General features: G+C 40.7%; 42 protein-coding genes (1 of these 42 running past the window's edge). 20 read left to right on the plus strand and 22 right to left on the minus strand.

Annotated features, from left to right (window positions below; all coding sequences use genetic code 11):
• From thrS to B3P17_RS00885, 11 genes are all read right to left on the minus strand, one after another.
• The coding region (gene thrS / locus B3P17_RS00830) for a threonine--tRNA ligase (protein WP_291102600.1) at positions 1 to 1,528 on the minus strand (1,528 nt) is incomplete at its 3' end.
• Positions 1,529 to 4,499: 2,971 nt separating this feature from the next.
• Positions 4,500 to 6,560 (minus strand): tetratricopeptide repeat protein, encoded by a 2,061-nt coding sequence (locus tag B3P17_RS00840; protein ID WP_252638342.1) that lies wholly within the window; start codon positions 6,558 to 6,560, stop codon positions 4,500 to 4,502.
• Positions 6,561 to 6,669: 109 nt separating this feature from the next.
• Entirely contained in the window at positions 6,670 to 9,066 is a 2,397-nt protein-coding gene (locus B3P17_RS00845; protein ID WP_252638343.1) for an exopolysaccharide transport family protein, read from the minus strand.
• A gap of 49 nt (positions 9,067 to 9,115) precedes the next feature.
• Complete coding sequence (locus B3P17_RS00850) at positions 9,116 to 9,859, minus strand: polysaccharide biosynthesis/export family protein (RefSeq protein ID WP_252638344.1); 744 nt, start codon at positions 9,857 to 9,859, stop codon at positions 9,116 to 9,118.
• Between the two features lies 1 nt (position 9,860).
• A complete protein-coding gene (locus tag B3P17_RS00855; RefSeq protein WP_252638345.1) occupies positions 9,861 to 10,673 on the minus strand; it encodes a polysaccharide biosynthesis/export family protein in 813 nt (270 codons plus the stop codon).
• 11 nt (positions 10,674 to 10,684) lie between these two features.
• Positions 10,685 to 11,248 carry a peptide deformylase gene (gene def / locus B3P17_RS00860; RefSeq protein ID WP_252638346.1) on the minus strand — a complete coding sequence of 188 codons (564 nt, stop codon included), beginning with the start codon at positions 11,246 to 11,248 and terminating at the stop codon, positions 10,685 to 10,687.
• A gap of 7 nt (positions 11,249 to 11,255) precedes the next feature.
• Complete coding sequence (ruvX, locus tag B3P17_RS00865; protein WP_006843792.1) at positions 11,256 to 11,681, minus strand: Holliday junction resolvase RuvX; 426 nt, start codon at positions 11,679 to 11,681, stop codon at positions 11,256 to 11,258.
• Between the two features lie 331 nt (positions 11,682 to 12,012).
• A complete protein-coding gene (locus B3P17_RS00870) occupies positions 12,013 to 13,590 on the minus strand; it encodes a RagB/SusD family nutrient uptake outer membrane protein (protein ID WP_252638347.1) in 1,578 nt (525 codons plus the stop codon).
• Positions 13,591 to 13,638: 48 nt separating this feature from the next.
• A complete protein-coding gene (locus B3P17_RS00875; protein ID WP_291102611.1) occupies positions 13,639 to 16,986 on the minus strand; it encodes a TonB-dependent receptor in 3,348 nt (1,115 codons plus the stop codon).
• 145 nt (positions 16,987 to 17,131) lie between these two features.
• Positions 17,132 to 18,091, minus strand: coding sequence for a FecR family protein (locus B3P17_RS00880; protein ID WP_252638349.1), 960 nt, complete (start codon positions 18,089 to 18,091; stop codon positions 17,132 to 17,134).
• A 130-nt stretch (positions 18,092 to 18,221) separates the two neighbouring features.
• Positions 18,222 to 18,791, minus strand: a complete 570-nt coding sequence (locus tag B3P17_RS00885; RefSeq protein ID WP_252638350.1) for an RNA polymerase sigma-70 factor — start codon at positions 18,789 to 18,791, stop codon at positions 18,222 to 18,224.
• Between the two features lie 538 nt (positions 18,792 to 19,329).
• Here B3P17_RS00885 and B3P17_RS00890 point away from each other — a divergent pair.
• From B3P17_RS00890 to B3P17_RS00900, 3 genes are all read left to right on the plus strand, one after another.
• A complete protein-coding gene (locus B3P17_RS00890; protein WP_252638351.1) occupies positions 19,330 to 21,171 on the plus strand; it encodes an ABC transporter ATP-binding protein in 1,842 nt (613 codons plus the stop codon).
• Between the two features lie 99 nt (positions 21,172 to 21,270).
• Positions 21,271 to 22,032 (plus strand): tRNA (guanosine(46)-N7)-methyltransferase TrmB, encoded by a 762-nt coding sequence (gene trmB, locus B3P17_RS00895; RefSeq protein ID WP_252638352.1) that lies wholly within the window; start codon positions 21,271 to 21,273, stop codon positions 22,030 to 22,032.
• Positions 22,025 to 23,137, plus strand: coding sequence for an Mrp/NBP35 family ATP-binding protein (locus tag B3P17_RS00900; RefSeq protein ID WP_252638353.1), 1,113 nt, complete (start codon positions 22,025 to 22,027; stop codon positions 23,135 to 23,137). Before trmB ends, B3P17_RS00900 begins: the two co-directional genes overlap by 8 nt.
• Positions 23,138 to 23,257: 120 nt before the next feature.
• On the opposite strand, the gene B3P17_RS00905 is transcribed toward B3P17_RS00900, so the two are convergent.
• Together B3P17_RS00905 and B3P17_RS00910 are read right to left on the minus strand one after the other, a co-directional pair.
• Positions 23,258 to 23,647 (minus strand): YybH family protein, encoded by a 390-nt coding sequence (locus B3P17_RS00905; protein WP_252638354.1) that lies wholly within the window; start codon positions 23,645 to 23,647, stop codon positions 23,258 to 23,260.
• Between the two features lie 164 nt (positions 23,648 to 23,811).
• Entirely contained in the window at positions 23,812 to 24,684 is an 873-nt protein-coding gene (locus tag B3P17_RS00910) for an AraC family transcriptional regulator (RefSeq protein ID WP_252638355.1), read from the minus strand.
• A gap of 170 nt (positions 24,685 to 24,854) precedes the next feature.
• Between B3P17_RS00910 and B3P17_RS00915 the strand changes: the two genes are divergently transcribed.
• Both B3P17_RS00915 and B3P17_RS00920 read left to right on the plus strand, forming a co-directional pair.
• Positions 24,855 to 25,616 (plus strand): amidohydrolase, encoded by a 762-nt coding sequence (locus tag B3P17_RS00915; RefSeq protein ID WP_291102623.1) that lies wholly within the window; start codon positions 24,855 to 24,857, stop codon positions 25,614 to 25,616.
• A 425-nt stretch (positions 25,617 to 26,041) separates the two neighbouring features.
• Positions 26,042 to 28,465, plus strand: coding sequence for a sodium-translocating pyrophosphatase (locus B3P17_RS00920; protein WP_252638357.1), 2,424 nt, complete (start codon positions 26,042 to 26,044; stop codon positions 28,463 to 28,465).
• Positions 28,466 to 28,547: 82 nt separating this feature from the next.
• Here B3P17_RS00920 and B3P17_RS00925 read toward each other — a convergent pair whose 3' ends face one another.
• Positions 28,548 to 28,991 carry a carboxymuconolactone decarboxylase family protein gene (locus B3P17_RS00925; protein ID WP_252638358.1) on the minus strand — a complete coding sequence of 148 codons (444 nt, stop codon included), beginning with the start codon at positions 28,989 to 28,991 and terminating at the stop codon, positions 28,548 to 28,550.
• Between the two features lie 228 nt (positions 28,992 to 29,219).
• Between B3P17_RS00925 and B3P17_RS00930 the strand changes: the two genes are divergently transcribed.
• Positions 29,220 to 30,299 carry a hypothetical protein gene (locus B3P17_RS00930; protein WP_252638359.1) on the plus strand — a complete coding sequence of 360 codons (1,080 nt, stop codon included), beginning with the start codon at positions 29,220 to 29,222 and terminating at the stop codon, positions 30,297 to 30,299.
• A gap of 101 nt (positions 30,300 to 30,400) precedes the next feature.
• Here B3P17_RS00930 and B3P17_RS00935 read toward each other — a convergent pair whose 3' ends face one another.
• A complete protein-coding gene (locus B3P17_RS00935) occupies positions 30,401 to 32,041 on the minus strand; it encodes a fumarate hydratase (protein ID WP_291102628.1) in 1,641 nt (546 codons plus the stop codon).
• A gap of 220 nt (positions 32,042 to 32,261) precedes the next feature.
• Here B3P17_RS00935 and B3P17_RS00940 point away from each other — a divergent pair, with 220 nt between their 5' ends.
• Entirely contained in the window at positions 32,262 to 33,275 is a 1,014-nt protein-coding gene (locus tag B3P17_RS00940) for a hypothetical protein (RefSeq protein ID WP_252638361.1), read from the plus strand.
• Here the strand turns inward: B3P17_RS00940 and purN are convergent.
• Positions 33,272 to 33,844 (minus strand): phosphoribosylglycinamide formyltransferase, encoded by a 573-nt coding sequence (purN, locus tag B3P17_RS00945; protein WP_252638362.1) that lies wholly within the window; start codon positions 33,842 to 33,844, stop codon positions 33,272 to 33,274. The two genes, B3P17_RS00940 and purN, sit on opposite strands and share 4 nt — an antisense overlap.
• 154 nt (positions 33,845 to 33,998) lie before the next feature.
• On the opposite strand from purN, the gene B3P17_RS00950 reads away from it, so the two are divergent.
• The 4 genes from B3P17_RS00950 (at position 33,999) to B3P17_RS00965 (ending at position 38,465) form a co-directional block, all read left to right on the plus strand.
• Positions 33,999 to 34,235, plus strand: a complete 237-nt coding sequence (locus B3P17_RS00950; protein ID WP_006798850.1) for an acyl carrier protein — start codon at positions 33,999 to 34,001, stop codon at positions 34,233 to 34,235.
• A 21-nt stretch (positions 34,236 to 34,256) separates the two neighbouring features.
• Entirely contained in the window at positions 34,257 to 35,519 is a 1,263-nt protein-coding gene (gene fabF, locus B3P17_RS00955; RefSeq protein WP_135104616.1) for a beta-ketoacyl-ACP synthase II, read from the plus strand.
• Between the two features lie 5 nt (positions 35,520 to 35,524).
• The gene (rnc, locus tag B3P17_RS00960) at positions 35,525 to 36,397 is read left to right on the plus strand and encodes a ribonuclease III (RefSeq protein ID WP_252638363.1); all 873 of its coding nucleotides are present in this window, start codon (positions 35,525 to 35,527) and stop codon (positions 36,395 to 36,397) included.
• A gap of 169 nt (positions 36,398 to 36,566) precedes the next feature.
• Positions 36,567 to 38,465, plus strand: coding sequence for a carbohydrate-binding domain-containing protein (locus tag B3P17_RS00965; RefSeq protein ID WP_291102639.1), 1,899 nt, complete (start codon positions 36,567 to 36,569; stop codon positions 38,463 to 38,465).
• Between the two features lie 114 nt (positions 38,466 to 38,579).
• Here the strand turns inward: B3P17_RS00965 and folD are convergent, their stop codons facing one another.
• A complete protein-coding gene (gene folD, locus B3P17_RS00970) occupies positions 38,580 to 39,461 on the minus strand; it encodes a bifunctional methylenetetrahydrofolate dehydrogenase/methenyltetrahydrofolate cyclohydrolase FolD (RefSeq protein WP_252638365.1) in 882 nt (293 codons plus the stop codon).
• 388 nt (positions 39,462 to 39,849) lie between these two features.
• On the opposite strand from folD, the gene B3P17_RS00975 reads away from it, so the two are divergent.
• The 4 genes from B3P17_RS00975 to B3P17_RS00990 all read left to right on the plus strand — a co-directional run bounded on the left by B3P17_RS00975 (position 39,850) and on the right by B3P17_RS00990 (position 42,692).
• Positions 39,850 to 40,578, plus strand: a complete 729-nt coding sequence (locus B3P17_RS00975) for an RsiV family protein (RefSeq protein ID WP_252638366.1) — start codon at positions 39,850 to 39,852, stop codon at positions 40,576 to 40,578.
• Positions 40,578 to 41,198, plus strand: a complete 621-nt coding sequence (gene rsmG, locus B3P17_RS00980) for a 16S rRNA (guanine(527)-N(7))-methyltransferase RsmG (protein WP_252638367.1) — start codon at positions 40,578 to 40,580, stop codon at positions 41,196 to 41,198. Before B3P17_RS00975 ends, rsmG begins: the two co-directional genes overlap by 1 nt.
• Before the next feature lie 355 nt (positions 41,199 to 41,553).
• Positions 41,554 to 41,964 carry an RrF2 family transcriptional regulator gene (locus B3P17_RS00985; protein WP_252638368.1) on the plus strand — a complete coding sequence of 137 codons (411 nt, stop codon included), beginning with the start codon at positions 41,554 to 41,556 and terminating at the stop codon, positions 41,962 to 41,964.
• A 74-nt stretch (positions 41,965 to 42,038) separates the two neighbouring features.
• On the plus strand, positions 42,039 to 42,692 hold the full coding sequence (locus B3P17_RS00990; protein ID WP_291102646.1) for an NAD(P)-dependent oxidoreductase: 654 nt from the start codon (positions 42,039 to 42,041) through the stop codon (positions 42,690 to 42,692).
• Positions 42,693 to 42,758: 66 nt separating this feature from the next.
• On the opposite strand, the gene B3P17_RS00995 is transcribed toward B3P17_RS00990, so the two are convergent.
• Positions 42,759 to 43,808, minus strand: coding sequence for a bifunctional transcriptional activator/DNA repair enzyme AdaA (locus B3P17_RS00995; protein ID WP_252638370.1), 1,050 nt, complete (start codon positions 43,806 to 43,808; stop codon positions 42,759 to 42,761).
• A gap of 184 nt (positions 43,809 to 43,992) precedes the next feature.
• Positions 43,993 to 44,295 (minus strand): hypothetical protein, encoded by a 303-nt coding sequence (locus B3P17_RS01000; RefSeq protein WP_252638371.1) that lies wholly within the window; start codon positions 44,293 to 44,295, stop codon positions 43,993 to 43,995.
• A 503-nt stretch (positions 44,296 to 44,798) separates the two neighbouring features.
• Between B3P17_RS01000 and B3P17_RS01005 the strand changes: the two genes are divergently transcribed.
• From B3P17_RS01005 to B3P17_RS01020, 4 genes are all read left to right on the plus strand, one after another.
• Entirely contained in the window at positions 44,799 to 45,440 is a 642-nt protein-coding gene (locus B3P17_RS01005) for an MBL fold metallo-hydrolase (protein WP_135104605.1), read from the plus strand.
• 17 nt (positions 45,441 to 45,457) lie between these two features.
• The gene (gene gcvP / locus B3P17_RS01010; protein WP_291102650.1) at positions 45,458 to 48,310 is read left to right on the plus strand and encodes an aminomethyl-transferring glycine dehydrogenase; all 2,853 of its coding nucleotides are present in this window, start codon (positions 45,458 to 45,460) and stop codon (positions 48,308 to 48,310) included.
• A gap of 167 nt (positions 48,311 to 48,477) precedes the next feature.
• Positions 48,478 to 48,807, plus strand: coding sequence for a heavy-metal-associated domain-containing protein (locus B3P17_RS01015; RefSeq protein ID WP_252638373.1), 330 nt, complete (start codon positions 48,478 to 48,480; stop codon positions 48,805 to 48,807).
• Positions 48,804 to 49,238, plus strand: a complete 435-nt coding sequence (locus B3P17_RS01020; RefSeq protein ID WP_252638374.1) for a copper resistance protein NlpE — start codon at positions 48,804 to 48,806, stop codon at positions 49,236 to 49,238. The genes B3P17_RS01015 and B3P17_RS01020 overlap by 4 nt, the downstream gene beginning before the upstream one ends.
• A gap of 85 nt (positions 49,239 to 49,323) precedes the next feature.
• On the opposite strand, the gene B3P17_RS01025 is transcribed toward B3P17_RS01020, so the two are convergent.
• From B3P17_RS01025 to B3P17_RS01035, 3 genes are all read right to left on the minus strand, one after another.
• Positions 49,324 to 51,078, minus strand: coding sequence for a hypothetical protein (locus tag B3P17_RS01025; RefSeq protein WP_291102655.1), 1,755 nt, complete (start codon positions 51,076 to 51,078; stop codon positions 49,324 to 49,326).
• 158 nt (positions 51,079 to 51,236) lie between these two features.
• Positions 51,237 to 53,144: a SusD/RagB family nutrient-binding outer membrane lipoprotein gene (locus B3P17_RS01030; protein ID WP_252638376.1), complete on the minus strand. Its 1,908-nt coding sequence runs from the start codon at positions 53,142 to 53,144 to the stop codon at positions 51,237 to 51,239.
• Entirely contained in the window at positions 53,134 to 56,553 is a 3,420-nt protein-coding gene (locus B3P17_RS01035) for a SusC/RagA family TonB-linked outer membrane protein (RefSeq protein ID WP_291102659.1), read from the minus strand. The genes B3P17_RS01030 and B3P17_RS01035 overlap by 11 nt, the downstream gene beginning before the upstream one ends.
• Positions 56,554 to 57,303: 750 nt before the next feature.
• Here B3P17_RS01035 and asnA point away from each other — a divergent pair.
• Positions 57,304 to 57,671: the beginning of an aspartate--ammonia ligase gene (asnA, locus tag B3P17_RS01040; RefSeq protein ID WP_252638378.1), read on the plus strand. It continues 670 nt past the right edge of the window; the window shows 368 of its 1,038 coding nt (coding positions 1–368); the start codon lies at positions 57,304 to 57,306; the stop codon falls past the right edge of the window.

The raw sequence follows: 57,671 nt of genomic DNA on the forward strand, positions 1-57,671 counted from the left end.
GATTGTCGGCTCCTGTGTATTCGAGTTCGAAACGCTCCGGAAGGTTGTAGTCTACCTGTATTGTTCCCAACTGCCAACGGCGACCCAATGCGTCCTTCACCATAAAGTCGAGCTTAGGACCATAGAATGCCGCTTCGCCAAGCTCTACACGTGCCGGCAAGCCTTTTTCTTCGCAGGCTTCTATAATGGCACGCTCTGCTTTTTCCCAGTTTGCATCGCTACCGATATATTTTTCACGATTGTTAGGGTCTCTGAGTGAGATTTGTGCTTCGAAGTTTTCGAAATTAAGCGCCTTGAAGATAATGAATACAATATCCATTACTTTGAGGAACTCCTCTTTGAGCTGCTCTGGTGTACAGAAAATATGTGCATCGTCCTGAGTAAACCCACGCACCCTTGTCAGTCCGTGAAGCTCGCCACTTTGCTCATAACGGTATACAGTACCAAACTCGGCCATACGCAAAGGCAGGTCACGGTATGAGCGTGGAACGATTTTATATATTTCGCAGTGATGCGGGCAGTTCATCGGTTTCAACAAGAACTCCTCCCCTTCTTCCGGTGTATGTATCGGCTGGAAAGAATCTTGCCCGTATTTTGCATAGTGACCCGAAGTTACGTAAAGCAATTTGCTACCGATATGCGGTGTCATCACCTGTTGGTACTCGAATTTCTTCTGAATTTTCTTCAGGAAGTCTTCGAGTTTGAGGCGCAATTGTGTACCACGAGGCAACCACAATGGAAGCCCTTTACCCACATTTTCGGAGAAGGCAAACAGTTCAAGCTCTTTTCCTATTTTGCGGTGGTCACGCTTCTTAGCTTCTTCGAGCATCAAAAGATACTCGTCAAGCATTTTCTTTTTAGGGAAAGTGATACCGTAAAGACGTGTGAGCTGCTTGCGCTTTTCGTCGCCACGCCAGTATGCACCTGCCGCGCTAAGTATCTTCACCGCCTTGATATACGATGTATTAGGCAAGTGAGGTCCACGGCAAAGGTCGGTAAATACCCCTTGTGTATATGTTGTAATGGTTCCGTCCGCGAGGTCGTTGATAAGTTCTACCTTATACCCCTCGTTACGGTCGCCAAACATTTTTAGCGCATCGGTTTTTGTGATGCTCTGACGTTTGATCTCTTCCTTATTGGCTATCAACTCCATCATTTTAGCTTCGATCTTATGAAAATCGGCATCTTTGACAGGAGTATCACCAAAGTCTATATCATAATAGAATCCATTCTCGATGGCAGGGCCTATCCCAAATTTTGCATGAGGGTAAAGTATCTGCACCGCTTCGGCCATAAGGTGTGCCGACGAATGCCAGTATGCATGCTTTCCGTCTTCATCTTCCCATTTCAGCAATTCGATCGTCGCATCCGTATCTATTGGTCTTGTTAAATCCCAAACCTCTCCGTTTACCTTTGCGGCAAGCACGTCTTGCGCCAAACGGGAACTGATACTCTCAGCAACCTGCATAGATGTTGTTCCTTTTTCGAATTCTCTTACGGAACCATCCGGAAATGTAATTTTAATCATATTCGTCTTTCTCTTTTTTTAGTTATGCAGCTCCTACAAATAAGCTGCTTTCCAGAACTTGCAAAAATAAACATTTTTTACAGATTAATATAATTAGCCATCACAGATTTTATCCAATTCGGCTATTTATGCCCCGCATCCGTATTGCCGAAGCCTATTTTACTGAAGGCTTCTTCCTAAGCTCTTCTTATTTATTTAGTTATATGATTATTAAAGGGTTGTTTTTTTATATAATATTATTATATTTGCAAGGTATTTGTGACAAACATTTATTAAACGAGGCAATACAAGTCGGTAATACGGAAGACTTATTTATGAATTCTGACTAGAAAAGTATGTTTAGTTAAGCATATATTTCTTTCTGATGATGTACAAAATATGTTCATTTCATCGGTAGTATAAGGACAGTTTACATATAGTTTTTCTTTATTTTAAATCAATTCCCTCTCTTTTATTTGTCATAAACAAATCAGGCATTAAACTTTACAAAAGTATATGACAAAAAATATTATATTTTTATGAAAATCAAAATACTTCTCGTCTGCGACAGCGACAAAACATTGTCACAAACAAAGAGATGGACAATTTGATGTTTTGATAAGAATAAAAAAAGATACAAAAACATAAAGTCGTACGCGACAAACAAAACTATGTGATTATTTATAAAAACTTAAAATTAAAAAACTACATGAGACAAACAAACATGAGGCAAATACCAAAACCGATGTTCTTGGGGACATTATTATTGTTAGTGTCTTTTCTCTGCGCAAGCCTGGCTATAAATGCACAAGTAACCATTGGTTCGGGCGAGCCTACTGTAGCCGGAGCATTATTACAGGTGAAAGACAAGGAAAATATCGTTGATGGTACAGCCAATGCTTCCAAAGGGTTAGCCTTACCCCGTGTAAACCTCTCGCAAAAGAACCAGCTCTTCCCTATGTTTTTGAAAGACTCGAGTAATCCGGCTTCCGGCCCTAACGATGATTATGCAGCAAACAAGGCAAGTATAGACCAGATGCACACCGGACTGATTGTATACAACTTGGTAGAAGATGACGATAAAGAACTATGTCTGGGACTAAACCAATGGGATGGCGCAAAATGGAATTGCTTCGAATCTAAGTTAGGGAATGCCGTTGTAGAAATAGGCAATTGCGACTCGTTGACTTTCGAAGGTATATACCAAAACGAAGTATCGCTGAATGCAAGCAACTACATGACTATACCATTGCACGTAACCAAGGCAGGGGCATATAATATAACTGCAATGCCCGACCCTTCTAACGGCTATTACTTCACCACTTCGGGCGTTTTTCTGGCTACAGGTTATTATTTTCTTTCTATCCCGGGAGCAGGAACACCAACCAACCATACGGTAGGAACGCCGGGAGACCTGATAAAAATAACAGCAAACGGGAAACAACTGACCACTTGTGACCCTTTGCGAATCAATGTGAAAGACTCTTCTAAAAAACCGCTTTACACGATGGATTGTAGTTCTGTAAAAGTGAAAGGCGTATACAAGGTAGACCAAGCGTTAGATCCGAATACAAATTACATCGAATTGAAACTGAATGTTGACGCTGCCGCAATAGGAGCAACATATCTGATAGAAACAAACACTGTTGACGGTATATCGTTCAAAGATCAAGGACTTCTGACTTCAACATCGATGACCATACAGCTCAAAGGTACAGGAATACCTACCAGTGTAAACAACAAGTATATGACTCTGACTTCAAACAGCCAGAAATCGGTAACTACCTGTAACGCAACTGTAGTTGTGGTGATACCCAAAAAGAAGATGTTGGTGTTAGGATATGTAGATCTTTACGGATGGGTTCCGGGAACGCCGGGTAGAGGATCATACGAGGTATTGACTTCGCCAAACAATTTTGGACAAAACGAAAATAGTATTGTAAAGACTGAAGGCTTTGATATTATTTATCCGGCCATCAATGGTTTCCCAAATTTAACACAAACATCTTATATCATGGATCAGCTGACAAATAAAAAGGTGGATATCTGCTATATTGGCCAAGACATATATGCCGGTGGAGCATCAGGGGAGCAGATATTGTTGCGCCAAGCACTCATAGACTTTGTAAACAAAAAAGGCGTATTGGTTTTATTCTGGGAGGCCAACCCCTCAAGCAACGGAGGTGCACAGGTACTATTCCGCCAGCTCTTTTCAAATCCAAACATTACGCAAAGCGCAATATCAACAACAGGAGGAGCGGGAGCTGTTTATAAAACAACAGCGGTGAACGACGATGTGCTAAATGGCCCTTTTGGTGACGTAAGAAATAAATATTGGGGTGAAGATGCTTCGTGGGCTATGTCGATAGCCAATCTTCCGTCAGGAGAAATAGATGTGTACTCGTGGGGCGACGACTATACATCAACAGCTGACGCTGCGTATCTTGCGAATGTAACAGGATTTAAGCACAAATCGCTCAACTTGGTTTACTTTGGCGATGGAGGGTTTTGCTCGTCTGTATATTCGGCTACATCAGGAAATACTCAAACAGGAAATACCCTCTGCCCTTTCAATTGGGATCCAACGAATATGTTCCCTACACCTAAGCCAAATTATGGTAAAACAACACCGGTTTATAGTGTGTATAACTCCACTATATGGGCCAATACACTTGCTTGGGCACTTAAACAAGCGCAATTTAACGGTATAAACACACCTTGNNTGATTTTGTGTTATTGAAGAAGTGGGGGACAAACACTTCTACTGCATATCAAAAAGAAGCCTGTTGAGATACGGGCTTCTTTTGTTTTTTAAGGAAAGTAAGGTTGAGTGTATCCCCTATTTTCGAGAGATCATTTCAACCGATTATTTTTAGTCATAACCTTTCACCGAAAAATCCCCGTCGCAGATATAATAAAAATTAGCTCCGAACTCGGAGCTAATAAATCTTTTATTATTTGATTTCTATTCAGTCGCTTAATAAAGAGAAGACTACTCGGTCATACGCTTGATAATACTATAGGCTTCTATCACACCAAGCTCTCCGGCTTTGCGCATATCATCCAAAGCACGGTCTTTGTCCTTGATCTGGAAGCGTGCCAACCCACGATTATAGTATGCTTCTGCAAACTGAGGGTCGCGTCTGATGGCTTCGTTATAGTCTAAGATGGCCGCACGAAAATCATTTTGCTTGTAGCGTATTTCCGCCCTGTTGTAGTAAGCATATACAAACTCAGGGTTAAGCTCTATAACCTTGCTGTAGTTCTTCACAATGAGGTCGTACTCCATCTTTCCCGGATCGAGCATCGATGCTCCTGCACCTGTCAAGGTAGCGTCTTTCTTCGCATTAGCTCCTGTCAAAGAAGAAAGGGCATCGGGCTGTTCCGATTTTTTGTCATATTCCGGAACGTTCTCTTTCAGCTCCAACTGCTTGGTATATACCACCGCCAAGTCGAAATAAGCCAACGTAAATCGAGGATCGAGAGCAATCGCCTTATTGAAATTCTCAATAGAGTTGCCAAAATCTTGAACCAGCATGTAATCCAGCGCACGAGCATAGTATAACTCTGCATTCGCAGGGCTTTCCTCTATACGTTTCGACAGCTCGTTTATCGACCAAAAGTGATCCGCTATCTGAGGCTCATTCAGTGCGGCTTCGCTGTTGGTTATCCTCAACTTTTTAGGCAATGTAGCCTTGCGGTTGAGACCGTCTACCAACTGGCTATAATATACAAAACGTCTGATGTCGTTCGGTTTTTCGTAATAAGTAATCACAAAACGAGGTTCGAGCTCAAGGCGCACTTGCTTGTTCTGAATACGTCCACGAGAGTTACTTTCGTACTTACTCTTTTCTTCGTCTTTCTTATCGGCAACAACTAGCAAGTTAAATTTATCGATATCCTTGTCCGACGTTTCCCTTGTCTTAGCCTCCTCTTCGGTAATTCCTTTGGCTGCCATTTCTTTATTCTTACGGGCCTCTTCGCTTCGTGCGTAATTGAAGTCACGCTCTGCACCCTTCAGGTCGTTTTGCCTGCGTTTGATTTCGCCCCTGCTATAAAATCCGTGATAAAACTCGGGATACTGGGCAAGCACCACATTGAGGTCGGCGATGGCTCCATTGTAGTCGCCGATGTTACTCTTTATCAGAGACCTGTTGAAGTAAGCAATATAGTTGTTAGGCTCAAACTTGAGTACTACATCGAAGTCGGCAATGGCTCGGTTGTCGTCACCCACCTGTGCACGTAGCAAGCCTCGGTTGAAACGTGCGATTATATTGTTCGCATCAAGCTCTATAACCTTGTCGTAGTCGGCCATAGCGCCACGAAGGTCGTTTTTGGAATAACGAATAAGCCCCCGGTTGATATAGTTGCCCGATTGGAGAGGTTCTATCTTTATGGCTTCGTCTAAGTCCGCTAAAGCCTTATCATAGTCTTTCTTGTAGTAATGGAGCAATCCACGCATAGAGTACGACTGAGCCATATACTTATCCTGCTTGATGGCTTCATTGTAGTTTTCGAATGCCTGAATAGTATCTCCTTTTTCCTGATACATGGCTCCACGTGTCAGATACCCCTGAGTATATGTGGGGTATATGCGAAGCAGTTCGTTCAGATATTTCTCGGCTTGGCCATAATCTTTCTTCTGAATGTTGACAATACCCATATTTACGAGCGTAAACTTATCGTTCGGATAGTTATCCAAAGACACTTTATAATCTTCCAACGCCCCGTCGTAATTATTCTGATTTTGGCGGGCATCGGCTCTCAACTGATATGCCTTCGATATAAAGGGATTTCGCTCCAATGCCAACGTACAATCGTCTTCCGTTCCTTTAAAGTCGTCGAGGTAATACTTTGCGATTGCCCTGTAAAAATAAGGCTCGGCAAGATATGGCTTTGCTTTTATCACCTGATTGAAATACTGAATAGCAAGTACATAATCTTCATAGTAAAGCGAATTTCTCCCGATGAGGATTACTCTATCCGTATTTATTTGGGCAAAACTAGACAGACTGCTAAATAACAGGAATATTGAGAATAGATACTTTTTCACGATTATAGTGTATTAATCAACGATTGGCAAATATATGAATAATACATTAACAAAAAAGAAGAGAGACCGTTGGAGCCTCTCTTTTTTATATTTTTTAGTTTTTCGAAATTTAACTTTCAAAATAGTCGTCGTGATAATACGAATTCTTCTTCAGATAGTATGTTTTATCACCATAGTAACGTGATGTTCCGTAATAGCCTTCCCTACCCTTCACATCGTTGAACACCAAGGCTATGTTTTCCACACCATCGAACCCAAGTTGTGTAATCACGCTCTTGAAGAACGCCTTGTTGGTTTTGGCACGGCGCACCACAAACAGCGTTGTATCGGCCATAGATGAAAGAATGTAGGCATCGGAAACAAGACCTACCGGACTACAGTCTACGATCACATAGTCGTACTCTTCTTTCAGATGTTCCAACAGCTGCTTGGTTTTGGCAGTCTTGATCAGCTCACTCGGATTAGGAGGCAGCGTTCCGGCAGGGATAATATCGAATCCGTAGTCGGGGTGCGAAATAATGATTTCTTCCAGAGTAACCTGCCCTATCAGATAGTTGGATATTCCCTTTTGTGCGTCGATCTGTAGCGTTTTTCCTACCGAAGGTCGTCTAAGGTCGAGGTCGACGATGATTACCTTCTTACCCATCAACTGGTACACAGAAGCCACATTGGTAGCGATAAATGTTTTACCATCGGCAGGCTCGGTTGAGGTAACCAATATAGTGATTTTATTCTCCCGCTGAGCCATATATTCTATGCGCACACGCATATTTCGGAACGACTCGGCAAAGCTCGATTTGGGGAAATTCTTCACCAGCACGACACCGCCCGCGAGCTTTTTCGAGATATTCTCGATAGTCCCGATAACAGGCAATCCCGATATTTTTTCACATTCCTCTTTAGACGTAATCGCAAAGTTGAGTACCTCTTCTTTGACTACGACAAAGATCAACGGAATAACCAAAGCAATCATCAGGAAGTACATATAATTTTTGCTCTTCTCGCCCGTATTCATCGCTCCGCCAACCATACGTGGATATTCCCATATAAAGTTGTCGGGTGTATTGGATGCTCTTTGTATCTTGGCTTCGTACTGCCTTTGGGTAAGAAACTGGTGATACATCTCGTTCACGTTATATTCTCGCTGATATTTTATCAGGTCGCGCTCCTGAGGAGGCAGGTTGTCAAGTTTGAGATCGAGGTTCTGATATTTCTTCACCAAGAGGTCTTTCTGATCCTGAAGCTTCACCTGAATAAGTTGCAGCTCTCTCAATATCTGCACACGGCTCTCGTTGAGCTTGTTGATAGCCGTCATATAAATCGGACTCTTAGGTCCTAAGTTCTTCGATTTCCTAAGCTCCTGATTATATTCCTCAACGTATCTCGACAATTTTATTTCGTCTGTCAATCCTATGCTTACAGGGTCTATCAGTTCCGAACTACCCATAATGCCTTCTTTGATCTTCTGTGTGGTAAACAGTACTGTTTTTTCTCGCATCGCCACCTGATCTCGATCCACATCGGCAACATCAAGCTCCCGCCTCACGGTAGCCGAAGACACCTCATATACTCCCGTCTCTTTCTGGAATCGTTCGAGCTTGAGGCGTGATATATTCAGCGAGTCGTTGATAACGGTTATCTGGGCATCGAGGAACTTGATCGTGAGATCGGCTTGTTGGTTTTTCAAAGCCAGATTATAATCCTGAAACTCATCCAAAAGAGCTTTCAGATAATCCATATCTTTAGCCGGATCTGTTCCGTACATGCTGACGGTAAGAGCAGTAGAGTTTTCGGTTTTGAGGGCAGTAGACACCCGTCCGCTATACATCCCTGTGAGTTGGCTATTGGTAAAGAAGCGGAAGCTAAAGGGCAGAAAGTCGCGCTTGAAATTCTTCGTTTTGCGAATCGTCCCTTTAAAGAATTTATTCTCTACAGGACTATCAAACACGACATTGAAGGCTTCTTCGGGTTCTCCGTCCAAACCATCCTTATAGCTCACACGTATCTGGCTATCGCTAACGTATGACACATCAAACACTTTGCTGTACGCCTCGGGCGTAATATCTGTTTCGAGGCTGTCGATAGCAATCTCGATGGGCGAATCGGTGTAAAGGCTGATATATTTAAACCTTGTCTGGATAAAATAGTCGATATGCATCTTCTTCGGCAGGTTCTTTACCGTTCTTTCGGTAAGCCCGTACGATTCTAATACAATCTGCTGATTTTCGGTATTACGCAAGATACTTCCCAGCGGCACTGCTCCCGATATCATACTCGACCCACGGTCTTCGAGTATTATCATAGCCTGAATTCCGTAGAAAGGCACCCACGATTTATTTTTTATAAATGCGTATGCCATAAACAGCGCTATCGAAATAACAAAGAGATACCAGTATTTCAATATGCGGTAAAACCAAAGTACGAAGTCGAAAGACAAGGTCGTCTTGGCCTTTATCTCTTCGAAATACGGATCCGTATCAGCTCCAGGTTTATTATTTATGTCCATCGTAACAAAGTATTTGTGCTAGAAAGGGTTGCTTTTGTATTTATATCGATCACCAGCGATACATCACCGTATACACGAGGAATGTAAGAGGGATCATCATCGTTGCCGCAAACGAGCCTAACGATTCTATATTAAAGAACGAATTCTTGTTTGTAGGGAAATATATCAGGTCGTTGGGGCGTATATAGTAAAACTCGGACTGAATCACATCCTGGGTTCTGAGGTCGAAAGTTTTTACTACCGAATTCCCCAAAGCGTCTCTACGGATGATACTTACCTTCGACAAATCCATCGTACCCGTAGTCTGCTGCGATATGGCCAATGCCTGATAAATGGTCATATTATCTTTATAAACAGAATAGAAGCCCTGTTTGTTAGACGCAAGTATATAAAAATAGTTGCTTGACAATGTCACTTTTACTTGTGCATCGAGGATAGACTCCTGTATCAGCTTCTGGATAATATCTTCTGCCTCCTGAACCGTACGGCCTGCAACCTTGACTTTGCCGAAGAAAGGGAGAATAACTGTACTGTCGCTGTAGATGGTATATGCTTTCAGGGCATTCTGATTGGGACCCACCACCGAGTTGAAAGCACGGAATACTTCTTCGTCGCTGGTAGAGATAGAGCATGATATTTTATCATCCACAGCCAGCCTGTATTCGGTATAGGGCTGTAGAGGATATTGCAAGTTGATATTTTGCAGATAATTTATTTCTTCACTCGAGATGCAGGAAGAGAATATACCAACCATCATCAAACCGGATAACATGTAATATATTATAGCCTTCATATCAAAATACTCTAAGTGTAAATACAATAACCCCGGCCACTGATGTCAGCAAACCGAACAAACCGGCAAAAGAAGTGGTTGTACCAAGAAACTTACGTTTCATCTGAGGGATATACAACACGTCGTTGGGCTGTATATAGTAATATTCGGAATCTATAATATCCTTGCTTCGGAGGTCGAATGTCTTTACGGTAGACCCTGTTTCCGTCTGGCGGATAATGCTCACTTTCGATCTGTCGGCGTATGCTCCTATCGTGCTGGCGATAGAGAGAGCCTGATAGATAGTCATGGTCGTACTGGGCATGTGTATGCGATTTGCCCCCGCTTCGCCAAGTATGCTGAAGTATCTGTTGTAGAGAGACACTTCGGCAGTAGTTCCGTCGGCATAGGCATTCAGCTTGTTTGATATAACATTCCTTATTTCGAGCATCGTTTGCCCTTGCACATACACCTTACCGATGTAGGGAAATGTTATCGTTCCGTCGGCATATACGGTTACAGGAGGTACTCCGGCTGCATCGTCGAGACCTCTTGTCTGCGAGTAAGCGTCGACTCCTGTACGCTCGCTGATACCTTGCCCCGAGAAACGAGGGGTATAAGCCGAAAACATGGCTTTGGTTTGTTCATCCCACGCATATACAACAATGCTGAGTTGGTCGCCCGGTATCACACGATATTGATCGGGCTTGACTGACGTTTCGGGATATTTAAGTTTTATGTCTTGTAAAAAGTCTGTGTCCTTGTTTGTTACACAAGAGCTAAGACTGTAAAAAATAGAAACAAGTATTATACATACCTTGATCACACTTTTCATAATAACAGGTCTTAGTTTTTTGATTGCACCGGTTTTACTCTATATCGGCAATTTGTCCTCCCCTTTAGTAGGTTATTTAATTTAGATTTTATCAATTGTTTTCTGATTCCCGAGATAAGATCTACAAACAGTACGCCTTCTATATGGTCGTATTCGTGCTGAATGCAACGTGCGAAGAAATCTTCATACACCTCATCGTGAGCCACAAAATTTTCGTCGAGATACTGAATGCGGATTCTCTCTTTACGCTCCACCATTTCGTTGATTCCCGGTATGCTGAGGCATCCTTCTTCCAACTTCACAGGCTCGCCCGACTCTTCTACTATCCGAGGATTGATAAACACTTTCTTAAATCCTGCGTATTTGGGTTCATCTTCGGCCAACGGCTCGAGGTCTATCACAAAAAGGCGAATAGCCAACCCTATCTGAGGTGCTGCCAGTCCGATGCCATCGGCATTGTACATGGTTTCGAACATATTGTCGATAAGCGTCTCCAGATTTGGGTAATCTTTTGTAATATCTTCTCCGACTTTCCTAAGCACCGGATGTCCGTATAAGTATATTGGTAATATCATTGTTTAATTATTTGCTTTGTAATCGTAAACTTTCCATGTACCCTTGCAGTATAATAGTCGCACTGATCTCGTCTACAAGGCTTTTGTTCTGTCTGTCTGTTTTCTTTAATCCTGCGTCCAGCATTGTTTTGTGTGCCAAGGCAGAAGTGAACCGCTCATCATAATATTCTATCTGCATATCGGGATAGAGAGATTGCAACTTCTTAACAAATGGACGGATATGCTTCATGTTTTCCGAATATTCGTTATTCATTTGTTTTGGCAAACCCACAATGATGCGCTCTACATCTTCTTTCTGCAAATATGTTTTCAGATAATCCAAAAGAGTATGGGTGGGCACAGTAGTCAGTCCGTTAGCTATTATCTTAAGTGTATCCGATACTGCGATACCTGTCCGCTTTGTTCCATAATCCAGAGCTAAATATCTTCCCATATTATTTCGGCAAAGGTAGAAAAAATATTTATTTCCCTCTAATATAAAGAAGTAAATATAATAAGCGTGTCATTTCTTTTGACTGCTTCGTCTTTCTCGGAGCATAATTTTGACACCTGACTCATCAATCATCTCTACATTTGTAACATCACGAAACAACAATTGTTTTGGGTCGGCATGCAAATCGTAACAATACAGGTCTTTCATAAAATATATACAGGTAGCAAGAACGAATCTTACTACCTGTACTTATCCGAAATCCAATATCAAATCTATCAGATGCCGAAACGGGCATTTACGTATAAAAGGGCAATCATCTTTCTTTTACCTTTTACCATCCTTTGTTCGGGTTCTTATCCCACCATAGTTTTGTACTATAGTTATCTTGTCCGCCTAGCAGTTTCACAGCCTCGTTGTAGTTCTGTGTATTATTGTTCTGCTCATCAGGCGGGAACGGAATACGAGAAGCGAATCTTGTTTTCAGATTTGCATCGGTATTCGAATTTACCAATACAGGGAAGAAACGTGGATATCCGGTACGGCGTTGTTCGCTCCATGCTTCTTGTCCCAGCGGATACATTGCAATCCACTTCTGAGTGATAACTCTCTCCAATTTGGTTTCGAACGGATCTGCATCGTTCCATTTTATTGTGATCGTGCTTATGGCTTTTGCTGCCAACGCAGGATCAGGATCGTTGTAGTCGCCCGGTTTGCTTACTGCATCTTGCAGATAGGCATCGGCTCCGCTTGCCAACCACTGAGAGAATGACAGCTTAACGCCTTCTTCGTAAAGCTCTTTGGCTGTACCACCCATATCCCAGCCTCTTAGAGCTCCTTCGGCTCTTAAGAATGCTACTTCCGAAGCAGGAAGCCACAATGTTGGTGCTGTTTGGGTATAAGTAGCAGACGAATATTTATCGGCCCAGTCTTTTCCCGGAACAGCAATACCTGTTCTCAAACCAAGATATTCAGGACCATTTGACACCTGACTTTTTGTAAAATATCTGGACAAACGGGGATCGCTATAGCCCGACAGATAGGCGATAATATCGGCACAAGCTCGCGAGTCGCCCCATGATGTCGTTACTGTCCAGATTGGATTTTGAGGGAATGCATTCTGTGCAATATCATTGTTGCTTACGATTACTCCCAATGTATGTTTTACGGCTTCTTCTGCTTTTTGTTTAGCAAGTTCGGGATTTGCATATACGATACGCATCGCCATACGAAGCTTGAGCGAGTTGGCATATTTTATCCATTTGGTAAAATCTCCGCTATATACTTTGTCAAATTTAGCCATCGCCGTATAGTTGGGGTTGGCAGCAACAAATGTTGTAAGCTCGGCAATAGCAGCATCCAGATCGGCAAGCATATTTTTGTATACGTCTTCCTGACTGTCGTAAGCCGAACCAAGGCTTCCTCCACCCACTTTGGAGTAAGGGATAGGTCCGTAGAGGTCTGTGATACGTTGCATAGACGTAACACGCAATATCTGAGCCCATGCATAAAGAGGACCTTCGCCTTTGGTTTGCTCCTTCACTTGTGTCCATCCACCATATACTTTTTCGAAAGCATCCTTAAACGGAGAGTTGATCCATCCGGCAGGTGCATTGAAAGTAGAGAAGTTTGAAGACCATGTATTTGCAATAGACAGATAGCGTCCGTATGGGTCACCGATAAGGTTTTCGCCCATCTGGTAAGCATTCTCCTGTGCAGGATACGCATAGTTGAGCATCTGAGGGAAAAATGCACCCAGCTTGTAGTAACCTTCAAGAATTTCCTTGTCGGTAGGTTGAGCAGGATTTCTGTTCATGTCTTCGAAATTGTCGGTACATGATACCAAAACAAGTGAGCACAACAGTGCTGAAGCAAGTCCTGTTTTTATCTTTTGAAATATATTGTTATTCATAATTTTAACTTTTAATATTGTATAAACAATAATCGTAATGAATTAATATTAGAACTCTACCTTAACGCTGAATCCCAAATTGCGAAGACTTGGCTGCATAAAGTAGTCGATACCCTGGAAGTAAGTTCCGGTAGAAGCTGTTGCTTCTGGATCGAAAGGAGCTTTGTTGTAGATCATCCACAGGTTACGCCCTACGAACGATACATTTACTTTCATTACATCGTTGAACCATTTACTAGGCAGGGTATAACCTACCGATACTTCTTGCAAACGAACGTTAGTGGCTTTGTAGATATAATCTGACAATAAGCCTTCGGTTTGTCCTGTTACAGAATAGTATTTGTAAGGGTCGATCTTCGTATTACCGATCATTACGCCTCCATTGTCTCTGGCAACGGCAGTGGCTTTAGTTACGCCGAATCCGTCCAAAATAGCCTGTGTAGGAGAAACAACGATACCGCCCAAACGTGCCGATACGAGGAATCCAAAGTTGATATCTTTCCATCTGAAGTCGTTTCTGAAGCCTAAGTTCCATTTAGGAAGCACCGAGCCCACTTTATCCATTGTGTTTTCGAGTTCAGGGCTACCGTTTTCGTTCAGAACGACAGCTCCTTTATCATCATATTTCAATTTTTTCTTAACATAGAAGTCGCCCATTGTACCGCCTGCCATCAAACGGAATTCTGAAGCTCCTATACCGCCCTGGGAAATAGACTCAAGTGTAACCATCTCTCCGGTAACAGGATCGGCATATTTACCGAGCTGTTTGATCGTATTTTTGTTGTAGCTGGCAGTAAAAGTCGAGTTCCAGTTGAAGTTACCCCATTTGTTGTCGGCTCCCAATGTGATTTCCACACCTTGGTTTTCTACATTACCTGTTTGTATATACATCGATGTATAGCCTGTAGTAGGAGATACAGGTACTTCAAGCGTCTGATTTTTGGTGTTAGACTTGTACCATGTCATGTCGAAGCTCAGTCTGTTGCCCCAGAATTTAGTGCTCAAACCTGCTTCCCACGATCCTGTTCTTTCAGGCTTAAGGTCTTTTATCGGCATATATGTGTTGGTTTTCCAGAAACCTCCCTGCTCGTCATATTCGTATGTCGGGATAGACAAGTTGCGAGGAATAGCCGAGCCTACCGAAGAGTAAGACCCACGTACTTTCATATACGAAATAAAGCTTGGCAATTTCACCATTTCGGATACCACACCCGAAACCCCTACCGATGGGTAGAAGAACGAGCTGTTGCTTGTGTTTGCAAGAGCAGAAGCCCAGTCGTTACGACCTGTCAATGTAAGGTACAACATGCTCTTCCAGCCTAGTTCCACATTGGCGAATACCGACTGTGTTTGTTCGTGCCAGCCGTCTTGTATCAATCTGGTTTTAGGTGCATTCTTGTCGATATTTGTTATCGCAAAGAAGTTAGGAATCATCAACGATGCACCATCTACGCCGCTTTCGTCGGAACGCATATCAGAGATACTTGTACCGATATTGGCAGACAAAGAGTAGTTGCCGAAGTACTTATTGATGTTCAACAACAAGTCGGCATACGCTTGTTTGTAGTCTTCTTTTGTAGACTTGAAACGTCCTGTTTCGGATGCAAACAATTGGTGAGTAGAAGCATAATTCTTCTGCGTGAAGTTATTCTGCGAATTGTCGAGACGAGCACGTCCCATTACATTCATCCAGTCGAAGATATTGTATTGCAGGTTTACGTTCATCATATAGCGGTCGCGCTTGTTTACCATTCTGTTGCGATTGATCACCCAATATGGGTTTTGCATACCTAAGCCTTGGTCTCCAAACTTCCACTGCTGAACGTTGTATCCCAATGCATCGCTATATACTTCATAGTTTTTGGCGTAGCTAAAATCTTCGCCTCTCGGATACGTATATATTGCAGTAAGCGGATTGTAGTATTGTCCCTGAGCCATCATATTCTGGTCTTTTTGCTTGATATAGCTAAAGCCGAAATCGAGGATCATTTTATCGTTCAAGAATTTAGTTGTATTCCTCAACGTTGCATTGTATTTCATATAATCGTTTTCAGGTATTATACCATTGGCTTTAGTAGAACCCAACGACATAAATGTCTGATTCTTGTCTGTACCTACCGACAGTGTAGCCGATGTTTGGGAAGTAGCACCTGTATCGAAAAAGTCTGAAGGATTGTAAGCGTATTTGTTTTGCACATCGCCCCAGCTCTTATACTCACCTGTTTTGTTTCCATATTTGTTTTGGAAATCAGGCATCACAAACGGACGAGAGAATGTAGTCTGGTTGGATATTGTCACTTTTGGTTTACCTGTAGCTCCCTTTTTGGTTGTGATCACAATCGCACCATTTGCAGCGTTAGACCCGTAAAGGGCAGCAGCGGCAGGACCGGTAAGCACCGACATGCTTTCGATATCGTCGGGGTTGAGGTCAGAGATTCCCTCTCCACGAGGCTGATCGGCATACTCATTGTTCTGATTCAATCCGCCCTTGTTGGCGTTGAAGATAGGCACACCGTCTATCACGTACAATGCGTTGTTATCCTTTGTTATAGATTTAGAACCACGCATTACCACACGTGTAGCTCCACCGATACCGGCAGCAGATGCATTGATGTTTACACCGGCCACTTTACCCGACAGGGAGTTCATCAGGTTTACATCTTTTACTCCTGTAAGTTCATCGCCTTTTATTTCCTGCACATTGTAGCTCAATGCCTTTTGTGCTCTCTTGATACCCAAAGCAGTTACCACCACTTCGTCAAGGTTCACGTCGCTTTCTTTCAATACGACATCGAACGAAGTTTGACTTCCTACATTCAGCGTTTGCGAAACATAACCAATATAAGTTACTTCCAACGCTTTTCCTGCAGGAACTTTTATCGAGAAATTACCGTCAATGTCGGTCATTGTACCTGTAGTAGTCCCTTTTATGGCGACACTAACCCCGATGAGCGGTTCGCCATTCTTATCCTTTATAGTACCTGTTACCACCCTGTCTTGCTGAGTTGCACTCGTCTCTTTGGTATTTGCATTCGCCGAAAGGATGATATGTGCACCTTCCATGCTATAGCTGATATTTGTATTTTTCAACACATGATCAAGCACCTCCGCGGTGGGCTTATCTTTTACGTTCACAGTGGTTGTCTGATCTACACCAACCTTGTTATTGTAAATAAACAAATAGCTGGTTTGGCTTTCGATTTCGTTTAAGACTTTGGCTAACTTAACATTTTTCAGGTTCATTGTCACTCTTGCACTCTGAGAGTAAGAGTTTTCAGCAAATAAGAATTGTATGCTGCATAATAGACATAAAATAAAAACCCTCATGATTTTTGTCAATTGTTTTAATTCCGGATATTTTAAATAAAAAACATCCTTCAAATCATTATTTTTCATAGATTTGTTTTGTTAATGAGATTGATACTCTTTTTTATTAAAACTGTATTGGTTTCACGTGCCAAAAAATGTTGCAGCATTTTTTGGCACTTTTTGTTACGATCAGATATTTTTCATTGGCTTACATTTTAGAGTGATTGTATTTTTACTTGATATTAATGATATGGGTTTCAGGATCCCTTTGGTATTCAAATTTTATATCTCTTTGCAAAACCCGTAACGCATAGTCGATGCCGTCTACAAAACGGAACTTACCGGTGTACGAATATTTGCCTACATGCGTATTGTCTATATTGATTCTTAGTCCGTATATTTTTTCAAAGTCGCGCATAATACTGCCAAAAGAGGCATTATTGAAGCTGATCAAGCCCTCTTTCCATCGGTAGACATCATAGTCTTCGATACCCGAAACCTCGAGCTTGCCATTTCTCAAAACTGCTCTGGTGTTGGGGCTGAGGGTCAACGACTGGCTAGGGTCGGACGTAAGATCTACCTTTACCTTACCATCCATCAGTGTGGCCACAAAATCGTCTTCACCCGAATATGCCATCACATCAAACTTGGTTCCCAGTACGCTCACGTTTCCTTTCGATGTTTCTACTATAAAGGGTTTATCCTCGTTGTGCACCACCTCAAAATAGGCTTGCCCGTCGAGCTTTACGATACGTTGTTTTTTATTGAAAGATACCGGATATTCTATTTTGGTACGGGCATTGAGCCATACTTGTGTACCATCGGGCAAGGAAAGGTTTACATATTGCCCGGCAGGAACACTGATAGACTGCATTCCATAGTCTTCATTACTGTTTTTTATTTGCATGTACAGCAATCCGCTCATAAGCAAGATAGCAATAACAGCCGCCACTTTCATAAATGTACCAAACAGTATCCGTTTACGGTCTGTCGACGGTTCTTCTACCAATATGCTACTATCGGCAGTGATGCTGCTTTGGTCGTGATGCAGGATCAAGGCATCAAAAAGTTTTCTCTCCTGATAAAACTGCTCCTGATGCTGAGGCGATGCTTCAAACCATTCTTTTATCGTTTGATCTTCACTATCAGTAGTTAAACCTTCAAAAAACCTAAATAACAATTCTGAATCCATTTACTTTTTGCGACTATTTATATTTTTTCTATAAGAATGTCGTGTATAAGAATAACAAACGAAGGCAGTACATCCCTAGTCAAAATATTGTTAACAAATATTAAAAATGAAATTCGATTATAAGCAAGAGCTACTTATTCAGAATAAAGAAAAGCGCAATCCACGCCGAAAGGTAATCTTTCAGGTTTAGCCGAAGCAAGCTCAGGGCTTTTGAGATGTGAAATTCAACTCCTTTGGGTGTAATGCCAAACATTTCGGCTATTTCTTTATGCGATTTTTCTTTGTAACGGCTCTCAACAAATATATCGATTGTTCGCTGTGGTAGTTTGGCCAGTGTATCTCTCACAATCTGCTGTATCTCTTCGGAGAATATCTCTTCGGGGTCGCATGCTTCCAACGAACTGATACGCACATCAAGCTCCCATTGAGCATAGCTGCCCATATCGGTAAGTATCCGGCTTCTGCGTTCTGTTTGTTTGAGGTAGTTGAGGCATTTGTTTTTTATTATCGTCAATATATATGCCTCTATATTAGAATCTGCACTCAGGCTATCCTTATTGTCCCAATAAATCATGAAGGCCTCTGTGGTGAGGTCTTCCGCAACATCCATACTACGTACATACGAATTAGCAAAACGAACAAAGCGGTTATAGTATTTCGTGAAAAAACTATTAAACTTTGGATTTACAGGGTTAACCATTCATACATCATTTAGACAATACAAAAGTAGGAACTATTTAGAACCTGTTTAAATTTTCCACGAATATTTTTCTATGAATATTTCTCCGATTTTCTTCGTTCATTTTTAGTCTCTTTTTGTCCGCTTTATCCTTTTGTTCAACTTTAATAGCCTGCTATTATCGTTTCTCAAAAGAATAAATCATCCTGAAAACAGTTCTAAAAATTGGAACGAGCAAAATTCAAACAGACTCTTAAAATATCAACTGTAAGATTTCATTTTTTTGTAAATCTTTCACAACGGAAATATTAACACAAAATCTCACAATAAAAAGAGTCGGCACAACTGCTGCGTACCGTATATCATTACCATACTCTATATTTGCCTTGCTTCACCCAATTAAGTGTCAAATATCACAAAACATTTCCATTAAAACAACATATATGCCAATTATCTAAAATACCTGAAAGCTATTCTATAAATAAAGAATTATGGCTAACTTGCAGCCGTTTTTCGCCGGGACGTAAACCCCGACATTTTTTCACCCAAAAACTTTCTGATGAAAGACTTTATAACACTGATAAGGAGGTTTGTACCTCCGTACAAAAGGCAAGTAGCACTAAATCTTGTGTTCAACATACTGAGTGCTATCCTCAATGTATTTTCTTTTGCGCTGATAGTACCTATACTCCGTATATTGTTTAAGGTAGACGAAAAGGTATACGAATACATGCCTGTGGATACTTCAAGCATCAGCACGATGCTCAACTATAAGGTTCTCGAAAACAACTTCTACGCATACCTTTCGGATATGATGGCCACACACTCGGGCGGAGCAGTATTGCTTGGCTTGGGGCTAACACTTGTGGTGATGACCTTATTCAAAACCGGTGCTACCTACCTCAGTGCTCACTATATTGTAGATGTACGCACAGGCGTGGTACGGGATATCCGCAAACAGATAAACGACAAAATACTATCGCTGCCTCTCGGTTTCTTCTCGGGAGAACGCAAAGGCGATATTATTGCACGTATGACAGGGGATGTAAACGAGGTGGAAAATTCGGTGATGAGTTCGCTCGATATGGTTACCAAAAACCCGATTATGATACTCGTATATCTGGGTACAATGCTTTTTATCAGTTGGGAACTTACCATCTTCGTATTGATACTACTACCTATAGCCGGATACATAATGGGCAAGGTAGGCAAAAGCCTCAAACGCAGATCGGTGACAGCACAAAACCAATGGGGAAGCCTTGTTTCGCAGATAGAAGAAACGCTGGGCGGACTGCGTATCATCAAAGCATTCAATGCCGAGTCGAAGATGAAAACCCGTTTCGACTCGTCTAACAATATTTTCAGAAACATGTCGAACAAGATCGCTCGCCGCCAACAGATGGCACACCCCATGAGCGAATTCTTGGGAACGATTGCAGTGGTTTGTGTACTTTGGTTTGGAGGAACGCTTATATTAGACGGATCGGGATCAATGGACGCATCGAAGTTTATTTATTACCTGACTATATTTTATCTGATCATCAATCCGGCCAAAGACCTATCCAAATCGGTTTACGCCATACAAAAAGGGATGGCTTCGGTTGAACGTATCGACAAGATACTAAAAGCAGAGAATAACATTAAAAATCCTGCTAATCCGAAACCAATATCACTAAAAGAATCGATCACCTACAGAAATGTAGAATTCAAATACGAAACCAGTCATTGGATCATCAAGAATGTAAGCCTCACCATTCCTAAAGGGAAAACAGTTGCCCTTGTGGGACAATCGGGCTCGGGCAAATCTACGATGGCCGACCTCCTACCCCGTTTTTATGACGTAAACAAGGGAGGTATCTATATCGACGATATAAACATCAAGGATGCCGATGTGCACGACCTCCGCTCGCTGATGGGTAATGTAAATCAGGAAGCAATCCTTTTCAACGATACATTCTACAACAACATTGCGTTTGGTGTAGATGACGCCACAATGGAAAGAGTGGTAGAGGCAGCCAAGATAGCCAATGCCCACGATTTTATCATTGCCACCGAAGAAAGATACAACACGAATATAGGCGACCGGGGCAGCAAACTGTCGGGGGGGCAACGCCAACGCATCAGCATTGCCCGCGCCATCCTCAAGAACCCTCAGATACTGATTCTCGACGAAGCCACATCGGCACTCGACACCGAATCGGAACGCCTGGTACAGGATGCGCTCGACAACCTGATGAAGAACCGCACCACGCTGGTTATCGCTCACCGCCTTTCTACAATAAAGAATGCGGACGAAATATGTGTGATGCACGAAGGCGAAATTGTAGAACGTGGACATCACGACGAGCTGTTCGAAAAGAATGGCTACTATCGTAAACTGTGCGACATGCAGCAGTTTTGAGCCCCTCCAACCTCCCCGAAGGGAGGCTTTGTACAAAGAGGGTTATATAAGAATTTTTTATTCCGGTTCCCCCTCCGGAGGTATAGGGGGCTGACAACAATGGGAAAAAATAAGCTTGCCAAATTTGCCAACATGGAGGAATACCCGCACGTATTCCAATATCCGTTTGCCGTTTTGCAGGAAAAAGGATTTGAGATGAAAGGGAAGTGGAACTCGCTTTTCTTCAAGAACGACAACCCGATAGTCCTCGAACTGGGCTGCGGCAAAGGCGAATACACCGTAGGGCTTGCCAAGCTATATCCGAACAAAAATTTCATAGGAGTAGATATAAAAGGCGCACGCATGTGGACAGGGGCAAAGCAGTCTCTTGAAGCCGGCATGCAAAATGTCGCATTCTTGCGCACGCACATAGAACTGATAACGCACTTCTTTGCAGCGGGCGAAGTGTCTGAAATATGGATCACCTTCCCCGACCCGCAAATGAGCAAGGTAAACAAGCGGATGACCTCTACCCGCTTTATGAAGCTGTACCGTGAGATTTTGTCCGACAAGGGTATTGTACACCTCAAAACAGACAGCAACTTCATGTACACCTACACCAGCGAGATGGTGAAAGCAAACGCTTTGCCTGTACTGTTCGAAACGGACGATCTGTATCACTCTCAGCTTGTGGACGATATACTTAAAATACAAACCTACTATGAACAACAATGGCTGGCAAGGGGTTTAAATATCAAGTATATAAAATTTGAATGTCAACATCGCGACCACTGGATAGAACCCGACATAGAGATCGAAAAAGACGACTATCGCAGCTTTGGGCGAAGTAATATATTAAATCAATCAACTAAAAATGGCTAATATATATCCTAAATTAATTATCGACGCACTGCGCAATGTGCGTTATCCCGGCACAGGGAAGGATATCGTAGAAATGGGATTTGTGTCCGACGATATCCACATCGACGGAATGAAAGTAAGCTTTTCTCTACTTTTCGAAAAAGCGAACGACCCGTTTATCAAATCGATAGTGAAAGCTGCCGAAACAGCTATCCTGACTTACGTTGACCCCAATGTCGACATAAAAGGAAATATTGAAGTAAAAACCCAACAGGTAGAAGCACCCAAACCGGTGAAAGCACTGCCTCAGGTAAAAAATATCATTGCCATATCGTCCGGAAAAGGCGGTGTAGGCAAAAGCACCGTATCGGTAAATCTGGCGGTTGCCCTTGCCAAGAAAGGCTACAAGGTGGGCTTGCTCGATGCCGATATCTTCGGACCTTCGTTACCCAAAATGTTTGACGAAGAAGAAGCTCGCCCGTTTCTTGAACCGATTGACGGAAAAGAATACATCGTTCCGATAGAAAAGTATGGCGTGAAAATGCTTTCGATAGGTTTCTTTGTAAACAGAGACGACGCTGTAGTATGGCGTGGAGCAATGGCAGGCAATGCATTGAAGCAACTGATAAACGACGGTAACTGGGGCGAACTCGATTATTTCCTTATCGACTTTCCACCCGGAACAAGCGACATTCACCTCACACTGGTGCAAACGCTTGCAATAACCGGAGCGGTAGTAGTCAGCACCCCTCAGCAGGTAGCACTTGCCGATGCCCGCAAGGGAATCAATATGTTTACCAACGAAAAGGTAGATGTGCCTATCCTCGGCATGGTAGAGAACATGGCATGGTTTACTCCTGCCGAACTGCCTGAAAACAAGTATTTCATCTTCGGCAAAGAAGGTGCAAAAAATCTGGCAGAAGAAATGAATGTACCATTACTAGGACAAATACCTATTGTACAAAGCATTTGCGAAGGTGGCGACAAGGGTGTGCCTGTAGCATTGAACGAAAACACGATCACGGGAATGGCGTTTGCACATCTTGCCGATAACTTTATCAGTTCGGTAGAAAAACGCAATGCAGAAAAAGCCCCTACTCAAAAAGTAGAGATACATAATAGATAAGGTACAAGCTGAAGATATTTATCAGATCAATGATTAAAAGCATCTCCACTATTTTAGTAGAGATGCTTCGTTTATAATAATAAGGTATAGGAAATACACTGTCAATGACTAGAAGTATTTTTATCCCAACGGTTTTATCAGCGACCAGTGGTTATGGATTATTTTCCACTCAGCCTTGTCGTTCAATTGATACACTTCGGTACAATTCCATCGGTAAAGCTCTTCGCCGGAATAAGAAATCAGATTATATGTCAACACAGCCGTTTGTGGATATACCTGTACCACAGGGTCTATCATTTCGTAACGCTCTACCTGAAAATTATTTCTCATACTCTCATACAACTCTTTTATTCTCTCAAAGCCGTCAAGCCTTTTTTCCTGATACGGATCAAAATAGGTAAAGTCAGGAGAGTAAATAGCCAGATAACCGTCAGGGTTTCCTGTGTTCCAAAGCTCCAAAGCTGCAACTTCCATTTCGATGATCTTTTTCTTGATGATTTCTTTATCCATGTCTTTTGTTATTAGATTATGTATTCTTTATCATTTCACTTCTCTGTCATTCTGAGTGTAAGAAAGACTCCCGACTCATTTTAATAAAATAGATATTTATTAGACAAAAATAGAGATCGTTTGCCTATTTATCAGGATATAAACTACGGAGAAAATAGCACTTTTCAACGTTTTTCACTATTGCGATATTGCAGCGGTGTGGAGTGGGTATATTTTCTAAAAAAGCGAATAAAATAAGAAGAAGTCTCAAAATTAAGATGCTCGGCTATTTCAGATACAGACAAATTGGAATACGCCAGCATCTTTTTTGCTTCCGCAAGTATCTTGTTCTGAATATAGAGCTTTGCATTTACACCCATCGCCTTTTTCACGATGGCGTTCAGATAATTAGGTGTTATACACAGCTTGTCGGCATAATACGCTGTGTCGTGAAACTCCCTGAAGTCTTTATCTACCGCTTCGACAAAAGAATCGACATGTCTGCTCGGCATTACCCGCATTTCGCTTTCACCTTCATTTTGCTTTTTGTATTCACGGTCGAGGAGCATCAGTATTTCATAAAGCAATGCCCTTAATATATGTTTGTCTTTCGACTGATAGTCTTGCATTTCGGCTGTTATATTGCCAACAAGATATACTATCCGTTCCTTTATAGCAGCAATACTTATCTTATGAATCTTTCTTTGTGTTCCGAAATACGAAAGGCTTTGCAGAAAGAGTGGGTCGTTGAAAAAAGAAAGTAGAAATTCACCTTCAAAAATTAGCGCATAGCCATCCGGCGTATTTTCGCTTTTTATCCATGCACGCACATCTCCGGGCTTTGAGAAAACAACATCGCCACTATCCAACGTGTATTTGCTATTGTTGAGACCAAACGCCACATTATCACTCTCTATAAAAGTAATGTCATAATAAGATAATGTGTGTACAGGATCTTTTTGTATATACTTCTGTATATCTGCAAGCCTGACAACATCGATAAGGAGTTCTTCTCCGTATTTTGTTTTATGAAAATTATATACAGGTATTGATTTCATTCCTTTTAACAATATACAAATCTACAAAAAATCGTTACAGATGATACGAAGCGAAAGCAAAATTCATTTCTGCCTGAAATTAAAATAGACTTTTACAAAATGTAACTTTTTTCTTTTATAGAAAATCTTTAACTTCGAAGCTAATATCATCAAATAAATATCTGATATACATGAACATTAAATTGCTGCAAACTGACATCGTATGGCAGAAGCCTGAAGCCAACAGAGAGCATGTCGAGAATTTGATAGATTCGTTATCAGATTCTACAGACCTTGTCGTTTTACCCGAAATGTTCACCACCGGTTTTTGCACATCACCCAAAGGTGCAGCCGAAAAAGCTGATACAGATACACTGCTGTGGATGCAATCCATTGCTTTACGCCGCAATATGGCTTTGGCAGGAAGTGTAGCCACCGAAGAGAATGGAAAATACTATAACCGCTTATATTTCGTCAAACCCGCCGGAAGCTATGTGACATACAACAAACGACATCTGTTTACCTTTGCGGGAGAACATAAAGAATACACCGCCGGAGAAGAAAGAGTCGTTGTAGAATACCACGGTTTCCGCATTCTGTTGCAGATATGTTATGATGTACGCTTTCCTGTTTATTCGCGCAACAGGGGTGACTATGACATGATAATATATGTAGCCAACTGGCCTACCGTACGTTTGGATGCATGGAATACCCTAGTGCGGGCTCGTGCCATAGAAAACGTTTGTTATGTAGCAGCCGTAAACCGCACAGGCAGCGACCCTTATGTACAATACAGCGGGGGAACAGCCCTTTACGACTTTATGGGCAAAACCATCGCTGAAGCCGGAACAGAAGAAGATATTGTAAGCGGAACAATCGACATGCAAGATTTAATCAGGTTCAGAAATAAATTTCCGGCACTGCAAGACGCAGATCAATTTAAACTAATATAAGATTTTGTCAAGCGGAGGGGCGAAGCATCTCATCCGTTTATCGCAGGAAATTATTCCTTCTTATAACTGTAATTTGTTAAATCGAAACAATCTCAAGCAACAATAATTTTTGAAGGTATCCACCGCCTCATCAAGGTAATTAGCTTATTACTAAGCAAAACATGTTGTTTAACATATAAAAAACATCATAAAACAAGCACGGAGGTGAGCCAAATGTTAATTTAACTCCTCCATTGTTATTTTTACTTAAAACGTTTTTTTAACGGTAAGAAAATCAATAAAAAATAGATCGAAAAAGGATTAAATTTTGTAAATTCAAAACAATTTTTAGTTCGGAGCGGAAACTGATAAACAAACATATTTTCAGTTGGTATTTTAGGGAGAGAGTATGTTTGTTATTGTCTATCTAAATACAATTTTTTATCATGAAAAAACTAAAAAATGTTGGTCTACTGATTGGTCTGCTTCTTGGTGTTAACCTATCTACGTTTGCAAGCGAAGCCGACCTGGCGATTCCTGATCTCCATGAGGGCACCTTCCACATCTTTGGAACTGCGATTACTTCATGGGATTTTTTATTTTATGGTGCACTGATCATTGCTGGAACATTATGTTTCAGTCTTCTCTTGTTCCGTCAGGTCAAGAGATTACCTGCTCACGACTCTATGCTCAAAGTAGCTGCTACTATTTACGCCACTTGCCGGACATATCTGATCCAGCAAGGTAAATTCCTTCTGATGTTGTTTGCATTGATTGCCCTTGTGCTATGCATCTACTTCTTCGGATTGATCGGGCAGTCTTTCGGGGTTGTTATTCAAGTCTTGTTATTCTCCATTGTAGGTATGGCAGGGTCTTACACTGTGGCTTGGTTTGGTATTCGTGTAAATACCTATGCCAATGCACGCACCGCATTTGCTTCGTTAAAAGGACGTCCGTTGGATGTCGTTAATATACCGTTGAAGGCCGGCATGAGCGTCGGTCTGTTCCTCATCTCTCTCGAGCTGGTACTTATGGTTATTATCCTTCTTTTTGTGCCTCGCGAAATAGTAGGTATCTGCTTCTTGGGATTTGCTATTGGCGAATCGCTTGCAGCAAGTGCCTTGCGTATTGCCGGAGGTATATTTACCAAAATTGCCGACATCGGTTCCGACCTGATGAAGGTTGTTTTCAAGGTAAAAGAAGACGATCCCCGCAATCCGGGTGTGATAGCCGACTGTACAGGCGACAATGCCGGTGACAGTGTAGGCCCTACAGCCGACGGATTTGAAACATACGGTGTAACAGGGGTTGCTCTGATTGCATTTATCACATTAGCCGTAGAAGATCCGCATATTCAGGCTAAACTGATAGTATGGATATTCGGAATGCGTTTCTTGATGGACTTCTTGTCGGGATGTGCATTCTTTATCAATCAGGCTATATCGAAAAGACTATACGGAAATAAAAAAGAATTCGACTTCGAGTCTCCTTTGATGCGCCTCATCATTATCGCCGCTGTTCTTTGTATCTCGGCGAGCTTCTTTATGAGCCACCTATTGCTAGGCGATATGGTAGAAATCACAGGCAACCCGGCAAATGGCAGCCTTTGGTGGAAATTGGCAATTATTATCAGCTGCGGTACACTTGCTGCGGTATTGATTCCTGAGTTTACGAAGTTCTTTACCAGTTCCAAATCGAAACATGTGAAAGAAATCGTCACCGCTTCACGCGAAGGAGGCCCGTCACTGAATATCCTATCGGGTATTGTAGCCGGTTATTTCGGAGCATTCTGGACAGGATTGCTTATCGCAGCGCTGATGACAGGTGCATTTTTTACCGCACAGATGGGATTGGACGCCATATTAGGCCCTCACGCCTCTATCTTTGCATTCGGGTTGGTTGCATTCGGGTTCTTATGTATGGGCCCTGTAACCATTGCCGTAGACAGCTATGGCCCTGTAACAGACAATGCCCAATCGGTATTCGAATTGTCGCAAATAGAAAGCATTCCGAATATATCTGAGGAGATAAAGAATGAATATGGTTTTACACCTAATTTCGAAAACGGAAAACATTTTCTCGAAGCAAATGACTCGGCAGGAAACACCTTCAAGGCTACAGCCAAACCGGTATTGATCGGAACAGCCGTAGTAGGTGCTACAACGATGATATTCTCCATCATCTTGCTGCTCGAAAAAGTAGGGCTGCTGAAACTGTCTCTAACCGATGCGCCGGTACTTCTCGGGCTGATCTGTGGTGGTGCTGTTATCTTCTGGTTTAGTGGTTCTTCTATGCAAGCCGTTACCACAGGAGCTTATCGTGCTGTAGAATTCATCAAACGCACATTCGATATCACCAAAAAAGAAGCAGACATCGAAGATTCTATCGCCGTGGTCAAGATTTGTACCCAATATGCACAAAAAGGGATGTGGAACATATTTATCGCCCTTATTTCGCTCACATTGGCATTTGCATTCCTCGACCCTAACTTCTTTGTGGCTTACCTTGTATCTATCGCTGTATTCGGATTGTTCCAGGCCATCTACATGGCTAATGCGGGAGGTAGCTGGGATAACGCTAAGAAAGTAGTAGAAGTAGACTTGAAAGAAAAGAACACTCCTCTGCACGAAGCGGCAGTAATAGGAGACACTGTGGGCGACCCATTCAAAGATACTTCGTCCGTATCGTTAAACCCTATCATCAAGTTCTCTACCCTATTCGGATTGTTGGCAACAGAAATCTGTATAGAAATGCGCTCCAATCCCGATAGTGATTATTCTATATTTATTGCTATACCATTCTTAATTCTGGGCTTGGTATTTGTTTGGCGTTCATTCTATCGGATGAGAATCCCAATAAAGACTGCATAGCAGCTTGATGTAAAATATTGAAATCTGTATATAATAAATAGGGATAATCTTTAGCGATTATCCCTATTGTTTGTTTAAGCGATTAGTCTATCGGTAATTCTGTGGATATGGCAATCCTGTTCCAGCCATTGATAACCACCGCAGCCATTATTACCTCAGCGAGTTTAGATACTCCCAATATCTTTTCTGCTTGTTGATATGTTTCAGCCGAAACACCTCCTTTGCTGATAAGGGTAACCTCTTCTGTCAGACGAAGTATTGCCTTCTCGCTTTCAGAATATAAGTTGCCTGCTTCATGCCATGCGTTCAACAAATAGATACGTTGTTCAGTTTCCCCGATTTTACGAGCATCACGGGTATGCATGTTCAGGCAAAAGGCACAACCATTGATTTGCGAAGCTCTTATTTTAATCAACTCCTTTTCGATAGGAGTCAGAGATGTTTGTTGTAAAGCATTTTCGAGAGACATCATTGCTTTGTATAGCTCGGGGGCAGCTTTGTACATATTCAGTCTTTTATTTTCCATTTTCAATATCTTTTTTTGAATTAGTAATACAAAATTAGCCATTCCAACAGACTAGAATCTTAAACTGGTTTAAGAAAGAGATCTTTCTCTATCCATCGACAGAAAAAGAGATTAAAAAAACATAATCTTATGAAAAAGAAGCTATTTCAAAGAGGTTCTCAATCGCACAGATTGGAAAAAACGGCTTTTTTTCGTATATTACTAGCGTGATTAAAAAATAAATATATTATGGCATTAAAAGAAAAGATAAAAAAACTGGCAACTGTAACAGCAGGGCCTTGTGTTAGTATCTCTCTTAATACACACAGAACACGCCCTGCCAGCGATAAAGATAAAATATTGTTGAAAAACCTGCTTTCGCAAGCAGAAAAGCAAATAGTTGCCGAATATGGAAAAAGAACAGCAGCTCCCCTTCTAGAGAAGATAGCGACTGTAGAAAATAGAGTGAACGAGAACAACAATCTCGACAGCCTTCATGTATTCTTATCGAACGACATGGAGGAAATCATCAGAACATCGTGGACTGTACCCGAAGATAGGTTAAACATTAGCAGCACATTCAATCTGCGCCCACTGATAAAAGCGTACAACCGCAGCAAAGAATACCTGATACTTGTATTATCGCAAGGAGGGGTACAGCTATATAAAGCATTAGGAGACGGAATTGAAGAAGAGGTAAAGAGCGATGGGTTTCCATTTGAAGGATCGCCGTATTACATACCCAACAGGGCAGAGAGAAGCAATGCTAAGCGTGTAGACGACCTTGTCCGTGAGTTCTTCAATCAGGTTGATAAAGCCGTGGTGAAAGTAAATCAGGAAACCGAGCTGGAGTGTGTCGTTGTTTCTACCGAAGACAATTTCAGTAAACTGATGCAAGTAGCCGATAAGCCCGACATCTATATAGGATACACATCGATAGACTACAACAACTCGAAGCCACACGATGTAGTCAAACCCGGCTGGGAGATAATGAAACAGTATATGCACGAACACAGGTCGGAAGCCATTGTAGAAATGAAAGAAGCAATATCGAAGCATAAAGTTCTTACCGATTTGCAAGAAATCTACCGGGCTGCAATAGATGGAAATGGCGAGATGCTGATCGTATACGACAAGTTTTCGCAACCCGTGAGGATGATAGATGAGCGGAACTTCGAACTGGTAAAAGAGGCGAATCAGCCGGACGTAATCGATGATATTGTGAGCGATATAGCATGGGAAGTGCTATCTAAAGGCGGAAAAGTATTTTTCACCATGCAAGACGAAATAAAGGAATTGGACAAGATAGCCCTTAGAACAAGATATTAAGTTATGTAAAAGTGGCGTCTTCGGTATAAAAAAAATAAGCGGATATCATTCATTTGATATCCGCTTATTCATACACATAGACTGCTTGCTTATAGTATATATTAGCTCATAGAGCAGTTAATCGGTTTCAATTGTTTGAAGAAGTCGTTACCCTTGTCGTCTACCAAGATGAATGCAGGGAAATCTTCTACTTCTATTTTCCATATCGCTTCCATTCCCAATTCAGGATATTCGAGACACTCAAGGCTCTTTATGCTATTCTGAGCAAGTATTGCAGCCGGGCCGCCTATACTTCCCAGATAGAATCCGCCGTGCTTGTGACAAGCGTCTGTTACCTGTTGGCTACGGTTACCTTTAGCAATCATTATCATGCTGCCGCCATTAGCTTGGAATGCGTCTACATACGAGTCCATACGACCTGCTGTAGTAGGTCCCATCGAACCGCTTGCATATCCTTTAGGCGTTTTTGCAGGCCCTGCATAGTAGATCGGATGATCTTTGATGTATTGAGGAAGCCCTTCGCCCTTATCGATACGCTCCTGAAGCTTAGCATGGGCAATATCACGTCCTACGATGATTGTACCGGTGAGTGACAAACGTGTAGAAACAGGATATTTAGACAGCTCTTCAAGTATTTCCTTCATCGGACGGTTGAGGTCTATTTTCACACCTCCTGCTTCGCCGGCATTACGCAATTCTTCTGGAATAAGCCTTGTTGGATTATCTTCCATTTTTTCGAGCCATATACCGTCTTTGTTGATCTTTCCTTTTATATTTCTGTCGGCCGAACAAGAAACACCCATGCCCACAGGGCAAGATGCACCGTGACGAGGCAAACGAACCACACGGATATCGTGAGCAAAGAATTTACCTCCAAATTGCGCTCCAAGCCCTAGCTCCTGAGCAGCCTTCAGTAGTTTGGCTTCCATTTCCAAATCACGGAACGCACGTCCACCTTCGTTACCCGAAGTAGGAAGACCATCATAATATTTAGTAGAAGCCAGCTTAACTGTTTTCAGATTGGTTTCGGCTGATGTACCGCCAATAACAAATGCGATATGGTAAGGAGGACATGCTGCTGTACCCAACGATTTCATTTTTTCGATCAGGAACGGCTCTAGTTTCTCAGGTGTAAGCAATGCTTTTGTTTCCTGATAGAGATATGTTTTGTTTGCAGAACCACCACCCTTAGCTACAAAAAGGAATTTATATTCATTTCCGTTTACGGCATACAGGTCTATTTGCGCAGGCAGGTTGGTTCCTGTATTCACCTCATTGTACATATCCAAAGGCGCATTTTGCGAATAGCGCAGGTTGTCTTCGGTAAATGTATTGTACACACCCTTCGACAAGCCTTCCTCGTCGTTGCCGCCTGTCCACACATTTTGTCCTTTCTTACCCATAATGATGGCTGTTCCTGTATCCTGACAGAAAGGGAGCACCCCTTTTGCCGAAATTTCGGAATTGCGCAAGAATGTAAGCGCCACAAATTTATCATTGTCGCTGGCATCGGGATCAGACAATATCTTTGCCACTTGCTCTTGATGCTCGGGGCGTAATAAGAATTCTACATCGTGAAAAGCATGTTGCGCCAGTAAAGTAAGAGCCTCAGGTTGTACTTTCAGCATCTCTTGTCCTTCAAAATTAGCTGTAGAAACATGATCTTTGGAGAGTAAATAATACTCTGTGGTATCCTTCTCTAATGGAAACGTTTCTTGGTACTTAAATGATGGTGTTGCCATGATTAATATTTTAATAGTTGATTTATTTTACGCAAAAGTACGAAAATAAAGGCAGTGTTTCAAACATAAGAAGTTTATAAAAGATTAAAAAGCCACCTTATTTATACTAAAAAATGTAAGACCCATTATCATTCACGAAAAATCTTGTATATTTGCGCATTATATACTTAAGTAAAAGATTATTGACGTATATATAAATTTCAAAAGCGAACACAAACAAATGAATTTAAGCAAATATATCATACTCGTTTTGATAGCATCACTCCTTCCTTTTTTAGCTTATGCCCAAAAAAAAGGAAACAAATATATAGTGACTACAAAAGACACAACGCTGATCGTTAGCAACAGAGGCGAAAAAGACCCCCAGAACAAATTTTTGTTTAATAAAATGGGAGCGGATGCAGACTCCGTTTCAGCTATCCTAAAGTCAGACTATAACTCGCTGGAAGGTGCACTTATGGATATCGACAGACTGATAGGACAAATAGAAAAAGACCAAATTCTATTGAAAACGGGCAACACAAGCTTAGCTTATCGTCTATCGAAAGCGAATATAGATAGCCGCGACAAAGAAAAGAGAGCACGCATAATAGCGGATAGCATTCAGCAGGAAATGCTGAAAAAATCTGCCGACGAGTTGGCTCAGGAATATGTTAAGTATGGCAACAAACCTTTATACTTTATCAATGGTACAAGGGTACAGTCGGAAGTTGTAGATCGACTATCACCTAACGATGTAGTGAAGCGTGATTTTATAATACAAAATACAGCATCGGGCAATCCGAATGGCGAAGTATGGATTACCGTTACCGAGAGGGCTATCAACAAGCTCAATTTGTGGGCAACCGAAAAGAGCTCCGACAATTACGTGTATCCGTCACCGATAATGCCAACGCCAACAGTGAATACCAAAACAACAGACAGAAAAGAGGAAAAAGCACCTAAACGTTCTGTAAGAAGAATAAAGTCTGACAGGGCAGAGCAATATAACGACAATCGACAGACTGTAACATCGCCTGTATATCAGCCCGAACCGACAACAGCAGAGCAAAAAACGAACAATCCTGCTCAGCAACCGACACAAGGTGCAGCAAATAAGAATATTAAAACAAAAAAAGATAACACCTCAGTACTTAGTGGCGACCGCCGAACTATCGTAAGAGCCAGAACGGTGAACAACGAGGAGGTGAAAGTAAACGAGCCTGAAGGCAATACAGAAAACCAATCGAATTAGAAGGTCTGATCTAAGACACTGGAAATAACAACCGGAAAGTGCGTATACTCAAGTGTATGCACTTTTTTTGCGACATCCTCATAGGTATCGCTTTTCAGCACAGGGCATTTTGCCTGAAAAATAATAGCCCCCTCATCGTAATTCTCATTCACATAATGTATCGTAATGCCCGACTCTGTTTCTCCGGCTTCTACTACAGCCTTATGAACATTGTCGCCATACATCCCTTTACCGCCAAACTTAGGTAAAAGCGCGGGGTGGATATTTACTATCTTACCGGGATATGCTTCTAATATATTGTGGGGAACTTTGAGCAGGAAACCTGCGAGAACAATAAAGTCTATTTTATTCTCTTTCAGGCAGTCGAGCACAGCATCAGATGTTTCGAACTCGTTTTTGGAGAAGGTAACCGATTTTATTCCCAGCTTGTTTGCACGCTCGTGCACATAAGCATCTTTCTTATTTGATATTATAAGCGGAATGGAAACAGTATTACTCTCTGCGAAGTAGTTTGCTATGTTCTCGGCATTAGACCCTGAACCTGAGGCAAAAATAGCGATTTTAATCATGAGTGTTTTTTTGCGATTATGCACACAAGTAAAAAATATGTGCAATTTTAACTATTTTATCCATAAAATATTTGTAACATATAGATAAAAAACTGTTACTTTGCATCGACAAAATTAAAAATAAAAAATTTATTATTAATCAAAACTAAAAATTATGTCAGAAGTAGCATCAAAAGTGAAAGCAATCATTGTTGATAAGTTAGGTGTTGAAGAGTCTGAAGTTACTGATACTGCTAGCTTTACAAATGACTTGGGAGCAGATTCACTTGACACAGTAGAATTAATCATGGAATTTGAAAAAGAATTCGGTATTTCTATTCCAGATGATCAGACTGAAAAAATCGCTACAGTGGGAGATGCTGTCTCTTACATTGAAGCAAATGCAAAATAATCTTTTTTCCAATAGTCATTTATGGAATTTAAAAGAGTAGTAGTAACAGGTCTAGGCTCGGTAACTCCGTTAGGCAACGATGTCCCAACTACTTGGGAGAATGCTTTGAAAGGAATGAGTGGGGCTGGACCTATTACTCATTTTGATGCGTCAAAATTTAAAACACAGTTTGCTTGCGAAGTTAAAGATTTCGATCCGTCAGGATTGATGGATAGAAAAGAAATCCGCAAGTGTGACAGATATACATTATTGGCTATCGGTTCGTCCGAAGAAGCCATAAAAGATTCAAAACTTGATTTTGAAAATGAAAACTGTGACAGAATCGGTGTTATATTTTCGGCAGGTATAGGTGGTATCAAGACTTTTGAAGAAGAAGTTGCATACTACTATACACACGAAGATATGGGACCTAAGTTCAACCCGTTCTTTATCCCTAAGATGATTTCGGATATTGCAGCCGGATTGATTTCGATACGTCACGGTCTTCGTGGACCTAACTTTGGAACTGTTTCTGCCTGTGCTTCATCTACACATAGTTCTATCATCGCATTCGACCAAATCCGTTTGGGCAAGGCAGATGTAATGGTAGTCGGAGGAGCCGAAGCAGCAATCACTCCGGCGGGTGTTGGTGGTTTTAATGCAATGACAGCTTTGTCTACACGTAACGATTCTCCTCAAACAGCATCTCGTCCGTTCAGCAAGAGCCGCGACGGGTTTGTAATAGGAGAAGGTTCGGCATGTCTTATTTTCGAAGAATTGGAGCATGCGCTTGCACGTGGAGCAAAAATATATGCTGAAGTTGTAGGAGGCGGAATGTCTGCCGACGCTTATCACCTCACAGCGTCACATCCCGAAGGGCTGGGAGCGAAACTAGTAATGAAAAATGCGCTTGAAGATGCCCACATGAACCCAAGTGAGCTTGATTACGTAAACGTACATGGAACATCAACTCCGGTTGGCGACCCATCAGAAATCAAAGCAATCAAAGAGGTATTTGGTGAGCATGCTTATAACCTGAATATCAGTTCTACAAAATCCATGACAGGTCACCTTTTAGGTGCTGCGGGAGCATTGGAAGCAATCTTCTGCGTACTGTCGGTACAGAATGATATAATTCCGCCAACAATCAATTTCACCGAAGGAGACGAAGATACTGAAATTGATTATAAGCTGAACCTAACATTTAATAAGGCTGAGAAAAGGACTGTAAACGCAGCACTCTCAAACACATTCGGTTTTGGAGGACATAATGCTTGTATAATAGTAAAGAAGTTCAAGAAATAAGTCGCGTGCTTAGAAAGATATATCGTGGAATAAGGCTTCTTCCTAAAAGAGGGAAGGAGCCTTATGTTTCTTTTTACAAAATATTTGGGTTCTATCCGTACAACATAACGCTCTATGAGCAAGCTCTTTTGCACAAATCTTCTTCTATAAAGTTGAAAGACGGCAAATGGATCAACAACGAGCGGCTCGAGTTTTTGGGCGATGCCATCCTCGATGCTATTGTTGCCGATATTGTATTCAAGGAGTTTGAATATAAGAAGGAGGGATTCCTTACCAATATGCGTTCGAAGATCGTCCAACGTGAAACTTTAAACAAATTAGCACTCGAATTGGGTATCGACAAACTAATAAAAACATCTGCCCGCAATACAACACCCAATACCCACATGTATGGCAACGCACTGGAGGCATTGATAGGTGCTATCTATTTAGATCAGGGATACAGGGTGTCGAAGAAGTTTGTTCTCGAACGCCTCATCAAAGAACACCTGAATATAGACACGGTAGCCGAGCAGGAGGCAAACTACAAGTCGCGACTGATAGAATGGAGCCAAAAGCAAAAAATATCGGTCAGCTTCGATCTCGTCGACAGCTTTGTAGACGAAAACAACACCCCTATTTTCAAAACTGCCGTTGTGATACTCGGCGAGCAAGCCGGACTGGGAACAGGCTACTCGAAGAAAGAATCGCAACAAAAGGCAGCAAAAGAAGCTTTCAACAAGCTTCAACGTGACAACAATTTCCGCAACCACATACTGCAACTGTACGAGAAACAACAGCAATTGCAAAACGAAGTATATGTGAATATGCAAGACAAAGCGGAAACGGATGTGGAGACGGAAGCCAAAACCGAATCCGAAGCGATTTCGGAAAAGTAATCCTACTTTCCATCCTTTATTTTAGCAATATTCATCGAACAAATCGCCCTGTTTGTCGAACTTGCTTGTATTTTCTTCGTAAAGATTATAATATTATTGTCTTAATTCACACAAGACCAATAATATGAATTCTAGAAAAATCTTTATTTTATTTTTTACAGCATGTTGCATGCTTCTAATAGCGTGTAGCAACGACAATGAATCTGTTAATGACGATGATGATGAAATCGTTATTGATGAAGACTTCACTACCAACACAAAGGATACAACCTTTGTGGATGCCGTTACTATTGCCTATACCGATAATATCGTAACGATTACAAACCCTTACGAAAATGAAGGGGTAAGCATAACCCAATCGAACGGAAATGTGGTGGTAACATCTACAAACACAACCACAGAAATCAACTATGTACTTTCGGGAACGATAAAGAGTGGTTCTTTCAAAATTTATAGCGATTACAAGTTCGGGTTGGGACTCAATGGTGTCAGCATAATAAGCACAGACGGCCCTGCACTGAACGTACAATCGGGCAAGAAAGTGACCGTAATGCTAGTGGGAGGAACGTCTAACCGACTGGTAGACAGCAGCACTTACACAGCCTACAACGACGAAGACATGAAAGGGGCTTTCTTCAGCGAGGGACAGCTCAATTTTCAGAGAAATGGAAATCTACTTGTTATAGGACGATACAAGCACGCAATCAGCAGTGACGACTACATCCGTATAAAAGGAGGGAATATCACTATATCGGGTGCAGTAAGTGACGGTATCCATGCAAAAGATTATTTCAGAATGGATGGAGGTACGCTCAACATCAAAGCCTCGAGCGATGGTATAGACTGCGACGAAGGCTACATCAAAATTTATGATGGAAATATCACTATAAAAAGCGAGGACGATGCCATTGTAGCCTCTTACGAAGACACAGATACATCCATAGATTCTTCTATAGCCATCAGTGGAGGCACTATAAATATCACTACCACAGGTCAAAAAGCGGCAGGCATAAAAAGTGACATCGGCTCAATCGGCGTCACAGGTGGTACAATCAACATCAGTACTTCGGGGCTTGCGGCAAAAGCTTTTAATGCCGGAGGCAATATGACCATAGGAGGCGGTGAGCTTACACTGGCAACAACAGGCAGTGCGTATTACGATACCGACGACAAAGACATATCATCTGCGGCGGGCATAAAATGTGATGGCGCCCTCACAATAGATAAAGGTGTAATAAATATAACAGTCTCCGGCGCAGGAGGAAAAGGCATCAGTGTAGATGGAGACCTCATCATCAATGATGGAACTATAAATGTATCTACTACCGGGGATCTATTCAAATACGGCTCAGACGATACGGCAGCCAAAGCCATAAAGAGCGACGGTAATGTTACCGTAAACGGTGGTTCTATAATCATCAAAACAACCAAAGAAGAGGCTGAGGGATTGGAGAGCAAGAAAATACTGACAATCAACAATGGTACAATCGAAATTGAAGCATACGACGATTGTATCAACGCATCCAACCACATCGCCATCAACGGAGGAAACATATACTGCTACAGCACATCAAATGATGGTATAGACTCGAACGGAACAATGACTATAACAGGTGGCACCATCATATCCTCGGGTACAACAGTACCGGAAGAAGGTTTCGACTGCGACAACAATACGTTCAAAATCACAGGAGGTATTCTTGTTGGTACGGGCGGAGCAACCAGTAATCCTACGTCAGGTGTGAGTACTCAGCGATCTGTTATTTACGGAACAACGGGGACTTCGGGCGATCTGATCCATATAGAGGCATCCGATGGTACGGGAATATTAACTTACAAAGTACCTAGAACATACAACCAAATGACATTATTATTCAGCTCTCCTAATATGAAGTCGGATGTAACGTATACGGTTTACAAAGGGGGCAGTGTGTCAGGGGGCAGCAATTTCCACGGACTGTATTCATCGGCAACATATTCAAAAGGAACGACAGCTATAACTTTCACACCAAGTTCGATGGTTACCAGCATCGGAACCTCAACAGGAGGGAACGGAGGTCGTCCGTGATTTTACTATTGGATAAATAATCGTAAAGGCCGCTTTGTGAAAAGCAGCCTTTATTTTTTTTATAAGTGAAACGACATCGTTCTTCTCTATAAGATTCTTTTTCTCAGAAAAATATTACTTGTATATTTCGTTTTTACCTGCCAACAAAGTATTTCTCATCAAGGAAATAATTGTCATAGGCCCTACCCCACCCGGTACAGGTGTGATAAACGATGCTTTGGCGGCTACTTCATCGAAGGCAACATCCCCTTTCAGCTTAAATCCTGATTTAGTCTCAGTAGAAGGCACACGGGTAGTACCCACATCGATCACTACAACGCCATCTTTCACCATGTCTCCTTTCAGAAACTCGGGAACGCCCAATGCAGCAATAATAACATCGGCACTTTGGCAAACTTCTTTTATATTTGGTGTGCGGCTATGGCATACAGTTACTGTGGCATCGCCCGGATAGCCTTTTTGCATCATCAGATTTGCAACCGGCTTTCCTACAATATTGCTTCGACCAAGCACCACGCAGTGTTTGCCCTGAGTAGGAATATCGTATCGTTTCAGCAATTCGAGTATCCCCGCCGGAGTTGCCGACACAAAGCATGGCAAACCGATAGACATACGCCCTACATTGATCGGATGAAATCCGTCTACGTCTTTGCGGTAGTCAATCGCTTCTATTACTTTCTGTTCCGATATATGTTTTGGCAATGGCAATTGAACGATAAACCCGTCAACGTCGGCATCTTTATTCAGCTTATCTACACAAGCCAGAAGTTCTTCTTCGCTTACATTATCCTCGAAACGTATAAGAGACGACTTAAAGCCTACCTCTTCGCATGTACGCACTTTGCTGGCAACATAAGTTTCGCTTCCGCCGTCGTGCCCCACCAATACTGCTGCCAGATGAGGCGTTTTACCTCCTGCGGCTTTTATTTTTGCGACCTCTTCGGCTATTTCTTTTTTCATTTGAGCCGATATGGCTTTACCATCGATTAATTGCATATAAATTGCTTTAGATAAGAATTATTAGATGCCACAAAGATATAAAAATAGGAGCAAATAGCTGTTAATTGACAGAAACTTCATACTACCAAAAAGTTAATATAAATACGCCTTAGAGGCACTCTATTGAAAAATTACTTCATAAAAGATTAACAAAAAAAGGTATCCCTTTTCCTTTTTGTCGTATATTTGCTTCATGAAAAGAAATAAAAAACTATTAGCACAGATTTAACGTTAGTAGTATATACAGCAGTAGAAACTAAATGATGTTCATATGAAATTTACCTCTACACATATCAGTTTATTATTTATATTTTCCATTTTATTTTTTTCATGCGAAAACAAAAAAACGGATACAGTAAACAATATAGTGTACGATTCTATTAGTGTGTCAAAGATTTACCATTTGGATAACGACTCCACTAAGCCTTCGTGTTCTATAAAAATAAATTATATCTTCCCTGCAAAATATGAAGACAGTATTATGCTCGCCAAGATACAAAAAGAGTTTAACTATGCTCTGTTTGAAGATGAGTCTTCGGAATCGCTCTCGCCGGCAAATGCGGTAGACAAATATGTAACCAATTACATTGCAAATTATAAGGAAGCGGCACAAGTGCAGTTCCCCGACTGGGAAAGCTCGGAAGATAGTGAAGATTATTTTTCGTTCTATAAAACGCTAAACTCTCAAGTGATATTCGACAGAGGAGGTATCATATCGTACCAGACATCATCGATGGACTTTAAAGGTGGTGCTAATTCGTCTACATTCTACAAAAATGTGAATATAGACCTGAAGACAGGAAATGTAGTTACAGAGAAAGACATATTTATCCCCGAATATAAAAAGCTGCTCAACACAATGCTTACCGATAAGATTGTGGCACAGAACAATGTAAAAACAGCCGAAGACCTTCTTGAATTCGGATATTGGGGAATAGAAGACATAGCAGCCAACAATAATTTTTCGATCGACGATAAAGGAATAACTTACCTATTCAATCAGGGCGAATACTCAGCACCATCGCTGGGCACGATCAAAGTTCCGTTTACATACAGTGAGTTGTACCCGATATTAAAAGACAATTCTCCAATTTCTAGCTTCTCAGGAAAATAATGGATATAATTCTTAAATACTTCCCTAATATTACAGAAAAGCAAAAACAACAGTTTGCTGCTCTATACGATCTGTATGCGGATTGGAATTCTAAAATAAATGTAATTTCACGCAAAGACATCGAAAATTTGTATACTCACCATGTCCTTCACTCGTTGGGGATAGCCAAACTGATTCAGTTCAAAGACGGCTCTAAGATCATGGATGTAGGTACAGGAGGCGGCTTTCCGGGAGTACCGCTCGCTATATTGTTTCCTAAGTGTAACTTCCTGTTGGTAGACAGTATCGGAAAAAAAATAAGGGTTGCCACAGAGGTTTCGAGCGCCATCGGATTAGAAAATATTCAATTTCGCCATTGTCGCGCCGAAGAGGTAAAAGAACAATTCGACTTTGTGGTAAGCCGTGCAGTAATGCCTCTACCCGATTTGGTGAAAATCATACGAAAAAACGTATCGAAAGAACAGCAAAATGCTCTACCAAACGGACTGATATGTCTCAAAGGGGGAAACTTGGAAGGGGAGCTAAAGCCATTCAAGAAAACTGCCGAAGCGGACGACCTGTCGATGTACTTCGAGGAAGAGTACTTCAAGACAAAGAAGATCGTTTATGTGCTGATCTGAGATACGAAAATATCTCTTACTACTAACCTTAAATTTATCGGTGATGAAAAATCTACTCGTTGTTTTTCTATGCCTCTTTTTTGTCATCCCCCTATACAGTCCGGACAAATTCGCCCACCAAAGATTTTGTAATTACATTCCTCAATGAGAAAATAGTAAAGATGGAATTGCAAGAGACCCGTGCAATTAAAATATTTTAAGCGTTTTGTCCAATATTTACGCGAATGATCGTTGCCTGTCATACAGACAAAGGAAACATCTCTTTCTTATGATAAAAAAGTATATTTTTCTTCACTTTTATATTGTTATGTAAAAATTTTATCTACCTTTGTACTGTAATGAAAATAATTACAGAATGAACGATCGCAGATTTGTCATATCAATGCATATATTAGTATTACTCTCCAAGTTTCCGGACGAGCTGCTCTCTTCCGATTATTTGGCGGGGAGTATGAATATCAATCCTGTATTGGTAAGGAAAGAGCTGTCAAACCTTCGCAAGCATAATATTGTTATAAGTAAGGAGGGTAAAAACGGAGGGTGTATGCTTGCCAAGCCTGCCAACGAAATATTCCTATCGGATGTATATAAGATCGTAAGCACACATTCGATATTGGGCAACGAATTGGCATCGCCAAACCCGAAGTGTCCTGTTGGCAAACAAATAAATGAGCATTTGTACGAATTGAATAAGGAAGCTGAGGATATAATGATAAGCCGATTGGCTAACCAAACATTAGCTGATTTCAGCAATAGATTTGAATAAAAAAATTTAAATAAAACTGTAACTTAAAAACATACAGTATAAAAAATATTAATTAATCAATAAAAAAGAAAGTCATGAAGAAAATAGCATTGATAGGAGCCACAGGCTTTGTAGGCTCACACCTGTTGACAGAGTTAGTAAACAGAGGGTATGAAGTAACAGCATTTGCACGCTCTACAGATAAAATTCCGGTGAAAGACGGTAACCCCAAGACCGTTGCCTTGGATGTTACAAATACGAAAGCATTGGTAGAAGCACTTAAAGGCAACGATCTTGTGCTAAGCGCATTTAATCCCGGATGGACTAACCCGAATATATACGACGATTTCATTAAAGGATCGGAAGCAATACAGAAAGCTGTAAAAGAAGCAGGTGTAAAACGTTATATCGGAATCGGAGGAGCAGGCAGCCTCTATATAGACGGCAAACAACTTGTAGACGGTGAAGGTTTTCCCGAAGAAATAAAACCGGGAGCTACCGCAGCAAGAGACTATCTGGATATCTTGAAAAAAGAAACTGAACTGGATTGGACAATGTTTTCGCCTGCCATCAATATGCACCAAGGTATCAAAACAGGACGGACAGGCAAGTATCGATTGGGTACAGACGAACCGGTGTTCGACAAAGACGGAGAATCTATCCTGTCTGTTGAGGATCTGTCTGTAGCTATTGTTGACGAAATTGAGAAGCATAAATTTTCCCGCCAACGCTTTACTGCAGCATATTAATCCTATAAAATTTCATTATCCTGAGCGTACTGAGGACTCTCTCGCTAAAGAGACATTCCTTTTCGTTCAGGATAATTTTTGTTTATTATCTTTTTCCAGATCGATAAGCTTCCGTTTGCGCCACAATCCTCCTGCATAGCCTGTCAACGACCCGTCGGAACCCACAACCCGATGACAAGGAATGATAATTGCTATTTTATTCATCCCGTTTGCATTAGCCACAGCCCTTACCGACGATGGCTTTCCTAAAACTTCCGCCTGCCTGAGATAAGAAGAAGTAGTGCCATAGGGAATTTCAACGAGTGCTTGCCATACTTGTTTCTGAAAATCTGTGCCGGATATATCCAACGGAACTTTAAACTCCTTCAGTCTTCCTTCAAAGTAGGCGTCCAATTCTTCTCTCAGTTGTTTGAAATATTTATTCTGCCCCTGTACAATATTAGCATTATGATACTTGGCTAATTGCTTCAGCTCGGTTTCCAATCCTTTCCGATCCGAAAACTCGAGTAAACAAACCCCTTTATCCGTAGCACAAGCTACCATTGTTCCCAAATCTGTTTCTATACGAGTGAAGTCTATAACCTGCTTTTCTTTGCTATTTTTGGGAGATACACCAAACACCTTCTTAAACGAATCGTTGAAGCCACTGAGAGACTCATAGCCCGAATCGAAAGCAATATCGGTGACAGATGTGCCGGTCTGCAATTTTTTGAATGCTGTATTTATCCTGTACATACGTTGATAGGCATGAAAAGTGATACCATGATTCTTGAGAAACCAACGGCGGATCTTACTTGGCTCTATATCCAACTTCAACAGATCATAATCTTTGAGCTTCAAAGATGGGTCTTCGTCCAAAAGCCTTAATACACGGTCTACATATTCGGGGGTGCTCCCTACTTTCTCCATCGGATGACAAACCTTACAGGCTCTGTAACCTTTTAGTATGGCATCTTTTGCAGAAGCGAAGAACTCTACATTCTCCCTCTTGGGCTTGCGGGCTGTGCATGTAGGACGGCAAAAGATCCCTGTTGTCTTTATTCCCGCAAAGAATGTTCCTTCGAATGAAGGGTCTTTGGCAACCAATGCCTCATAAAATATATCGTCTTTTTTCATATCCTCTTTTTATAACAAAGCTAATAATAGACCTGCTCACCTACAACCGATAAATTTACATGTATTTTTAATTAAAACCTTACCGATCCAAATACTTTGAAATTGTTTCCGTATCGAAGTTAGTCTTCAAAAAAAATCGGTTGCAATGATACCATCACAACCGATTCTCTGATATTATTATTGATTATTGTCCAAAGCCAAAATGTCCGTGCATACCATGCATACGACATTCGAAAGCTTTTTTCTTTTCGTCAACAAATGCTTGTTTCTCTTCGCTCGACATACTCATCCACTTTTCACATCGGGAGTCTATTCCCTCTACAGAGAAATGGTCTTCGTGATTATCAAGGCCTTCCATACGTTTATTCATAAACTCCAATTTTTCACTATCTGTCATTTTAGACCATGATTCTTTAAATTCTTTTCTTGCATCTTTATCGAAAGGGTTTCCACCAAAGAATCCCATTCCAAAACCTCTTGTTCTCATAATTTATTCAGTTTTACATTTTACAATCTATTTTATTAAGAGCGCTCTATTCATGTAGACTCCTGAGCGCGAAAAATATTTTAAGGAATTACTCCTTTTAAATAAAATTCACATTACGCATTTACTTAATTCTTATAGGACACCTTTTTTAGGTATAAATCGGCGTACAACTCCAACAACTATTAATACAATAACCTCTACCGTTGCATACAAAATAAAACAGAAATAATATACTACGCCTTCATAAAAGGGATAAGACGAAGCTCTAAAAGACAGCACTTAGCCGCACTTTATTTAAACAAATGAATATAAACATTTTACACCTAAACCATTTGCTATAACATCTATTTTCAGGAATGACGATAATAAATTAGTTAACAACTTGTAAACTTCCTATCAAACTGATAAAAAGTCAAGCCTACAATATTAGTTCTGACTAAAAACTGGTAACTTTGCGAGAGCAATGACTGTACATTGTAGAATCTTTTTTAACAGATANNCATATGGAAGTAAAAATATTTGAATTTAACCCCATCAGTGAGAATACATATATTGCATACGATGAAACAAAAGAGTGTGTTATCATTGATCCGGGTTGTTTTTTTCAAGATGAGAAAGAGCTTTTGCTGAACTTCATCTTAGACAATGAGTTAGTTGTAAAACATCTACTAAATACACACCTACACTTCGATCACGTATTCGGAAATAATTTTATTTACGAGCAATTCAAACTGGAAACAATGGCCAACAAGGGTGATGAGTTCTTACTCGAACAACTCCCTACCCAATTACAAATGTTTGGCTTCACAAATGAAGACACGAGAATACCCAAGGTGGGAAAATATCTGAACGAAAATGATGTTGTAACCTTTGGCAATCAAAGGCTGATAGTAATGCAAATACCGGGACACTCGCCGGGCAGCATTGTTTTCTACAATCAGGAAGCCGGTTGTGTATTTGTAGGCGATGTATTGTTCAGAGGCAGTGTAGGACGCACCGATCTGGCGGGAGGCAACCACAAACAACTGATAGACGGCATAAAAGAAAAATTGATGAAACTGCCACCCGACACAGTGGTATATTCCGGTCACGGGCCGTTGACCACAATCAGAGAAGAAGCTAGAAACAATTTTTATTTACAATAAAACGATACTTAGAATCCATGGAGACCCAAAAATTTCAACACCGCCACATCGGCATCAATGCAGAAGATGAAAAAAAAATGTTGTCTAAAATCGGCGTCAATTCGCTGGATGAACTGATAGATCAAACCATCCCTGCAAATATAAGATTGCAGAACGGTCTTAATCTGCCTGAAGCATTAAGCGAACACGAATATGCTGAGGAAATGGCTCTGATGGCCTCGAAGAATCGTATTTGCGCATCGTACATCGGCATGGGATGGTATGATACCGTATGCCCTGCCCCTATCTTCCGCAACGTATTCGAAAACGCGGTATGGTACACATCATATACTCCATATCAGGCGGAGATCTCGCAGGGAAGGCTCGAAGCGTTGATGAACTTCCAGACCACCGTAAGCGATCTTACGGGATTGCCTCTTTCTAACTGTTCGCTACTCGACGAAGCAACAGCCGGAGCTGAGTCTGCCACAATGATGTTTAATCTCCGCACACGTGACCAGATAAAGAATAATGTAAATAAACTTTTTGTTGATAAAAATATATTCCCGCAAACCTTAGCGGTGATCAACACACGCATGGAGCCACAGGGTATTGAGGTTGTAGTTGGCGATTATAATACCGTCGATCTTTCAGACGGATTCTTTGGTGCAATTATCCAATACCCTAACTCGAACGGAAATGTTGTAGATTACAAAGCATTTGCCGAAAAGGCACACAGCCTCTACTGTAAGGTATCTGTAGCTACAGACCTGATGGCACTCACGCTGCTTGTTCCTCCCGGAGAATGGGGTGCAGACATCGCATTCGGCAGCAGCCAGCGTTTTGGAGTTCCTATGTTTTACGGAGGTCCTTCGGCAGGGTTCTTTGCAACGAAGGAGGAGTTTAAGCGCAACGTTCCGGGACGTATCATCGGCGTATCGAAAGATGCGTATGGCAAACCGGCCTATCGCATGGCACTGCAAACTCGTGAACAACATATCAAACGTGAAAAAGCGACATCCAATATTTGTACAGCACAAGCACTGTTGGCCACGATGGCAGGGTTCTATGCTGTATATCACGGACCAAAAGGCTTAAAAAACATAGCTACTCAGATACATTCGGCTACATCACTTATCGCCGACGAGCTGAAAGAATTGAGCTATACGATACTGAACGAGCAGTATTTCGACACCCTCAAAATAGGTTTACCGAGCGGAGTATCGCAATACACCGTTCGTGAGTTTGCCGAGATGCGTGACATCAACCTGCGCTATTACGAAGCAGGAGAAGTAGGTATCAGCATAGACGAAACAATAACAGAGTACAAGGCTCACGAATTGCTCGCCGTATTCTCTATGGCAGCAGGACGTATGGAAGTGTTTATGATAGACGATCTTCCCGAAAAAATAACGATAAAAGATGAGTTCCTTCGTAAGAGCGAATTCCTTCAACACGAGGTGTTCAATTCTTATCATACCGAAACAGAATTGATGCGTTACATTAAACGCCTCGATAGGAAAGATATTTCTTTGGCTCATTCGATGATCTCTTTGGGGTCGTGTACAATGAAGCTGAATGCAGCCTCTGAACTTCTTCCACTTTCGTTGGGAGGATTTCAAAACATTCACCCTCTAGCTCCTAAGTCGCAGACTCAAGGGTACAACGAACTGATAGAAGAATTGGGCGAATACTTGAAAGAAATCACAGGTTTTGCAGGCGTAAGCTTCCAGCCTAATTCGGGTGCAGCAGGGGAGTATGCAGGATTGATGACAATCCGTAAATATCTGGAAAGTATCGGACAAGGGCATCGTAATATTATCCTTATCCCCGCATCGGCACACGGTACAAATCCGGCATCGGCAATTCAGGCAGGATACGAAACAGTAACGATAGAGTGCGATAGCCACGGAAATATAGCAGTAGAAGACCTGCAAGCAAAGGCAGATCAGCATAAAGACAATCTGGCGGGATGTATGATCACCTATCCGTCTACTCATGGTATCTTCGAAAAAGAGATCAGAGAGATGTGCAAGATTGTACACGAAAAAGGCGGACAGGTATATATGGACGGAGCGAATATGAATGCACAGGTAGGACTTACCAATCCGGGCTTTATCGGAGCTGATGTTTGTCACCTGAACCTGCATAAAACATTTGCTATTCCTCACGGTGGAGGCGGTCCGGGCGAAGGCCCTATCTGCGTTGCAGAACACCTTATCCCATTCCTTCCTCATCACCCCGAAGTAGATGGCAGCACCGTGAATACGGTAGCATCTGCACCATACGGAAGTGCAGGAATATTGCCTATCACTTACGGTTATATCCGCATGATGGGTGGAGAGGGCTTGACTCATGCCACAAAAATTGCTATATTAAATGCCAATTATCTGGCAGAATGCCTCAAAGATACGTATGGAATAGTGTACAGAGGTACAACAGGCAGAGTAGGCCACGAGCTTATTCTTGAATGCCGCAAGTTGAAAGAAACATCAGGGATCACAGAATCGGATATTGCAAAACGATTGATGGATTATGGTTACCATGCCCCTACTCTTTCGTTCCCTGTGCATGGCACATTGATGATAGAGCCTACCGAAAGTGAAAGCTTATCGGAGCTAAACCGATTTGTGGATACAATGAACCAAATATGGGAAGAGATCAAGGAGGTAGAAAACGGAACATACTCGAAAGAAGACAATGTTCTTGTGAATGCACCTCACCCCGAATATGAAGTATGTGCCGACGAATGGAAACATGCTTATCCACGCTCTAAGGCTGCTTATCCGCTCGAATTTGTAAAACAAAACAAATTCTGGATCAATGTGGCACGCGTAGATAATGCGTATGGTGATAGAAATTTGGTGACATGTCTTTGCGACATGGGATAAAAGATATTTTTGAGATACTTTTTGTAGCCGCTGAATAGGCAAAGAAGATAATATATCCGATCAGCGACGAAGAGTCTGTATAAATTTTAACAGACTCTAAAAAGTATTATTATTTTAAACTTTATAAATAAACATCTGTTTTATAACAGAGTACTAAACTTAGAACTATGAATGCTAAAATTTTTGTAATCTCTTTTATATTGATGCTTAGTGCCGGTTTTACACTAAATGCACAAGATAAGAAAGGTTTGAAGAGTGACAAAGAAACAGTAGTTTTCACGGTGTCGATGACTTGCGAAAACTGCCAGAAGCGTATCGAAAAGAATATTGCTTTTGAAAAAGGGGTAACCGATATGAAGGTAAACCTTGATGACAAAACGGTGACTATCGAATTTAAGAATAGCCAAACCACTGTTGATAAACTGAAGGCAGCTATCGAGAAGCTGGGATATGAAGTAGCAGTAAAGACGGATAAGAAAATAGAAGCGAAAAAATGAAAAAACTATTAATAGCCATTGCAGTAGTGGGACTAATGTACAGTTGCGGAGGCAGCTCCCAAAAGCCACAGGAAGAACCTAAAGCTGACAGTACGCTGATAGCTGATACGCACAATGCAAAAACCTCGCTAGACTATATGGGCTCTTACACAGGTAAGCTCCCTACAGCCAGCGGAGAAGGTATGAATGTAACGATCGAGCTGGGTGACAGCACCTTCGTTAAGAAGACTCAATATGTTGGCAAGAAAGAAACTTTTGAGGAAAAAGGCAAGTATAGCTGGAACAATGAAGGCAATACGGTAATCTTGGAAGGAATAAAGGATGCTCCGAGCAAATATTTTGTTGGTGAAAATACCTTGACCCAATTGGATATGGAGGGTAACAAAATAACAGGAGACATGGCAGAGCTGTATGTACTGAAAAAACAGTAATGTAAATATAAAATCAAATTATAAAAAAGAGACGTCTCTCGTTAGAGACGTCTCTTTTTTTCAAGCGATTATCGCTATCTTATTATCAGATAGGGAATGGTATTATATTTCCATTTCCTTCTGGATAAACGTCATTTCTTTGATAATCAATCCCTTTTTGAGGTTGTACGCTAAAATATTTGGAAAAAGAATATACGATATTTGAATCATTCTTATCTACTAAGTCAAAAGAGACTCTTACAGTTACATTTTTACAAGTGTAAATTCCATACTCATAGCTAGCGGTTTCTGCTTTCATTACTTTAGACTTAAAACTATAAGAGTTATTCATAGTTTTATAATATTCGATATTGTTAATTAAAGCAGCAGGTTCAACAGATGTTACTCCCCAAGTAGAAACAACAGAGGATGTCATAGCTAAATCAAACTTTGTATTTTTTATATCAAATTTAGATGCTATTTCCGGATTTAAGACTATTTTAGGAGTATTCAATACGTATTTATATTGACAATAATAACTAATAGGCAGCCATGTAGTCGCAGTATACATATTAACAGTAACAACAGGTGTTTCTTGCAGATTCCAAACTCCTAAATTTTTATTATATAGCGGCATATCATTTACATTAGATGTACTACCAGGTATAGGAAGAGCAGATATAGCTCCCCAACCGACTAACGGAGTTTCTCCCTCTAAGGAGATCTTTGTTGTAGAATTTATCGATAAGTCTACTTTTGTTATGGACTCTTGGCTTTTTCCTCCGATCAAAGAATTAACAAATCCACCAATAGCGTCACCTATAGCTGAACCACCTCCAGATAAAATTGCAGCAATACCTTTTTCGGCACCAGCTTGTAAGCCTGTAGAGATCCACTTAGAAGCATTACTCTTAATATTATTCCATAGTCCTTTAGAAAAAGAGTCATTCTTCTTGATACCTTCATCTAATTTTTTACCTACTTGCTCCGGTAATGCTTTATCATCAATTATCATTGAGGATACAGAAGCTGATTTATTAAACATGTCACTCAAGCTCAAATTGAGTCCAGAAGAATTAGGAGCGGTTGTTTTCAATGTACCTGTTATTGAGCCTGTAGTTGTAGCATTACCAGTAAATGTTATTTTATTAACACCCCAGCCTTTAATATAAAAATTATGTCCGCTATTTTGCGTAATACTTGGATCATATGCACACTCTAGTTCTATTCCATACCAATTATTATCTTTATAACCTATCCCTGAATAATTAGTCCCAGTGAAAGTCCCTTTGGGTGTAATAATTTGAGATGGTTCCTGAACAAGTAAACTTTGACCTGTAGCAAAACCAGTTGTAAAATTAAATAAACTAGTCGGCTTATCTGTTGCAATACCCCAGAAGGAAGCAGTAGTCCCATATCCCGATCCATTTGATATTTCATATAGAAAAAATCTTAAAATGCCCGTATATTTATTATATATAGCAAAGTATTTAGAAGAAGTGTTTAAATGCAAATTACTATAAACCAACTCCCATCCTTTTTCTCTTGAATAATACCTTTTACTATATGTTACATCTTCGGCATTGGCATCCAGCCAGTTTGAAGGTATCCCAATATTTTGGGTGCTACCTTTTGTCCAAGGCAGAGTTAATGTTATCTGAGTTGAAGTGTAAGGATTTTTTGTTTGTATACTATTGACTCTATCCCACTCAAAATATCCATCAAAAGAAGATTTTAGTACAGGTGAAATCTTTAAACTCTCACTTGAATAATCATCAATTTGATCAGAGCAGCTACTGAAACCTGCAGCGATAAACAAAACGCCAAACAGTAAAAAACAAATCTTAATATACTTTTTCATGACACAAAATTTATAGGTTAAACACAATGTTAAATATAGTAAAAACATATATCAAAATCTAATTACTTCACATGTTATTTCTGAAAAAACACCCTCAAAAAAAATGACCCTAAGCTCAGAGCCTAGGGTCATTCTATTAAAATTAGTGTTTGAACAACTTACTTAGGGCCATCTCCAAAGTTTGGAGCGCCTTTATCTTGCCATACACGTTCGCTGTTTAGCAACGATGTAGAGATACTTGTTCCTGTAGTAAATCCTTGAGCTTCGTAAGCAGCTTTTGATTTGTTGTACATAAGGTCTGTAACAGACGGTGTAGCTATTTCGAAACGTCGTGGTATTTCTGTAGCTTTCGGTTCTGAGAAATCTACCCATTTGAACAATGAGCTATTTCTTGCAGGTATACCCGAACGACGCACGACACAAAACTGATCTGAAGGGAAGAATGTAAGGTGAAGAATTTCCTGTATATAAACTTTTTCAAGTTTTTCTGCAGTTGTTCCTTCCAGCTTAACTCCAGCATTAGCCATCATCGCATCAATTTCGCCACTTTGTAGATCAATTACCTTTTCATTAGGGTCATAACCATAAGTTGTACCATAATATGGAATCTTATTCAATGAGGCCAAACGGTTATATTCTTCTACCGAAGCTCTAACACCCTTATTGTAATATACTTCAGCCGATTGAGGCAAATCAGCGCCTAGTAAAGCAAACTCAGCCAAGTAGAGGTTTACCTCTGCAGTTGACATATACATTCCGTACCAAGGATTATCGTTTGTATCTGTTGGAGGTGTGTCTCCAGGAGCTACCGGAATAGTATAATCCACTCGTCCTCTTACCATTTCTTCATTATACTGAGCAACAGCATTATATGTATATTGAGTACCGCTCGCAGAAGTTAATGTATATGGAGTTGTTTTGAAATAACCATCATAAGCACTATTCTGATTTGCATCTAATACTACCGGCAATCCATAGTAACGTACCCATGGTTCACCCAGACCTTTCCATTTAGAGAATTTCTTCTTACCATCCACTGTAGTATATTCTACATTGGCTGCTATAAAATTAGGAAGGTCTTTGCCCTGATCGAAGAATGCCTGTACAACTTTAGAATTATAACCGTTTTTCTTATAGAAGAAACGAACACGAGGGTCTTGGTTAGAAAGCATAAAGTCTAAAACAGTTGCAGAAGGACATAAAGAACTTCCAAACACGCCATTACCAAAGTGGTATACAAAATCTTTATCATTGTCAGAAATAGCAGTTGTACCCTTGTTTAGAATAAAGTTATCACCTGATCCATCAAGTACACCTACCGGGCTTTTAGCTACAGAAGCAGCAATTTCGAGTGCTTTTGCTTTGTTTTGAGACAATAAGCGAACAGCTATTTTCAAACGTAGAGAGTTTGCCAATTTAGCCCATTTTGCAGCATCACCACTATAAATAAGGTCTTGTTGGCTAAACAATTTGTTTCTATTATTTGTAATATCCTGATCGGCAAATGTAGCCATATTTTCCTCCAGTTGAGTCAACCAAAGATTATATAGATCTTCTACCTTATCATAATCAGGAGTAAGGATAATAGGATCTGAATAACGAGCCTTCACAGCATCTTTATAAGGCATATCTCCGTACATATCGGTATCGAATATACCCATATAGATAGTAAGGACATTCAAAGCAGCCACATGTTGTTTATAAGTAGCAGCTTCTGTTTCTGATTTTTTAGAAAGAATATACTCTACATCGCGAAGATATTTCATCACTCTATATGCCATCTGACCTTGATCTCCAGTAGCTGTAGTTAGATGATAGTTAGAAGAAAACCCTCCGGAAGCAGCTCCCAATTGAGCCCATTTAACCATCATAGGAGCATTATAGAACCATAAAAGATACCCCGAAGGTTCAAATTTACGTATTCCTTCTGTCAACAAAAAGTTAACATCACCTTGAGCCACCGTTTGAGGGTCTGTATTGATTGTAGCAAAATCATCTCTACACCCTGATGTAACAAAGGATAAGGCGGCTATAGCTGAAATAAATATAATAGATTTAAATTTCATATCTGTACTTTCNNACTGATATATTCAACATATAACTTGCTGTAAATCCAGCGAAAGAACGATAACGGAATTCAGCAGCTGATGTACCACGAAGCCCTTCAGGATTCTCATGATTAGGCATACTGTTCAATAAGTAACCTAAGTTTCTTCCTGTAATTCCAACAGACAAAGCTCTTGCTCCTAATTTATTCGCAAAAGTTGTAGGACATGCATAATTGAATGATATCTCGCGAAGTGCTATATAATTAAGCTTCTTGAACCAATCGTCGTTAACCACACCTTGTCCCCAGCTGTTTCTGAAATAAGTCCACGCTGAAGCATGTACCGGCTCTACTAGTCCTCTATCATATAGGTCTTGGAATGTTTCTCCTCCTGCAGCTACAGTATATGTACCTCCATTCGGTTGATTGATTACAGTTCCTGCAGGGAAAATACCTTGAGGGATATATCCGTCAGTGTAAGTCATTCCATCAAATTTCGATTGCCAAGATACACCACCATGGCTAGCATCAGAATAAGCTAGAGATGATTCTGTAAATCCGTATGCAGTACCATAACGAGAGTTATAAGAAGCCACATAACCACCAAAACGCATATCTAAACCTACTCTCAAAGACATTTTCTTGTAACGCAATGTTGTAGAAACTGAACCTAAAAAGTCCGGATTAACAGAACCTATTATTTCTTCTTTTCCACTACGTTGTGCATAAGCCATACGTCTACCGTTAGACCAAGTTAAAACTTCTAAGCCTGTAGCCTCATCAATTTTAGGTTTAGAGTCTGTCATCAACAAACCATATTCAGCACCCACTTTTGCAACTGAACCAACACGGTAGTTACCATAGTTAGTATTTCCTTTAAGGCTAATATAGTCTGCTACATTCTCGTGAAGAGATACTATTTTATTACGGTTACGGGTATAAGTGAAGTCTACTTCCCATTGCCAGTCTTTGCTTTCGATAGGAACAGTGTGAAGAGCTAACTCGATACCTGAGTTTTGAATATTACCGGCATTTACTATTTGTCGAGAGATACCAGACACCTCAGGCACTGCAATTGTCATGATCTGGTTTTTAGTATTTTCTTTATAGTATGTCGCATCAACACCGATTCTATTGTTGAAGAAACGCCAATCGAGACCTACTTCCCATGCATTCTTACGTTCCGGCTTCAAGTTTTTAGAGATAAGAATATCAACACCGTCCTGATTTTCTATCTGTAAAGAGCTTATATATTTGTCGCCCATCACTGTAGTTCTCAAGAAATAAGCATTATTCAAACTATAAGGATCGGTATCATTACCTACTTGTGCCCATGATGCACGAACTTTTGCAAACGAAACCCATTCAGGCAAAGTCAACAATTCTGAAAGAATAGCTGAGCCGTTTACTGACGGATAGAAGTAAGAGAAGTTGCCTGTTCCATCAGAGTAAACCAATGAAGAAGACCAGTCGTTACGTCCTGTTACATCTAAGTATAGTTTATTTTTCCAGCTCACTCCAACTTGTCCGGCTACAGAGAACATTCTCTTTGTACCCAATGTATAAGCTTCAGTTTTAGCGGCTTTTACAGAGTTTTTGATAAAATAAAGATCCGGAACAACTAAACCTCCATCTGTACTGGTTGTCATATAGCTCTGCCAGTTGTCATAGTACTCACCACGCAAAAATCCGGTAAAATTGAAATCTGCATTTAGAGGCTTATCCCATAGTACGCTAGCATTCAGGTTTGTTTGTCTTTTCTTTGTGCTAGTCATAGCATAGTAACCGTTACCACCGTCATAAGTTCTAGCATATCCTGAGTTAGGATTTTTTGTTTCACGGTTTGTATAATAGTAATTATAATTACCTTCGGTTTTGAACTTCAACCAATCCAAGATGTCAACAGTTAATGCTAAGCTTGGACGGATCGATACCTCTTCCTGTGTTGTATTATTCTCATAAATACTCCACCATAAGTCGCGTCCCGGTACATTTCCATATTTATCATCGTAGGAAGAGTTAGCCAAACCGCCATGTGTTCCTTTATATTTGTTACGATAATAAGAAGGATCATATTCACGTGTAAATGTTCCGCTAGCAAAGTATTCACCCACGTTTGGCTGAACATTTTTAGGATTTGATTTTCCAAAGTTTACAGAAGCATCAAGCATTACTTTATCAGAAATCTTATGAGATGCTTTTGTCAATAAAGTTAACCTGTTAAACTCATTGTTAGGCAATGTTCCTGTTTGATGTCTGTAGGCTAAAGATGTATAAAATGTTGTCTTATCATTACCACCCTGCACTGTAAGGTTAGAGTTGGTAGTGAAACCTAAATTATACATATCTTTATAGTTATTCTTTATCGCTCTGTAAGTAGTTTCCTCATTGTCATATCCAAGAATAGCGCTTCCGTCAAATCGAGGTCCATATCCCATACCCCAGTCATTGAACATAGCCTTTCCATCTCCATTGTATTTAAACTGATGTTGGTTATCCCATCCGTAATAAGCACCACTTGAGTTGGTTTTACCATAGTCTACATAACCTGACAGAGCTCCCACACCATACACATTTTGAAGATCCGGTTGTTTATACACATGATCTATACCAAAAGATTGGTTGAATGTAACACCAAATCCTTTTGTAGCTTTTCCACTTTTTGTAGTGATAACGATAGCACCAAACAAACCCCTAGATCCATAAAGAGCAGTAGCAGCAGCTCCTTTCAGAACAGATACTGTCTCGAAATCACTTGGATTTAGATTCTTTAGTTCATTACCCCAGTCGTTAGCGCCTGAACTCCAGTCTGCGTCACCTGCGTCTGCATTTGAGTTACTCAAAATAACGTTATCCACAACATAAATAGGCCTGTTAACTCCATTCAATGTTGGAATACCACGAAGTTGGATTTTAGATGATCCAAACATACCGCCGTCGGATCCTGAAATCTCAAGTCCGGCAACTTTTCCTTGAAGAGCATCGATCGGATTATTTGAGTTATTTGCTAAATCATCCCCTTTCAACTCAGTCATCGCATACCCTAAAGCTTTTGTAGATCTTTTCATCCCAAGAGCTGTCACAACAACTTCATCCAGCTGCTGGCTGCTTTCTTCCAAAGTTACATTTATAACTTTTTGAGAACCTACCGGTACCTCTTTCGAAGTATAACCAATAAATGAAAATACCAAAACAGAGTTAGACCCTGCTGATATTTTATAGCTCCCTTCTGTGTCCGTCAAAGTACCTGTAGTAGTACCTTTCACGGCTACACTAGCACCAATAATAGGCTCATTGTTAGCATCTTTTACGACACCCGTAACTGTCTGAGCTTGAACAATGGTAAAAGAACAAAATAAAATACTGCACAAAAGCAATATTTTGAATATGCCCTTACCAACTTTCCTTTCCTTTAGGTAATCATTCATAATAAAAAAAATTAAAGTTCCTCACTAATAATAAAGAAGTAATAAAATTGATTGCTCAAAAGCTCTGAGTAAGCTTCTAAATAAGCAATACAAAAAAGGTTATCCGATTTTATTTAACGAAAACAATTTCACCCACATGCTGTTTTCATATTTAATAAAACTACTAGTCACAATGTCTTTTTATGAATAAAGTTATACTACATTTGGTATAACTCTCTAAATTCATTTTATAACTTTCCTAAACCACCTCCCCAATGCTTATTCCTGCATAAAAAAAACAATACAACAGCTAATTATCAAAAATAAAGCATCTTAACATTTTGAGACAATTATTTAAGATCAACTTACAATCACAAAAATAGAAGTTAAATTTCATTAAAACTGACAAGATTTCGACAAGTTGATAGCACTATATCGACTTCGTATATAGTATAAAAATTAAACAAATTTATCTAAATAAAGTTCAAACAACAAATATACACAAGATTATTAACGCATAATATATAAAGTAAGTGAACAAGCAAAAACAAAGACAATATCGACATAAGACAGGATTGTCTATTCGACGCAATATTAAGAATATATAGAAAATAGTGTAAGATAATTTAACGATAAACTCTTCACAAAGAAAATAATAACAGATCATCAAAACGATCAAAATGCATATTTTAAGCCCATAAAATTTTCACATTAACACAAAAAGCCTAACTTTGCAAATCATTTAACACGTAAATAGGCAAATTAATAAAAATGAGCTACTTAATTAAACCCAAACACTATCGTGCCCTCTTAGATTTACAGCAAACAGAGATGGGCATCAAGCAGATTAAAGATTTCTTCCAACAAAATCTATCTTCCGAATTACGCTTAAGAAGGGTTACAGCTCCTTTGTTCGTTCTCAAAGGGATGGGCATCAACGATGACCTCAACGGCGTAGAAAGAGCTGTAAATTTCCCAATAAAAGATATGGGTGACGAACGTGCCGAAATAGTTCATTCATTAGCCAAATGGAAACGGTTGACCCTAGCCGACTACAATATAAATGAAGGTTTTGGCATATATACAGACATGAATGCCATCCGAGCAGACGAAGAGCTGGGCAACTTGCATTCTTTGTA

Origin of the sequence: Dysgonomonas sp. UBA7630, from assembly GCF_002483985.1 — a bacterium.
Classification (GTDB): Bacteria; Bacteroidota; Bacteroidia; order Bacteroidales; family Dysgonomonadaceae; genus Dysgonomonas.

Coding starts and splice junctions, on each gene's coding strand:
- B3P17_RS00845 (WP_252638343.1), bottom strand. CDS start 9,066: ATGGACATAAATAATAAACCTGGAGCTGATACGGATCCGTATTTCGAA.
- B3P17_RS00850 (WP_252638344.1), bottom strand. CDS start 9,859: ATGAAGGCTATAATATATTACATGTTATCCGGTTTGATGATGGTTGGT.
- B3P17_RS00855 (WP_252638345.1), bottom strand. CDS start 10,673: ATGAAAAGTGTGATCAAGGTATGTATAATACTTGTTTCTATTTTTTAC.
- def (WP_252638346.1), bottom strand. CDS start 11,248: ATGATATTACCAATATACTTATACGGACATCCGGTGCTTAGGAAAGTC.
- ruvX (WP_006843792.1), bottom strand. CDS start 11,681: ATGGGAAGATATTTAGCTCTGGATTATGGAACAAAGCGGACAGGTATC.
- B3P17_RS00870 (WP_252638347.1), bottom strand. CDS start 13,590: ATGAATAACAATATATTTCAAAAGATAAAAACAGGACTTGCTTCAGCA.
- B3P17_RS00875 (WP_291102611.1), bottom strand. CDS start 16,986: ATGAAAAATAATGATTTGAAGGATGTTTTTTATTTAAAATATCCGGAA.
- B3P17_RS00880 (WP_252638349.1), bottom strand. CDS start 18,091: ATGGATTCAGAATTGTTATTTAGGTTTTTTGAAGGTTTAACTACTGAT.
- B3P17_RS00885 (WP_252638350.1), bottom strand. CDS start 18,791: ATGGTTAACCCTGTAAATCCAAAGTTTAATAGTTTTTTCACGAAATAC.
- B3P17_RS00890 (WP_252638351.1), top strand. CDS start 19,330: ATGAAAGACTTTATAACACTGATAAGGAGGTTTGTACCTCCGTACAAA.
- trmB (WP_252638352.1), top strand. CDS start 21,271: ATGGGAAAAAATAAGCTTGCCAAATTTGCCAACATGGAGGAATACCCG.
- B3P17_RS00900 (WP_252638353.1), top strand. CDS start 22,025: ATGGCTAATATATATCCTAAATTAATTATCGACGCACTGCGCAATGTG.
- B3P17_RS00905 (WP_252638354.1), bottom strand. CDS start 23,647: ATGGATAAAGAAATCATCAAGAAAAAGATCATCGAAATGGAAGTTGCA.
- B3P17_RS00910 (WP_252638355.1), bottom strand. CDS start 24,684: ATGAAATCAATACCTGTATATAATTTTCATAAAACAAAATACGGAGAA.
- B3P17_RS00915 (WP_291102623.1), top strand. CDS start 24,855: ATGAACATTAAATTGCTGCAAACTGACATCGTATGGCAGAAGCCTGAA.
- B3P17_RS00920 (WP_252638357.1), top strand. CDS start 26,042: ATGAAAAAACTAAAAAATGTTGGTCTACTGATTGGTCTGCTTCTTGGT.
- B3P17_RS00925 (WP_252638358.1), bottom strand. CDS start 28,991: ATGGAAAATAAAAGACTGAATATGTACAAAGCTGCCCCCGAGCTATAC.
- B3P17_RS00930 (WP_252638359.1), top strand. CDS start 29,220: ATGGCATTAAAAGAAAAGATAAAAAAACTGGCAACTGTAACAGCAGGG.
- B3P17_RS00935 (WP_291102628.1), bottom strand. CDS start 32,041: ATGGCAACACCATCATTTAAGTACCAAGAAACGTTTCCATTAGAGAAG.
- B3P17_RS00940 (WP_252638361.1), top strand. CDS start 32,262: ATGAATTTAAGCAAATATATCATACTCGTTTTGATAGCATCACTCCTT.
- purN (WP_252638362.1), bottom strand. CDS start 33,844: ATGATTAAAATCGCTATTTTTGCCTCAGGTTCAGGGTCTAATGCCGAG.
- B3P17_RS00950 (WP_006798850.1), top strand. CDS start 33,999: ATGTCAGAAGTAGCATCAAAAGTGAAAGCAATCATTGTTGATAAGTTA.
- fabF (WP_135104616.1), top strand. CDS start 34,257: ATGGAATTTAAAAGAGTAGTAGTAACAGGTCTAGGCTCGGTAACTCCG.
- B3P17_RS00965 (WP_291102639.1), top strand. CDS start 36,567: ATGCTTCTAATAGCGTGTAGCAACGACAATGAATCTGTTAATGACGAT.
- folD (WP_252638365.1), bottom strand. CDS start 39,461: ATGCAATTAATCGATGGTAAAGCCATATCGGCTCAAATGAAAAAAGAA.
- rsmG (WP_252638367.1), top strand. CDS start 40,578: ATGGATATAATTCTTAAATACTTCCCTAATATTACAGAAAAGCAAAAA.
- B3P17_RS00985 (WP_252638368.1), top strand. CDS start 41,554: ATGAACGATCGCAGATTTGTCATATCAATGCATATATTAGTATTACTC.
- B3P17_RS00990 (WP_291102646.1), top strand. CDS start 42,039: ATGAAGAAAATAGCATTGATAGGAGCCACAGGCTTTGTAGGCTCACAC.
- B3P17_RS00995 (WP_252638370.1), bottom strand. CDS start 43,808: ATGAAAAAAGACGATATATTTTATGAGGCATTGGTTGCCAAAGACCCT.
- B3P17_RS01000 (WP_252638371.1), bottom strand. CDS start 44,295: ATGAGAACAAGAGGTTTTGGAATGGGATTCTTTGGTGGAAACCCTTTC.
- B3P17_RS01005 (WP_135104605.1), top strand. CDS start 44,799: ATGGAAGTAAAAATATTTGAATTTAACCCCATCAGTGAGAATACATAT.
- gcvP (WP_291102650.1), top strand. CDS start 45,458: ATGGAGACCCAAAAATTTCAACACCGCCACATCGGCATCAATGCAGAA.
- B3P17_RS01015 (WP_252638373.1), top strand. CDS start 48,478: ATGAATGCTAAAATTTTTGTAATCTCTTTTATATTGATGCTTAGTGCC.
- B3P17_RS01020 (WP_252638374.1), top strand. CDS start 48,804: ATGAAAAAACTATTAATAGCCATTGCAGTAGTGGGACTAATGTACAGT.
- B3P17_RS01025 (WP_291102655.1), bottom strand. CDS start 51,078: ATGAAAAAGTATATTAAGATTTGTTTTTTACTGTTTGGCGTTTTGTTT.
- B3P17_RS01030 (WP_252638376.1), bottom strand. CDS start 53,144: ATGAAATTTAAATCTATTATATTTATTTCAGCTATAGCCGCCTTATCC.